Source organism: Paraburkholderia sp. BL27I4N3 (assembly GCF_003386115.1).
In the GTDB taxonomy this organism is placed as follows: Bacteria; Pseudomonadota; Gammaproteobacteria; order Burkholderiales; family Burkholderiaceae; genus Paraburkholderia.
In genome coordinates this window covers 516056-573726 of record NZ_QREJ01000002.1, presented here as the reverse complement: position 1 = coordinate 573726, position 57671 = coordinate 516056, and the positions used below count along the sequence as shown (strand labels likewise).

Sequence of the window (57671 nt, the reverse complement as noted above, 5' to 3'; positions counted from 1 at the left end):
GTGAAGTAGAACATGGCGACACGCTTGCGCCACGGTCTTCATCGGAAAATCCACCGGTCCGGCATAATACGACGGCAATGTCTCATTCATCGCTTGCATAAGGCTGTCGGCCTGATGCTCCATCCGAAATCCTCCAGCCCACGGGCGCGGCGCCAGGCCTGCCGTGAATGAACAGCCAGAGCCCGGCGGCCATTCGCTACCGTCGTCATAGCCACGCATCACATAGGCGAGCTCGTCAATACTTCGCACACCGTGAAAGGACTCCGATGCGAGCATGAAGCGGGCGGCCACATGGGCGCCGCCCGCGAGTGCCATGCCGAGTGGCTCATCGAAGAACTGCAACGAAGCAATCGAAAATACACAAACGGACTCGCTGCTTCTCAAGAAGACTATGCAGCTCGACGAGCCACAGCCACTCGCGCTGACTCATACCCTGCGCTTCGTCAATGACGAGAACGAGAAAGCGGCCCCCGCCTTGCGCCGCAAGTTCGATCCAGCGTTCCATGAGCATGATCTGCCGTTCGAGCGGATTGCGTCGTGCCTGGGCGAGCCGGTGCCCGCTCGCCTCCAGCAGATGCGCGTAGAAGCGGCCAACGGCCTGACTGCTGCCTGAATCGGTGTGGCTCCAGATAACCAGTGGCACGTAACCACCGTGGCGTTCGGATAGCAGACGCTGAAGCCAGTGGTCAACAGCACTTGATTTACCGAACCTCGACGGTCCGAAGATGGTTGCGCCATCGATCTGGTCGTCGAGCCAACCAGCGATGCGCTCGACCATGTCATGAATGGCAATCGTAAATAGCGAATAGTCGCACGTGACCACCGGGTGGTCACGGGGAACGTGAGCAGCTACGAGTGGCTCCGTAGCGCGTCTGGGCGACATGAGGTGGCGGCACTTCGTTCGCGTAATGGGTGCAAAGCCTTGGCCCGAGAAATAGTGCTCAGCCGTAGTAGTCAGCAACACCACCGATCGAATCGCCCGCGTTCGGCACTCTGCCAGCAAATGGGCAACGACGGTCTTGCCGAGACCGACACCACGGGCATCCCTTGCAACAACAATCGAGCGCATGAGAGCGAAGTCGGCGTAATATTCGACGCCGCCACACGCGATGGTCCCTAATGGCTTCACTCCTACAATGAAATTGGTCAAGTGCTCAGCCACGCCGACCGTAGGCAAAGCATTGGCTTCGAGTAGTGCCTCTATCGCGGCGAGGTCGGGTGCGGCGGCTGATCGGAGATGCCTGATGCAGGTCCTGGTGTGCCACTAAGTCTCAAAAGCCGGAAGGATTCCACATGGGCGTGAAGCATTCGGCAGCATGCGAATGGGCGGAGCGATGCCGAACGCGATCGGCGACCGGAACCGATCGCATCAAATACCCGATTGATTGACGCGCTTCATCAGTTCCTCGGCGCTCTCCTTGCGTTCGCTGTATCGGTCTACGAGGTATGGACCGATGTCGCGTCAGCAGCGTGAATTTGACCAGCTCCTCCATCACATCAACGACGCGGTCGAAGTACGCTGAAGGTTTCATGCGGCCGGCTTCGTCGAACTCCATGAATGCCTTGGCCACCGACGACTGGTTGGGGATGGTCAGCATGCGCATCCATCGTCCAAGCACGCGCATCTGGTTGACGGCGTTAAACGACTGCGAGCCGCCGCTGACCTGCATCACGGCGAGCGTCTTGCCTTGCGTCGGCCGCACCGCCCCGACCGAAAGCGGAATCCAGTCGATTTGCGCCTTCATGATGCCGATCATCGCGCCGTGCCGCTCCGGCGAGCACCAGACCATGCCTTCCGACCACAGCACCAGCTCACGCAGTTCGGCCACCTTGGGGTGGCTGTCCGGCGCGTCGTCCGGCAGGGGCAGGCCGCTCGGATTGAATGTGCGCACTTCGGCGCCCATGGCCGTGAGCAGGCGTGCGGCTTCTTCGCTCAGCAGGCGGCTGAACGAGCGCTCGCGCAGCGAACCATAGAGCAGCAGGATGCGCGGCGGATGGGGCGACGCTTTGGCAGACTGCAGGCGATTGACATCGGGCACGCGAAACAGCGCCGGGTCCACCTGCGGAAGGTAAGTAGTGAGATCGGACACTTTGCCCTCTGTGATCGTTTCCGTATTCCTCAGGCGCACTCGTACCAGTCTTTCGAGCGGTTGACGATGCGCACCACGAGCAGCATGACGGGCACCTCGATCAGCACGCCCACGACCGTCGCGAGCGCGGCGCCTGAGTTAAAGCCGAAAACGCCGATTGCGGTGGCGACCGCCAGTTCGAAGAAGTTCGAAGCACCAATCAGCGCCGATGGACACGCAATGTTGTGCTTCTCGCCGACCGCGCGATTGAGCCCGTAGGCAAGCGCCGAATTGAAAAACACCTGGATCAGAATCGGCACAGCGAGCAACACGATGACGAGCGGCTGCTTCAGGATGGCCTCGCCTTGGAACGCGAAGAGCAGCACCAGCGTCGCCAGCAGCGCGGTGATGGACCATGGGCCGATCCTTGCCATCGCGGCATCGAATGCCGCCTGCCCTCTGACGAGCAGCGCCTTGCGCAGGATCTGCGCGAGGATCACGGGAATCACAATGTAGAGAACGACGGACGTGAGCAGCGTCGCCCACGGCACCGTAATCGCAGAGATGCCAAGCAGCAGGCCGACGAGCGGCGCAAAGGCGACCACCATGATGCTGTCGTTCAGCGCAACCTGGGAGAGCGTGAACAGCGGATCGCCGCCAGTGAGCCGGCTCCAGACAAAGACCATCGCTGTGCAGGGCGCGGCGGCAAGCAGGATCAGGCCCGCGACGTAACTGTCGAGCTGCCCGGAAGGCAGCATAGGCGCGAACGCATGCTTGATGAAGATCCATGCGAGCAGCGCCATCGAGAACGGTTTGACCAGCCAGTTCACGACGAGCGTGACGCCGATGCCCTTGACGTGTTGGCGCACCTCATGCAGCGAGCCGAAATCGACCTTTACCAGCATCGGAATGATCATCACCCAGATCAGCAGGCCGACCGGCAGATTGACGTGCGCATATTCCATCCGGCCGATCGCCTGGAAGACTCCAGGCAGGACCTGCCCAAGCAGAATGCCGGCGACGATGCACAGCGCGACCCAGACGGTCAGGTATCGCTCAAAGAAACTGATGGCCGGTTTCGCGGCCGGCTTCTCCGAAGCGGCAACATTGGGAGTGTTCATGGGGTGACTCGGTGGAAAGGGTTCAGCTCTGAAGGATGTCGTTCAGAGCGTGCTGCAGCTCAGCGTTGTCCAGACGTTCCAGTGGCAGCGCGAGCAGTTGCAGCATGCGGTAGCCGATCGCTTCGCGCGTGAGTTCGAACGCGTGCCGCTTGCCTTCATCACCGCCTGGCGCGTTCGACGGATCGGCGTAGCCCCAGTGAACCTTGACAGGGCTTCCCGGCCAGAACGGGCACTGCTCTGCCGCTGCGCTGTCGCAGACCGTGATGACGATGCGCGTCTCCGGTGCGCCGTCCTGCGCGAATTCATCCCAGCTCTTGCTGCGATAGCCTTCCGTGGCGATACCTGCGTTCGTCAGCGCTTCAAGCGCGAACGGATTGATGCGGCCGCTCGGGGCGCTGCCCGCGCTATACGCGCGCACGTCCTTGCCGAGCTTCTTCGCCCAATGATTCAGCATGCCTTCGGAAAGCACACTGCGTGCGGAATTGTGCGTGCAGAGAATGAGTACGTTCGTGGTCATGGTGTTGTGTTTGGGCAGAGTGTTCAGCAACATGCCGAACCGGCAGGTTTAACAGGGACGCCAACGGGTTTGCCGCTCGGCGCACAGCAGGACGTTGCCCCTGACGACGGGGATGCCTGCCTGCTCTCGCCATATACCGGAGCGCCGTCGAGCGTATGGAAGTGTTCCCAGGCGATACCCTGCGGATCGAGAACCCAGTGCTTGTCGCTGCGTGCATAGCAGCAGGTGGTTTCGCCCTGATCGAGCAGGGCCATATCTGCGGCTTCAGCCCTCATTGCGAGTTCGGCAAGCTCGGCCGCGTCGTCCACCTGGAAGCCGAGGTGGTCCACACCGGCTTTCGTGCCGCGCGTTGAAATCGCAAAGTTCACGCGGGGATCGTCCAGCATCCATTTCGCGTAGTCCGCCTCGACACGCGCTGGTACGGCGGCGAACAGCTTCGAATAGAACGCGACGCTGGCTGTGAGGTCGTCAACGTGCAGGTGGATGTGAAAGCGCTTCATGGTGATTCTCCCTCAGCATTTGCATGAGTCCGGGCCAGGTTCAAGGCAAGCCTGTCCCTGGCAGCAGTTTTCGGTCAGAAAGCCAAGCACCGCGCTCATCTGGTCATAGGCGGCCCGATAGATCAGGCTGCGCCCGTCGCGCTCCTGCGTGACGAGCCCCGCGTGCATCAGTTCCTTCAGGTGAAAGGAGAGCGTCGCGTTGGGAACATCAAGCTGTTCCGCCATGGTGCCCGGCGTCAAGCCGGTTGGACCAGCGACGACCAGCATGCGAAACACACGCAGGCGCAGTTCGTGGGCCAGCGCCGCAAGGGCGCGGATAACGTCTTTATTTTCCATATTTCCAATATATTTGAAATATGGCGTGAGAGCAAGCCGCCGCTACAACGCTGACGCTGTCGACATGAGGCCAATGACGGCTATGGTTTTGAGAGCGGACCTGGTCCAGACGGTGGGTCGAAGGGCGGTTCAGGGTCGCTATGTAAACCTTTGCATAGGGCAGAGGTTTTTTTGAATGGCAATCGCGGCCACGGGCGCGTGAACAGGCCGCTCGGAGCCAGCCCGCGATTGGTAATCAAAAAAACGTTTGTGCTAAACCGCTCCGCAGGCGTTCGCGAGCAATCGTCAAGAGTGGTGTATGCCGGTTGGTCGACATGATCAGGCGGCCAGCGCTTGAGGAGCCGGTGTGCTTTCAATCACCGGGGTTCCGTCCTCGAAGGGAATACCCTTCAGAAGTGCCTCGATCTTGTCTACGCCGCGAATCTTTCTCCATGACTGCTCGGCCGCTTCGATCAGCTTGAACGCCATGCTGAGGAACGTCGCACGAGACAGACAGTTACGCGTGCGGCTCGTACGATGGCGCACTGTCGCGAACGTCGATTCAATCGGATTCGTGGTCCGCACGTGCTGCCAGTGTTCGGCAGGAAAGCTGTAGAACGCGAGCAGTTCGTCGCGATCTTTCACAAGCTTCTCGACGGCCTTTGGATACCTGGCCGCATACGTGTCGACGAACCGGTTGAATGCGATGATGATCGATGAAACGGACCGGATCGTGGCGGAAAAGCGTCTGCCCAACGATCTCATGAAGGTTCTCGCGTTTCTTGCTCCATGGCAGCAGACGCTCGCGGGCGTGGTCGTCGAGTCGACGTTTTATGGACGCCCCGGGATTATGCATGCTTTGCCGTTGAGGGGAGCGGAGCGGGCGGCGTGGGTTCCGATATAAATCGAATTATGGACCGTACCGCGCGCGTATTTGAGTTCTTGAGCAATGCAGGGTTCACTGATCGCATCGTTCTTGGCCGTGAATAATCACAAGCCCTCGAGAAACTGCAGTACGCGGTCAGTGGGCTTGTATCGGTGTTGCCTGCTGTGAGGTAATTGAAGCGTACTGAGGGCTCTCTCCTTCATTGCCAGGTCCGCCTCGATGTACATGTGCGTGGTCGCTGGGTTCTCGTGACCGAGCCACAGCGCAATGACCGTAAGGTCAACGCCAGCCTGAAGCAGGTGCATGGCAGTCGCGTGCCGAACCAGGTGCGGTGAGATGCGTCGGCCCTTGAGTCCCACGCAATGAGTTGCCGCAGCCTCGTAGGCGAGGTTGAGACGATCGGTTATTCCGGTTCGCGTCATCGGTCCGCCTGAGCGATTTGGAAAGAGCCACTGTCCGGGTGAAGCGCCGATCTGCCGAAGCCAGAGCCGGATCTGGCTTGCGGTGCTGCGCCAGAGCGGGACCGCACGTTCTTTGCGGCCCTTGCCGTGAAGACGTACAGAAGGGCTTCGATCCAGTTCGACGTCGCCGACGCGTATGCCGATGAGTTCGGATACCCGAGCGCCGGTGTTATAGAGGGTCGCCAACATCACGCGATCGCGCTGGCCGCACCACGTGTTGGGGTTGGGTGCATCGAGTAAGGCGCATATTTCTTCTCGGGAGAGGAAGCGAACCAGCGGGCGCTCATAACGCTTCATCGGGATCGCGAGCACCTGCTGAATCGTGCCCAGCGATTCTGGTACTCGGGACGCAGCATAGTGCAGAAACGAGCGAATGGCGGCAAGCCGAAGGTTGCGACTACGGATGCTATTGTGGCGGGCCACTTCGAGGTGGTCGAGGAACTGGAGAACCAGTGGTGCGTCAATGTCGCTAAGTTCCAGTCGATCAGGTCTCCGATGCAATCGCTGTTCTGTAAATTGGAGAAGCAGCCTCATGGTGTCTCGGTAAGCCGCTACCGTTCGCGGGCTCGCGTTACGCTGCCGTATCAGACGTACCATAAAGAACTGCTGCAGCAGTTGTGCAAACGTCGGTGATGAGTTCAGGTCAGACATGACTGCCTCCTTGAACGAAGCGCTCGAAGCGATCGCCTGCGATGGCCATCAATTCAGGTATTGCCGTCACGTACCAGAACGTGTCGGTGACCTGGCTATGTCCGACGTAGGTGGAAAGCATCAGCATCGCATTACCTACGTCGATCCCCTCCTGATACCAGCCAATAAGACGGCGGCAGATAAAGCTGTGCCTCAGGTCGTGGATGCGTGGGTGCGGATGACCTCCCCGGGCTTGCCATCGGAGCTGTACTCGAAGACGGGCGAAGGCATATTCGATCTGACGGTAGTTCATTGGCCTTCCGCTGTCGGACAAGAAGAATGCGTCGGTCGTCCGCGTGGGCAGCTTTTCGTCCCGACTACAGGCATAGGCTCGGAGTGCCTCGGCGGTGGTTGGATGGATCGGAACCAGACGGGCTTTACGGAACTTGCTCTGACGAATCGTGAGCAGGCTGCGTTCGAGGTTGACGTCTTCGCGCCGAAGTGCCAACGCTTCCGAGACACGCAAACCCGTGGCCGCGAGCAGACCGAAGACGGTTTCACAGGTAACTGGCCGCAGGCCACCCGTGGGCGGAAGTTGTCGCGCAGTAACCAATAACGTCTCGATTTCCTCTTCCGAATAGATATGCGGTGTCAACCGTCGGTGTCCTGGTCCACAGAGTCCGGAAGATGCAATTTCGGTGGCAGGATCGAACTGCAGGCGGTACTTGGCAAATGGGCTCAAGATCTTCAACCGACCTGCCCTGGTGGCGGCTGTGGAGCGGCTGGACGAACAGGCCCAACGCAAAGCCAGTTCCACCGTGATCGGACCGCTGTGGCCAATTTGATCGGCGAAGCGTGCAAAGCACATCAGACGCTGTTCCTCACTTTGAAGAGCAAAGCCAAGTCGCCGCCGGCGTTCAAGATAGTCCTCGACCAGAGACACCATCGTCGGGGCGGCCTTCATGTTCGTCTCCCAGGCCAGGGCAATGCAACGGCGTTGAGCCGGGGCAGATCGACTTTGAGATAAATGGTCGTCGTGTTGACGCTGCGGTGGCGTAGTAGATCGGCGATGTCCTTGAGACTCGCCCCTTCCCTGAGTAACCTCGAAGCGACAGAATGGCGGAGCACGTGGGTTCCAGTCCACCGCTCAGCGTGGCCGCACCGGGCGTAGGCGCAGCGTACGGCGTTGCGCACGAGGCTCGGCCCTACCGGTTCATCGCGCGGAGCGCGGTGGCGTACAAACAGTGCGCGGCTAGCCGTGCTGGGGCGCCCGAAGCGGAGGTAGTCTGAGATCGCTCGCCCCGTCTCCACAGGCAACGGCAGAAGAGTTGTGCGCTTTGCTTTCGCTTTCGCAATCCGGAGCGTGCCTTCTCGCCAGTCCAGGTCATCGAGCTGAATAGACGCTACTTCGCTTGCTCGCAGACCTAGGTCCACGAGACAGCGGACGATCGCGTAATCGCGCCGGCCGGTCGGACGCGTACGATCGAACGATTTCACCAACACCGCAAGTTCTGAATCGGTAAGAGAATCCGGCAACGCCGCGAGGCGCCAGTAAGCAACTCTTGGGACTGCAGAAATCAGGGGTTCGGTAGGATCTCCCTGTATTCGACGGAACCGCAAATAACTTCGCAAACAGTCGCCAATGATTCCGGCAGTCCGGGGTTGACAGCCTTCGGCGCGATCAGTCACGAATCGGTAGATGTCATCCGGCTTAATGCGTTCAAGCGCAATCGGCTCCCAACCAAACCGGGCAAGGAGGAATTCACGCACGTAGCGCAGACGGTAAAGGCGCGTTGCCGGTGCCAGACCCTGAACATCCTTAAGATACGCGTCAAAGAGCTGAAGCTCATCGTGTACGAACCTGGAAACCGGCACTGATCTCGGCGGAATGATGCCCTCCGCACGCAACATGCGAAGCAGATTACGGAGCGCGCGGCGAAGGTTAGCGAGGGTGCGTGGACTTGGCTTGCAGCAGTGGCAGACCGGAAGGTGCACCGTAAGAAAGCGATGTAGTGCCGCCTCGTCGATGTGATCGAGCGCGATGCGCTGCGAAGTCAGCCACCGCCCGAAGTGCGACGCGCATTGCAGGTAGTTCTCTACAGTAATGCCCGCATATCCGCGTCGGACCAAGTATTCCTCGAAAGCCCCAACGACGGGCTCGAGTGCGCCGTACCGTGCACGATTGCACGCGACGACTTCAGACACGACTTGCCTGATCATGATCGCTCTCCTGAGTGACGGCGGTGAAGCCGTCTGAGAAGAGCAGTATCTGTTATGGAAAGTTGATCGATGGTGAGGCGCTACCAGGCAACCTGAGGAATTAGGCGTCGCACCTCGGAATGCCCGCCAAACCGCGCATAATCCCGGGGCGTCCATAAAACGTTCTATAGAAACATTTCTATAGCACGTACAACTGGTACTGGCTGGTTGACGGGCTGCAGGCAGCGGGCTTCACGGTACATCTGGCCCACACCACGGCCATCAGACAGTATGACGGACTCAAACACAGTGGCGACGAGACGGATGCCCGTTATCTGGCCAGGCTGCTAAGACTGGGGATCCTCCCCACCGGTACGATCCTGCCGCCCGAAGCGCGCAGCGTGCGTGATCTCGCCCGCAAGCGCATGCAACTGGTCCGCAGCCGCACCAGCCACATGCTCGCGATCGAGAACCTCACGGCTCGCCATCACGGCATGCGCATATCCAGTACCCAGGTCCTGCGGCTGACGGCCGAGGCCATCGACCAGATGGGACTGCCGGCCGATGTCGCGCTCGCCATGCAGGCCAACCTGGCCGTCGTCACGACGCTTTGCGCGCAGATCGAACTGCTGGAAAAACGGCTGGCCGACAAAGTCCGGCCGCGCTCCGAGTATGCTCTGCTCACCAGCGTGCCCGGTATCGGCCAGATCCTGGCAACGGTCATCCTGCTGGAAATCGGCTCCATCGAGCGTTTTGCCAGCGTCGGCAACTTCGCCTCCTATGCCCGCTGCGTGGACAGCTGCCACACCAGCAACGGCAAGAAGAAAGGTGAAGGCAACATTCGTAACGGCAACCGGTACCTGTGCTGGGCGTTCGTAGAAGCAGCCAATTTCGCCCAGCGCTATTGCGCTGAGGCCAAGTGTTTTTATGAACGCAAGAAAGCCCGTACCAACCCGATCGTCGCACGCAAGGCGCTTGCGCACAAACTGGCGCGTGCATGCTTCCATATTCTCAAGGAGAACAAACCGTTTGATGTGACGCGCTGCTTCACGTGATGCTTTCGACGGCGACCGGCAAGCCCCGTGGGAGGATTGGGCGCCAGCCCAGAAATTTGAATGGGATGCCGTGCCGCCGTCCCCCCGAAATGCAGTCAAGGCGAATCGCCTGCAACGCGAACCATCGGTGGATTGGCGCCAGATTGAGGCAGCCCTTGCATTTGTACGAATTTCCATGGACGCGTTGCGGTACCAATGTTCTTCCGGGGCGGCATGGCCGTCAGGGCGAAAGGCACCGGTTGTACCGCCGATCGCTTGATCCAGATGGGTGTCTGGCGCGATTCGTCGCAGCTACGATTGAAGTCACGGGCGCGTTCGGCCACCTGCGTTCGGGAATTGGACCTGGAAAACGGCTGCACAGGCAGCCGGGGATGTGGATTGCTCACTTGACGCGGGCCCGCTAATGGGTATCCTCCCAAGCGAACACTCGCTCGATTGTGCGAAAGCGTTCCTCGAAGATGGCCGCATCAAAATGTCGCTTGCGGCCACGTTTTGGTGTCGTGCGCCCGCGAACGTTCTCGGGGATATTCGGAATCATGCCACGGTTGAAGATTGCCTTGCGGTTGGCCCGACAGTCGTAGACACCGTCCAAGCTGACGGTTGCACCCTGCAGGTCCATGCCGATTGCACGCGCCATGTGAGTCACCCTCGGCAGCGCATCACGCAGCAAGGGCGACTCATTACGATTGCCCGGCGCAGAAATGAATGGCGCAATGACATTGCAGGCGCGATCGCAGAACGCCAGTACCTTGTCGCCCTTCAGATGCTTGTGTCCGCTGTAACCGAGGTTGTCGCCGCCTTTTTTCGCCGCCGTCGTTGTGCCATCGCCGTGAATGACCTCGAGTTCAAGCAGTTTATCCTCGTGAAGCCTGCGCACCGAGCCGGCAAAGATCGCATCGATGCAGCCATCGGCCTGCCAGCGCCGCAACGCGCGATAGATGCGTGTGTGATGAATTTCGGGACGTCCATTGGCGTCCCGCTCGATGGGCAGCATCTTCCACTGGCAGCCCATGTACAGCAGTTGCAGCGCGTAGCCAAACAGCTTGTACAGGCTCAGCTTCGGCGCTGGCCCTCGTTTGCCAAGCGTCAGGTACGGCAAGACGAATTCCTCAAGCTGCTGCTCGCTCAATTTCACGGGTATCGCCTGCCAGCATTGGCTTCCAACCATTGGGACCATTCCGAAATCCGGAATTTACCCGATGCCGCGTCCATTACCGGAGATCCGGTCCCGGTGCGGCTCGCAGACAAATTCTGCGCCCCTCGGAAACCCGCAATCAGTTGGCCATATCGATGAGTAGGAGGTCCGGCCGGGCATCCATGTTTGAGGCGCAGAGGCACGGGATCGCCCGGAATATCAGGTGTTCTAGGGGCGTTTTTCAGTCTGCGCGAGCATGTAAGGCTGCCACAATCATCTGTCGATCCTAACGGGCCTTGTATGCAATTTTTGATGCAAATAGGCCCTAGCCAGTCGCGTTATGTGCTGGTGTGAATTTCCTATACGTCATACGCCTAGCGGCTCATGCGGTCATAGGGTATATCCTGACCTACGCGCGCCCTGATTATGTAGCCCACGATTTGTGAATGCAGTAGAGTGTCCAACTTGCGCCTTTGACCAAGATCAATTTTTAGGCGCGTGCTCCTGGAGACTACAAGTTGCCCACGCCACGCAAGCGGCTGCCCCCGCTGAACACAATTTCTGCTTTTGAGGCGTCGGCGCGACTGACGAGCTTCACCAAGGCGGCCGAAGAGCTTCACCTTTCACAGGGGGCAGTAAGCAGGCAGATCCAGGTCCTTGAGGAACGCATGGGTGTGCCGCTTTTCACTCGACGGCACAAAGAGATCCAGCTTACGCGCGCTGGGCTCATCTTCCAGCAGGCGATCGCACAGAGCCTGAATTCGATTCGCCGAGCTGTGACGATGATCGAAGCGCTTGATACCAGCACCGTAACCATCGCGGCAAGCAATGCGATGGCGAACTTCTGGCTGATGCCTGCAATCTTCGAATTCCGCAGCCAGCATCCAAACATTGATATCCGGGTGCTGGCGAGCAACTCGCCCATCGACCCATGGCACGAGCCAATCGACCTTGCCATCAGATATGGTGATGGGCATTGGCCAAACCTTACGAAGGTCAAGCTCTTCGAGGAAGTGATTTTTCCGGTTTGCGCCCCATCCTATCAGCGGAACCACGGTATCAAAACCGTGCAAGACCTGATGGAATGCGAACTTATTGAATACGACTCCGACAGTGCGGAGTCGAATTCGTGGGATACGTGGTTTGAGAGCGCGGGCTTTCAGCCTGGCGCTGTGAGAAAGAACCTGACGCTGTCCAACTATGATCTTGTCTATCGCGCTGCCTGCAGCGGAAAAGGAGTGGCGCTCGCCTGGGCGTACGGTGTTCCGCAAGAAGACAGGGACGCGCTCCTTGTTCGGCCGCTTGACGTCTCTGTCAAGACAGGCCTGTGCGAATACATCATCTACGCAGACAATGAGGAACTCAGTGCGCCCGCCAGAGTTTTCCTGGATTGGCTGATCGATTTTGCGAACCAGAGTGTCTGGGCATAGGTGCCTTTGTCGCCTAGTACTCGATGGTTACGTCCGATAGCGGTATGGAGCAGCACGGAAGGACGTACCCTTCGTCCACCTCCTCGTCTGTAATGCCGCCGTTGTGATTCATCTCGACTTGTCCCTCCAACTTGCGAAGTTTGCACGTTCCGCACACGCCGGAGCGACACGCGTTGGGGATCTTGGGTCCATTCGGGAGGGCATGGAGCGCATCCAGAATCGTGGTGCCGGGCGGGCAATCGAGTTCTAGCAGCGATTGTGACAATCGGATTCTGGATATCCCCACGGAGCCTGCCACCTGCTTGGGTGTCTGCTCAGGCAGTTGAAACCTCTCCTGATGAAAGCGGGGTGCAGTGCCTCCGTTCTCGAGGAACAGGGTGCGCATAATGGACATAAACACGTCAGGCCCGCAACAAAGCACTTGCCTGGAGGTCCAGTCCGGAACTTCCTGGTCAAGCAGTTCTTTGGAAAGAAGACCGGGGGAGAATTCTGCGTTGACTTCATCCGAAATGTAGAAGTGCGGAGTAATGCCGCGGGACGAGCGACCGATCTCCAGCAATTCCTCATGAAAGAGGATATCGGCGGGCGTCCGCGCAAATTGCAAGAACTGAATGTTCGAGTTTTCGCCTTGGGCATGAATCGCCCGCGCCATCGAAATAAGCGGTGTGATACCCACGCCGCCGGCCACAAAGAGCAGTGGCTCTGCATGGTTATCCGGCAAGACAAAATCGCCAGCGGGCCGCGAGACATGCAAGCTTTCACCGACGGTCAAACTATCATGAAGCCATGTAGAGACGGCACCGGTCGGTGAACGCTTGACGGTAATCTCGAATGTGGCGTTGCCAAGCGTGTCCGGTACGGACGAAATCGTGTAGCACCGGTAAAGCCTCTCGTTTCCGGTATCCACGCCCAGCGTGACATACTGCCCGGCTTCAAACTGAAGTGGTTCATGAGGTTGTGCGAGAGAGAACTGGAACGTCTTTACATTCCAGTTCTCTCGCCTGATGCCAACGCACAATGCATCGGTGAAAGCGGTCGTCGTCATTCTGCAATGCACTCCACAACAATTGTCTTCGGCGTACTCTTCAACTCATTCTTCAACGTGCTCAGATACCACTCGATGAACTCGGTGACGCCGCGCTCGACGAGCGGGGAATATGGGCCAGGTTGATAACCCATGGAGTTGATGCCTTGCTGATTGGCCTCGACAAGCCGCTGGTCCTGGGCGTTCGTGGCCTTCCAGACCGCGGTGAGATTATCGAGGTCATAGTCCTCGCCTTCCACGGCGTCCGCGCTTACCAGCCACCACGTCGTCACCTGCGTTTCCGTGGCGCTGAGCGGAAGCAGCCTGAACGCAATGGCGTGATCCGAAAGAACGTGGTTCCACGTATTCGGAAAGCGGAGCAACCGTAGCGAGCCGACGTCCTCATCCAGGTTGGTGCCCAACAGCTTCGTGCAGGCGAGGTCACCGTTCATGGTGAAGGAGACTCCGCGCTCCATTGCGGCGCGGACCATGCGATAGCCTTCGTCGGTTTCGATGGGCTTGTAGGGCAGCCCGTTGGCTGTCCAGCGCGCTTCGTCTTTCTCGCATTTCTGAGCGTATTCGCCGCCGAATCGGGGGTCCGTTGGCCCGTCAAACTCCGAAATCGTGCGCAGTAGCTCGGGGTGGCTTCCGGTGCAGTGATAGCACTCGCGATTGTTCTCGAGGACCAGCTTCCAGTTGCCCTTTTCGACAATGGTCGACTCGAATGCGACCTTTGCGTTGTCGAGGCCATGAGGCTGGATATATGGCGACACCTGCCTGCGGAATTCCTCGAACAGTGGTGGCGTCACTGCAAGCGAGATAAAGATGTAGCCTTCGACCGATTCGCAATGCACAGGCTTGAGCGAGTATTGTGATGCATCGAATTCTTCACCCATCTCCTTGCTGAACAGCAGTTTGCCATCCAGACCATAGGTCCATTGGTGATACGGGCATACGAGCGTCCCCGACGAACCCTTGTCGCCGGCGCAGATCCTCGAGCCGCGATGGCGGCAAGTATTGTAGAAGGCCCGAATTGCCTTGCTGCGGTCACGGATCACGACGATGGAACTGGACCCGACCTCAAGCGTGAACCAGTTGCCTGGTTTCGGAATCTGCGCTGCAACGCCGGCGAGGAGCCATTGACGCTCCCAGATCAGTTCCAGGTCGCGCTCAAATACCGCTTCATCGGTGTAGAACGGCTGAGGCAGCGAGCGCCCGTTCACGCGTGACTCGATAAGGGAGAGAAGTTGACTGTTCGACAGCATGGCGGTGTTCAGTTAGGTTGAAATGCATCAAGGAACGTTTACACATGCCGATTTGACCTGCAGGAAGGAAGCCTTGCAAGCCATGAAAACTGATGGTATGCATGAATTTTTGTTGGACATAGGCATGGCCTTCCAGCCACCTTGACTATCAGCCACATTTCAACTGGCTTGGGCGGAAAAGCAAGCCAATCCCAGTCTGTAAAGGCTTTTCGTCAGATTCTTCGCACTTCGCACATCGGCAGGACGTAGGTTTTGCGCGCGTTTTGCGGTTCCGATGGGCAAGCGATGGCATTCACAATTTCATACATCGGAAGGCGCCACGATGTGACTCCCGCCCGGCAGGCCAGCCAGTGCCGGGCCGCAGGCCTCTGTATGCAAATCCGCATGCGGTGGCTCAGAAAAACTGCTTTGACGGCTAAATTTCGAACTCTGATGATTGCCGGGCATTGCTCGAATCGAGCAGCTTTCACAACGACTGTGAGGCAGGGCGGTCGTGACAGGGACTGCTCTCGAATCCCGGCGAAAACAATCTCGGAGGCGTCATGTCAGGAAATCGTGGAGTTGTCTATGTGGAACCCGGAAAGGTCGAGGTGCGCAGCATTGCGTTCCCTGAGCTCTCCGATCCGTCCGGTCGCAAAGCCAGTCACGGGGCCATCCTTCGGGTTGTTGCCACGAACATCTGTGGTTCCGACCAGCATATGGTGCGTGGTAGGACGACTGCGCCGGCAGGGCTCGTACTGGGACACGAAATAACGGGCGAAGTGATCGAAACCGGTTCAGATGTTCTCACGCTGAAAAAGGGCGATCTCGTTTCGGTGCCCTTCAACGTCGCGTGTGGACGCTGTCCGATGTGCAAGGCACAGAATACCGGCGTGTGTCTGACCGTGAATCCCACGCGCGCTGGAGGCGCGTACGGCTATGTCGATATGGGCGGTTGGATAGGTGGGCAGGCCGAATTCGTGATGGTGCCCTACGCTGACTTTAACCTGCTCAAGTTCCCTGACCGGGATCGGGCCATGGGAAAAATTCGCGATCTCACCTGCTTGTCCGACATCCTGCCTACTGGGTACCACGGAGCGATGACGGCGGGTGTAGCGCCGGGTGCCACGGTGTACGTCGCGGGCGCGGGTCCCGTTGGCCTTGCTGCAGCGGCATCTTCGAGGCTCCTTGGTGCCGCAGTGACCATCATTGGCGATGTGAATCCCAAACGACTGGAGCATGCCAGACGCGTTGGCTTCGAGACGGTCGATCTTTCTGAAGATGCTCCGCTGGCAGACCAGATCGCCAATTTGCTGGGCGAGCGCGAAGTCGATTGCGCCATCGACTGCGTTGGTTTCGAAGCACGCGGACACGGGCACGCGGGATCCCAGGTCGAGGCTCCGGCGACGGTGCTGAACTCGTTGATGGAGGTGACGCGAGTTGCCGGAAAGATTGGCATTCCAGGCCTGTATGTGACTGACGATCCTGGTGCGAGCGATACAGCGGCACAGAAAGGCAGTCTCTCCGTTCGGCTTGGGCTTGGTTGGGCGAAGTCGCATTCCTTCTTCACCGGGCAAACCCCTGTCATGAAGTACAACCGAAGCCTGATGCAGGCAATCCTCTGGGACCGTCTGAATATCGCAGATGTAGTCAATGTCACTGTCATTGACCTGGACCGTGCGCCGGACGGATATGCCGAATTCGATTCGGGCGTGCCGAAGAAATTTGTTATAGATCCGCACGGCAACCTTAAGGCAGCCGCGTGATCTGTCTGAATCTGACGGGATGAAGCCAACGTCTGCGTAGGGTCATCAACATGGCGACAAGGCAAGCCTTGTGACGTTACTTAAATTGACGCCGGTCATAGGCCGGCGCTTTTTCGAAAAAGAAATCGTGGTGGGTTCGGGGTTCAGTAATTCCTCCAGGTAAAGCGCACTCCGCAAGAAGACCACCGATGCAGGAGTGATGGCTTTTTCGGGCCGGACGGGGCATCACAAGCGGGGCAGGCAACGAAACGCCAGCACTCTAGCTGCGAGCCATCGCAACGCCTTATCGGGCACTCGTCGACTCGGATACGTTTCTAGGCACGAGGGGCACTGGTCCCTGCAAACGGAAGGCGGTCGTCCCGGTGCCGCCTACTCACAGCTTTCAGCCTTCACGCGTTAGGTCCACAAACAGACCATATGCTTCAACGATAGGTATCCGTCAGGAGGGATCTTGCCTGTTCGTGCACATTCTATTTCCGTCAAGCTCACGCTGATATTTGGCGCTGCTCTGACCACAACGATCATTGCGATCACCTTGTTTGCGACGCTCAATGTTCGCCGTCTGGCAGAACAGAACTTCAACGAATCGAGCATAGGCCACATCCGTCAGATTGACATGAGTTTGAAGGACATGTTTAGACTGATGCGCGATAACGTGATGTTCGTGTCGAACACTCCTGTGGTGCAGTCCGCAGACGAGACGGTGACGAATTACCTGACGCACGGCGGCGCGATGACGCCCGACAAGAATGGGGGTGTCGAATCACAGATATATTCTTTGTTCAAGAGCTTCGGCGAGAGCCACGGGGATTTGCGCTACGTCTACCTCGGAACGAAGTGGGGCGGTTATATCCAATGGCCGCAGAGCAATCTGAACTCCAGGTATGATCCACGTGATCGTCCCTTTTATGACAAAGGCATCCAGTCACAGGGAGAGGTGCGTCGCACTCCTGCATACAGGTCATTTGGAGATGACAACGGGGCCGTCATCAGCTTTGTGCGTCCTGTCCGGAATGCACAGGGCCAGCTAACTGGTGTCTTTGGCATGGACATCTCGCTCAACAGTCTGGCAAAAATGGTTGCGCAGGTCCGATTTGGCGGCACTGGATATCTAATGATTGTCGAAGACGGTGGGAACGTGCTCGTCGACCCGCACAACCCCGCAAACGCCTTCAAATCGATGAAGGAACTCGGTGGAGGCTATCGCGACCTCGCACAGACTGCCAACGGCGCGCGCTCGGTGGAACTGGATGGCATCCGCTACGACAGTGTTGTTTATACGTCGCCCGACCTGGGGTGGAAATATATCGGCTTGATTCCGCGCTCGGAAATGATGGCCGCGGCGAACCGGCTGACCCTCGCCCTGTCGTTCGGTGGCGTCCTTTTGGTCATCGGATCTCTTGTTTTGACAATCGTGTTGGGTCGCAGGCTGACCGAACCGCTCCGGCAACTGGCGCACGGAATGCAGGAGATAGCGTCGGGCGACGGAGACTTGACCCGCCGCCTTCCCGTAACGAGCGGCGACGAAGTCGGAATATTGGCCATGCAATTCAACGCATTCGTCGAGAAACTCAACCGCGTGCTGCTCGACATCCGTGCCAGCAGTGAGACCGTACGAATCTCCGCGAGTGAAATCGCAGCAGGCAACGCCGATCTCTCTCAGCGAACTGAGCAACAGGCCTGCGCACTTGAGGAAACGGCTGCCAGTATGGAGCAGCTAACGTCGACAGTAAGGAACAATGCCGACAATGCGAGGCAGGCAAGTACGCTCGCTGTTGAAGCGACCGATGTGGCGCACCGCGGCAATGACGTCGTCGAACGGGTTGCGCACACAATGAGTGCGATTAACAAGAGTTCCGGTCATATCGCGGAAATTACGACGTTGATCGAGGGTATCGCATTTCAGACCAACATCCTCGCACTTAACGCCTCGGTAGAAGCGGCCCGGGCGGGGGAGCAGGGGCGAGGCTTTGCGGTAGTCGCGGGTGAGGTACGCAGCCTTGCGCAACGCTCGTCAGTTGCAGCGAAGGAGATTAAGGAACTGCTCGATTCGTCGGTGGCCGGGATTCAGCAGGGTTTTGCTCTCGCTGGCGAGGCGGGACAGACGATGTCGGAGATGACACGTTCGGTGAGCCGGGTGGCGAGCATCACGGGTGAGATCGCCACGGCTTCGGATGAGCAGAGTCGGGGTATCGAGCAGGTGAATTTTGCAATCGCTCAGATGGACGATGTCACGCAGAAGAACGCGGCACTTGTTGAGGAGGCAGCAGCCGCATCGCGGTCGCTGGAACAAGAGGGGCGTCTACTGAACGAGGTGATAGCTGGGTTCCAGTTGCGGCATCACGACTAGCAGATCGTTGGATCGACGCGCGGCGGGGTTCGCCTTGCTAGTGAGAACGTAGACAGATCTGTACGCCACGCCTAGGCGCGGCGAACGGTTGCACGGCACGTGTGCTTCATCGTCTGAAGTTGACTGTTTAGATCGCAAGTACATTGATTTCAGCTCCGATCTTTACCAAGGACGACTACACGTCGAATCCCTCTCATTTGCACTCTGCCATGGCATTTCTATCCGTACGTGGTTGCTTAGTCTTTCGCCTATTAAATTAGGATAACGAATTGATTGAAGGAGCTGGAAAACGACACCGCCTGCGGAACAAATGTTTTCTGAAATTGCGAGGGAATATGTGGATCTATCTGATCCAGCTGCATGCGTTGAAGTCATGCTGTGGTGAACAATATTTCGGTTTCTCTTGTCGTGCACGCTTCCTATAATCGCCACACATAAACCGATGTTCCGCACATGGAACGTAATTGAGAGCCGATCTGAAGGAAGGGTGTGAGATGTCTGAACAATGGGTATGCGCCGGGCACGTCGGTGCGCTGTCGGAAGACACGCCAATGGAGTTCAAGCGGACCGATGGCGTGGAGATCGGAATCTATCGTGTCGGTGACGAGGTGTACGCGCTCGAAAACGTGTGTCCACATGCCTACGCACTGTTGACACAGGGGTTCGTCGACGAAGGCACGGTCGAATGCCCGCTGCACGAGGCGGTATTCGACATCAGAACAGGCGAATGCCTGAAAGGACCGGGTGGCCGTGCGCTGAAGCAGTACGCCGTGCGCCTCGCCGGCGAGGAAATCCAGATCAAGGTGGAATGAATGAAAGAAGCAGTCCTTAACTTCAATCCCTTCCTGAAACCGTGGCTAGCGCCGCAACCGAATAACGTCGCGGGCAAGGGCAAGATTGAAATCCCGGGTGAAGTCGAGAACCACATCTGGCAGACGCGGAAGGCCGAACCCACGCAGTACGAGAACGAACTTGGTGACGCGCTCGAACGCGTATTCGAGACCGGCGCGATCGAATTGGACGACGTCGTCGCGGGCCTGAACCGCATCGGCTTGCGCACGCCGGACGGCGCGCCGTGGACCGTCGAGCGCTTTCGCGCAGAAATCACCGCGCTCGCGCAATGACCGCGCCGATCCGCTGGCCTGCCGACCGGTCGACAACCGCATCCGGAGCACACTGATGACGTCCCAAGCACAACACGCATCCCAACATGACCCGGTCCGTGACTACCTCGACCGTGGCATCAAGAACTACTGGTATCCCGTCGCCCCGAGCTGGCAGGTGTTGAACGAGCCCGTCGGCCTCACGCGCTTGTCCGAGCAGATCGTGCTGTGGCGCGACGACAAGGGCAAGGTCCACGCGCTGGAGGATCGCTGCCCGCACCGCGGCGCGCGCCTGTCACTGGGCTGGAATCTGGGCGGAAACCTTGCATGCTGGTATCACGGCATCGAAGTCGATGGCGGCGGCACGGTCAACAAGGTCCCGGCTGTAGCCAATTGCCCGCTCGAGGGCACGAAGTGCGTGAAGTCGTACCCGGTGCGGGAAAAGGCCGGCGCGATCTTCCTGTGGTTCGGCGACGAAGCGCATGGCGAGCCGGCGCCTCTGAACCTGCCAGAGGAACTGGTCGCGGACGAGTACGCGCACTTCCTGTGCGTGTCGAACTGGAAGTGCAACTACCAGTACGCCATCGACAACGTGATGGACCCGATGCACGGCGCGTACCTGCACGCAAGCTCGCACTCGATGGCCGAAGGCGACAAACAGGCCGACATGCGTGTGCGCAAGACCGAAACGGGTCTGATGTTCGAGAAGACCGGGCAGCGCGATGTGAACTTCGACTGGGTCGAGCTCGGCGAAACCGGCTGTCTGTGGATGCGTCTTGCGATTCCCTACAAGCAGAAGTACGGCCCTGGTGGCAGCTTCGGGATCGTTGGATTTGCGACGCCTGTGGATGGGGGCCATTGTCAGGTCTATTTCTGGCGCACTCGCAAGGTCAGCGGCTGGAAGCGCGATGTGTGGCGCTTCCTGTATCCAAACCGCCTGGAGGGTTTGCATTGGGCCGTTCTCGAGCAGGACCGCCATGTCCTCGAAAGTCTCGCGCCGAACGCGCGCGAGCACGAGTACCTGTACCAGCACGACGTTGGCATCACGCGTGTGCGTCGGATGCTGCGCCGGCGCGCGCAGGAACATCTGTCCGCGCCCGATGCACACTGCGCGGCGCGAGGCGCTTCGGAGACCGCGAATGGTTGAGCCCGCACCGGTCGTGTCGCTCACGGGGCGCCGCGTGCTCGTGACGGGTGGCGCACGGGGTCTCGGTGCGGCGTTCGTGAAGGCGCTCGTCGAAGCGGGTGCACAGGTCGCATTCGGCGACGTGCTGGTCGACGAAGGCCTTGTGCTCGCCTCGCAGCTTTCGGAAGCAGGCCATGCCGCGCATTTCTTCGCGCTCGACCTGGCCGATCCGGTGAGCGTCGACACATTCGTCGCGCAGGGCGCAGCGGCGCTGGGCGGCATCGACGCGCTGATCAATAACGCGGCGATCACGAACTCGGGTGGCAGGCTGTCGACGGAACTCGATGTGTCGACCTGGGACGCCGTAATGAACGTGAACGTACGCGGCGTATGGCTCGTCAGCAATGCCGCGCTGCCGCACCTCACGCAGTCGGGCCGCGGAGCGATTGTGAACCTCGCATCGGACACGGCGTTGTGGGGTGCGCCGAAGCTGCTCGCGTACGTCGCCAGCAAGGGCGCGGTGATTGCGATGACGCATGCGCTGGCGCGCGAGTTCGGCACTCGTGACGTAACGGTCAATGCGATCGCACCGGGGCTGACGGAAGTCGAGGCGACGGCCTATGTTCCGGCCGAGCGGCACGCGTTCTATATGCAGGGCCGCGCGTTGACGCGCGCGCAGATGCCCGAGGACGTGACGGGCCCCGTCCTTTTCCTGCTGTCGGACGCCGCGCGCTTCGTGACCGGCCAACTGCTGCCGGTGAACGGCGGCTTCGTGATGAATTGATCTTTTCACTCTGAAGGAGATGACGATGGCGGACGCCGATCTCGAACGCAAGTCGTGGGACCAGCCGGAAGGCACAAGCTTTGGCGACTGGATGGAAGGGCGCGTCGCGCGCTATGCGACGCGGCGCTACGACTGGGACGCACTGAAGTTCCAGGCCGACTACGACCCGAAGTACCGCCGCGCTCAGATGCGCTACGTGGGCACAGGCGGCACGGGTGTGGCGAAGGACGTGAATACGGTGCCCGCGGGCGGCTTCACGTTCTCCACGATGGTGATTCCGGCCGGCAACATCGGCCCGAGCCACATCCATATCGACGTCGAAGAAATTTTCTTCGTGCTACGCGGCAAAATGAAGGTGATCTGCGAGCGGCGCGAAGGCGAGATCTGGGAAGCGATCCTCGGCGAGCGCGACCTGATTTCAGTGCCGCCGGGCGTGTATCGCACGGAAATCAACATCGGCGAGGAAGACGCGCTGATGTGCGTGATGCTCGGCTCGCCGAAGCCTGTTACGCCGACATATCCGCCGGATTCGCCGCTCGCGAAGATCAAGCGCTAAGACGGGGCGGGCGAGGCTATGAGTGTCATCGATAAACGGGAACGCGACTGTGCCGCGGAGTCCACAGGGTTGCTCGAGCAGTTTCCCGAGCAACGCTGCGCAACTGGCGCGGCTGGCACGATCGGCTACCGTGAGGCCGGCGCTGAGCATGCTAATCACGCGCTCCCGGTCGTGCTGTTGCATGGGATCGGCTCGGGTGCCGCATCCTGGGTGCGCCAGCTCGATGCGCTTGGCGCTTCGCGGCGCGTGCTCGCGTGGGACGCGCCCGGTTACGGTGTGTCGACGCCCGTGCATGGCGCGTCACCCGCCGCCGCCGATTACGCGGGGTCGCTGAACGCGTGGCTAGAGGCACTTAACATCGAACGCTGTGTGCTGGTCGGGCATTCACTCGGTGCGATCGTCGCGGGCGCTTTCGCCCGCGCGGCGCCTGGGCGGATCGCCGGCCTGCTGCTGATCTCGCCCGCGGGTGGCTATGGCAGTTCGCCAGCCGCAACGCGCGAATCCCGCCGCGATGCGCGGCTAGGGATGCTCGCAGAGCTTGGCCCGGCCGGGCTTGCAGAGCAGCGCAGCGGCAACATGCTGTCGCCCTTCGCGAATGAGGACGCACGCGCATGGGTGCGCTGGAACATGGCACGCATTGTGCCCGCCGGCTACGCGCAGGCGACGCACTTGCTTGCGAATGCTGATCTCGCATCCGAACTCGAGGGCTTCTGCGGCCATATAAAGGTGGCGGTTGGCGCGAACGATGCAGTCACCCCGCCCACCGAATGTCAGCGAATCGCTGTCGCAGCACATGTCGAGCTCCAGGTGATTGCGCAGGCCGGGCACGCAGGCTATGTCGAAGCGCCTGGTTCGTATTCCACGCTGATCGAGTCGTTTTGCCGCCAGTGCGACACACAGCGGAGCGCGTCATGAGCGAACCGTTGAGGGAAGAGGTCGCGAGTGGGAGAAGCGAGGCGAACTATGTAGTGCCGGGTCTTGAGCGTGGTCTGCGGATTCTCACTGAATTTTCACCACGCGAACCCGTGCTTGGCGCGCCGGAGTTGTCGAAGCGGCTCGATATTCCACGCACAACGGTATTTCGTCTGCTGCAGACACTCGAATTGCTGGGCTTTATCGAGCGCGTCGACAAGGAGCGCAACTACAAGCTGGGGATAGCAGTGTTGCGGCTCGGGTTCGAGTACCTGAGTTCGCTCGAATTGACCGATCTCGGTCTGCCCGTGATCGAGAGCCTGCGCGACTCGACTGGCTTTACAACGCATATCGTCGTGCGTGACGGCCGGGAGGTGGTGTTCGTAGCGAAGGCGCAAAGCCACACTCCGGGTTTTGGCTCGATCTGGGTAAACGTTGGCACGCGGCTGCCAGCGCATGCGTCAACGCATGGTCATGTGCTCATGGGCGACCTGTCACTGAAGGAATTGCGAGCCTTGTATCCGGCGGGACAACTCGAACGCCTGACGAAGGCCGCGCCGGAGACCGTAGATACCTTGTTTGATGTAGTCCGCGGACACGCGCTGCGCGGTTATGCACTCGGGAATTCGGCATTTGAACAAGGTATTTCAGTCGTCACAGCGCCGGTGCGCGACCACACGCAGCGGGTCGTTGCATGCATCACGGTAACGGTACCGCGCCCAGAGATCGACTCGACATTGATCGAGAGCGGTCTGATCGACAAGGTACAAAGCGCAGCGGCGGAACTGTCGCGGCGGCTCAACTACCGCTTGGATAGCGGGCACACGTTTCTTAAGGCTTTGGGACTGAGATGATAGAGATCGATTTGAGCGGCCGGGTCGCGGTTGTCACGGGCGGCTCGTCCGGCATCGGGCTCGCGACGGCTGAACTGTTTCTGCAGGCGGGCGCGTCGGTCGCCATTTGCGGCAGGGACGGCGAGCGTCTTGCGCGGGCGGACGCCCTGCTACGCGACAACTTTCCGGACGCACAGTTGCTTGCCGCACGCTGCAACGTGCTCGATGACTGCGACGTCGCTGACTTCGCACAGGCCGTGTCTGCGCGCTTCGGCCACGCCGACATGCTGATTAACAACGCCGGTCAGGGCCGCGTGTCAACGTTCGCCGACACGAACGACGACGCATGGCGGGAAGAACTGAACCTGAAATATTTCAGCATCATCCGGCCGACGCGCGCATTCCTGCCGATGCTGCGAAACACGGCCGAACCCACGATTACCTGCGTCAACTCGCTCCTGGCATTGCAGCCGGAGCCACATATGGTCGCAACCTCCTCAGCGCGTGCTGGGGTGCTAAGCCTCGTGAAATCGCTCGCAACCGAACTTGCGCCGCAGCGCATTCGCGTCAATTCGATTCTGATTGGCATCGTCGAGTCGGGGCAGTGGCGCCGCCGCTACGAAGCACAGGCGCAACCCGGAGAAAGCTGGGACGACTGGATGATCGCGCTCGCACGCAAGAAAAGCATTCCGCTCGGCCGCTTCGGCCGTCCTGAAGAAGCCGCACAAGCGCTCTTTTATCTCGCTACACCCTTGTCGTCGTATACGACGGGAAGCCACATCGATGTTTCCGGAGGCGTTGCACGTCATGTCTAACAAAACCACCGTCGGCGAACTGATCGCCGCCTTTCTCGAGCAGTGCGGCGTCAAGACCGCTTTCGGCGTGATCTCGATTCACAACATGCCGATCCTCGACGCGATCAACACACGCGGCAAGATCCGCTACGTCGGCGCACGCGGTGAAGCGGGCGCGCTGAATATGGCCGACGGTCTCGCACGCGTGTCGGGCGGACTGGGCATCGCTTTCACGAGCACGGGTACGGCAGCCGGCAACGCTGCAGGTGCGATGGTGGAGGCGCTGACGGCCGGCACCGCGTTGCTGCACATTACCGGCCAGATCGAGACGCCGTATCTGGATCAGGACCTCGCGTATATCCACGAAGCGCCCGACCAATTGACGATGTTGAACGCAATTTCGAAGGCTGCATTTCGTGTGCGCTCTGTCGAAACGGCGCTTGCGACTGTGCGTGAAGCTGCGCGTGTTGCACAGACGGCGCCCAGCGGTCCCGTCAGCGTCGAAATTCCGATCGACATTCAGGCTGCAGAAGTGGAGTGGCCGGCCGACATGACCGCGCCGCACATCACCGCGCTCACGCACGACGCAAAGCGCGTTGAGCAGCTCGCCGACGAACTCGCGAAGGCGAAGCGTCCGCTGCTGTGGCTCGGCGGCGGCAGCCGTCATGCGCGCGCGCAGGTCGAGCGTCTCGTCAAGCTCGGCTTTCGCATCGTGACGAGCGTGCAGGGCCGCGGCGTGTTGCCCGAAGATCATCCCGCGACGCTAGGCGCGTTCAACGTGCAGCCGGCCGTCGAAAAATTCTACAAGACCTGCGACGCGCTGCTCGTGGTTGGCTCACGTCTGCGCGGCAACGAAACGCTCAAGTACAAGCTCGCGCTGCCGCAACCGCTGTTCCGTGTCGATGCCGATGCGCTCGCCGACAACCGCGGCTATCGCAATGAGCTCTTCATTCACGGCGATGCGGCCGCTGTGCTCGATCAACTTGCGACACTCCTCGAAGGCCGCATGAAGATCGATCCCGCATTCGCCAGCGACCTGGCTGCGACGCGCGAGATCGCCGTCGCCGAAACGGGCAAGGGCCTTGGACCCTACAAGCGTCTCGTCGATATGCTGCAACACGCGGTGGGCCGGGACTACAACTGGGTGCGCGACGTGACGATCTCGAATAGCACGTGGGGCAATCGCATGCTGAAGATCTTCGAGCCGCGCGCGGGCGTGCATGCGCTGGGCGGCGGCATCGGCCAGGGCATGCAGATGGCGATTGGTGCGGCGCTCGCGGATGTGGCTGCGAAGACGGTGTGCCTCGTCGGAGACGGCGGCCTGATGGTCAACGTTGGCGAGCTGGTGACGGCCGTCCAGGAAAACGCGAACGTGATGATCGTCCTGATGAATGATCAGTGCTATGGCGTTATCCGCAATATCCAGGACGCGCAGTACGGCGGTCGCCGCTGCTACGTGCAGCTGCATCAACCGGATTTCGCGCAGTTCTGTGCGAGCTTTGGCCTCACGCACTATCGCATCGCGTCGCTCGACCACGCCGACGAGATCATTCGCGAAGGCATGTCGAAGACGGGCCCAGTGATGGTCGAAGTGGACATGCTTTCGGTCGGCTCCTTTGCATCCGCGTTCGCCGGTCCTCCCGTGAAGAAAGAAACGTCCATGGAGCAAAAGCATGCATAACGCACATGCTCATGCGCCGGTCGATATTGCGATGATTGGTTTTGGGGCAATTGGCGCGACCGTCTACCGGGCGGTCGAACAAGATGCAGCGCTTCGGATTGCACACATTATCGTGCCTGAACATCAATGCTCTGCCGTGCGAGACGCGGTCAACGATGGTATCGAAGTCGTGTCGTCGGTCGCTGCGCTCGCGCGTCGGCCGGAGTTTGTGCTCGAATGCGCGGGCCATGGCGCGCTCCTCGATCATGTGGTGCCGTTGCTCAGGTCGGGCATCGACTGCGCTGTCGCCTCCATCGGCGCACTGTCGGATCTTGCGCTTCTCGAGGCACTGTCGAAGGCGGCCGACGAGGGCGACGCAAGGGTGACGCTGCTGTCCGGTGCGATCGGCGGGATCGACGCGCTCGCTGCTGCGAAGCAGGGTGGGCTTGACGAAGTCCTATATGCAGGCCGCAAGCCGCCGCTCGGCTGGCTTGGCACGCCGGCGGAAGACCTGTGCGACCTGCGAGCGATGACCGAAGAGAAGGTGATCTTTGAAGGCACCGCGCGCGACGCTGCACGACTGTATCCGAAGAACGCGAACGTCGCGGCAACGGTCGCGCTCGCGGGGCTCGGACTCGACGCGACGCGCGTGCGCCTGATCGCCGATCCCGCCGTCGAACGCAACGTGCACAGGATTACCGCGCGCGGCGCGTTCGGGGAGATGTCACTCGAAATGAGCGGCATGCCGCTGCCCGATAACCCCAAGACTTCCGCATTGACGGCGTTCAGCGCGATCCGTGCGCTGCGCAACCGCGCGGCCCGCTGCGTGATCTGAGCGGGAAATTCAGGCAATTCACGCAATTGAACGCCCACCTGCGCGATGGCGAGGGTGGGCGCGCAGAGACAGACTTGTAGGACCTCTGAAATGAGTCAATTCGATACGAGCCTTGTACCCAACGGCGACATCCTGATCGGCGGCGAGTGGCGGCGTGGTCGTGGCGCGCCTTACGCAAGCATCTATCCGGCGGACCAGTCGCTGAACATGGAAGTCTCGACGGCGAACGCGCAAGACGCGGCCGATGCCGTCGAGGCCGCCGATGCGGCGTGGCGCCGCGCAGACTGGGCCGCGCTCAAGCCACACCAGCGCGCGCTGGTGCTCTACCGCATCGCGGATCTCATCATGCAGCGCCACGAAGCGCTGGCGAACCTGCAGCGCCGCGACAACGGCAAGCCTATCGCCGAAACGCGCGTGCTGGTGGCCAGCGCGGCGAACACGTTTCGCTATTACGCGGCGTGCCTCGAAACGCTCGACGAAGAACTGACGCCGTCGCGCGGCGACTACCTGACGATGAGCGTCTACGAGCCGATCGGCGTGATCGCGGCAATCACACCGTGGAACTCGCCAATTGCCTCCGACGCGCAGAAGCTCGCGCCGGCGCTCGCGGGTGGCAACGCGGTGGTGCTCAAGCCGGCGGAAGTCACGCCACTCGCGTCGCTTGCGCTCGCGCGCATCTGCGAGGAGGCCGGCGTGCCGAAGGGCGTGCTGAGCGTGCTGCCGGGAAAGGGCTCGGTGATCGGCGACGTGCTCGTGCGTCACCCGCTCGTGAAGAAGGTGTCGTTTACCGGCGGCACCGACGTGGGCCGCGGCATCGCGCGCATCGCTGCTGAGAAGCTGATGCCGGTGTCGCTCGAACTCGGCGGCAAGTCGCCGACTATCGTGTTCGACGACGCCGATATCGATCACGCGGTCAACGGCGTGCTGTACGGAATCTTCAGCTCGTCGGGCGAGGCGTGCATCGCGGGTTCACGGCTGTTCGTGCAACGCTCGATCTACGACGCGTTCATGCGGCGTCTGGCGGAAGGCGCGCGCAAGCTGCGCGTGGGCGACCCGACGCGGCCCGACACGCAGATGGGGCCGCTGATTACGGCCAGGCATCGCCAATCGGTGGAGCGCTACGTGGCGCTTGGCCTCGAGGAAGGCGGTCGACTGCTGTGCGGCGGCGAACGCCCATCGGGCGACGGGCGCGAGAACGGCTTCTTCTACCAGCCGACGATTCTTGAAGGCTTGCCGAACAGCGCGCGCATCTGCCAGGAAGAAATCTTCGGACCGGTGCTGGTCGCGATGCCGTTCGACGACGAAGCGTCGCTGATCGCGCAAGCGAACGACAGCGTGTTCGGTCTAGCCGCCGGCATCTGGACGCGCGACTACAAGCGAGCGTGGCGCACCGCGCGTGCGCTCGAGACCGGCACCGTGTGGATCAACACGTACAAGCTGTTTTCGATCTCCACTCCGTTCTCGGGCTGGAAGGAGAGCGGGATGGGCCGTGAGAAGGGGCGTCTGGGCATCCGCGAATACATGCAGCAGAAGAGCCTCTACTGGGGCTTGAACGACGCGCCGCTGCCGTGGGCGAACTGAGCGAAGGGGAATGACGCAATGAGTATCTTGGGTATCGAGCAGATCACGTACGGCGTCGACGACCTCGCGACGTGCCGGCGCTTTTTCGCCGACTGGGGGTTGAGGGAAGTCGCGCACGACGATATGTGCGCACGCTTCGAGACGATGAATGGCTGCACCGTGCTGGTCGTCAAGGCCGACGATCCGTCGCTGCCACCCGCTTTCGAAGCGGGCCCGACGCTGCGCGAAGTCACGTGGGGTGTTGCGACGCAGCAGGAAGTCGGCGCGCTGCGCACGAAGCTGGCCGGCCAGCCCGGCTATTACGCACAGGAAAACGCGGTCGGCTGCATCGATCCGAACGGGATGGCGATCCGCATCGAAGTGACGCGCAAGCGCGCGCTCGACATCACCGGCTCGCCGTCGAACGTGTGGGGCCAGACGGTGCGCGTCGATCAGCCGAGCCCGATCTATACGCGCGCCGAGCCGGTCGAGGTCGGCCACGTCGTGTTCTTCACGAACTGCCTCGCAGCACAGGAAAAGTTCTATCACGAGTTGCTTGGCTTCGAGACGTCGGACCGCTACCCGGGCCGCGGCGCGTTCATGCGCTGCGCGCCGCATGGCGGCCACCACGACCTGTTTCTGCTTGCGTTGCCGAATGGCAAGCGCGGCTTGAACCACGTCGCGTTCACCGTACGTGACATCCATGAGGTGTTCGGCGGCGGCATGCACATCGACCGCTGCGGCTGGCAAACGCAGCTCGGACCGGGACGTCATCCGTTGTCGTCCGCGTACTTCTGGTACTTCCAGAATCCCGCCGGCGCGCTGATCGAGTACTACGCGGACGAAGACGTGCTGACGCCCGATTGGCTGCCGCGCGAATTCGAGCCGGGCCCGACCGTGTTCGCCGAATGGGCGGTCGACGGCGGTCTCGACGGAAACACGCGTCGGCAGAAGAATGCGAAGGCGCCGGAAGGCAAGTTCATGACGGAGCGCAAATCATGAGCGAATCGAACATGCGACAGGCCGCGCCCAGCACGGTTGTCGTGATCGGTGGCGGTCAGGCCGCCGGCTGGGTGCTGAAGACGCTGCGCGCGGAAGGTTTCGCGGGCCGCCTCGTGATGATCGCCGACGAGCCGCACCTGCCGTACGAGCGTCCGCCACTGTCGAAGGCCGTGCTTGCCGGAGACGCGAATATCGACACCGTATGCGTCGTGCGCCCCGACGAGTTCGACGCGCTGAAGGTCGAGGCGTGGCAGCCGGAACGTGCGGCATCGATCGACCGCGCGCGCCGCGTGGTGAAAACTGAAAGCGGCCGCGAGATCGAATACGACCGGCTGGTAATTGCGACCGGCGGGACGTCGCGCCGCCTCCCCGACGCGATCGTGAAGACGCCGAACCTGCATTACCTGCGCACGCTTGACGAAGCGGCCGCGCTTGGCGAGAAACTGCGCGCGAGCCGGCGCGTGCTCGTCATTGGCGGCGGCTGGATCGGCCTCGAAGTCGCTGCGACCGCGCGCAAGCTCGGCGTCGAGGCTATCGTCGTGGAGGGCGCGCCGCGGCTGTGCGGGCGTTCGGTGCCGAAGATCGTGTCGGATTTTCTGCTCAACCTTCACCGCGAAAACGGAGTCGACGTGCATCTGGGCGCTTCGCTCGCGTCACTTGAGGCGCAACCGGGCGACACCTCGCAGGTGCGTGCAACGCTCGCCGACGGCACGACGATTGACGCTGATTTTGCGGTGGCCGGCGTCGGTCTCGCGCTGAATGCGTCGCTCGCAAGCGACGCGGGGCTTGCGGTCGCCGACGGCATCGTTGTCGACGAATGTGGCGCAACGAGCGACCCGGCAATCTTCGCGTGCGGCGACGTCGCAAACCATCACAACGGCTGGCTGAAGCGGCGCGTGCGGCTCGAATCGTGGGCGAACGCGCAGAACCAGGCAATCGCGGCCGCGAAGGCCGTGCTTGGCGTACACGCACCGTATGCGGAAATTCCGTGGTTCTGGTCCGATCAGTATGACGTGAACCTGCAGATCCTGGGCGATCTTCCGGCCGATGCGGACATTGTCGTGCGCGGCGACCTCGCTGCGAAGCGCGCGACGCTATTTTTTCCCGGAAACGAGGAGCAGTTAAGAGGGGTCATCGCCATCAACAATGCGCGGGAACTGAAGCTCGCGCGAAAGTGGATGAGTCAGGGACGCGCCGTGGACCGAGCCGCCCTTATGGACGCGGCGAAGGCGCTGTCATGACAGCGGGCATGGAGAATGTGTAATGGCAACGCGTACGGCAAAAATCATTGATATCAGCCCGGCGATCCAGACTGGCATTCCTGTTTGGCCCGGGGACACCGAATTCCAGGAGTCTGTGGTTTGGAGCATGGAAGGCGGAAGCCCTGTGAATGTCGGCAGATTTACGATGTCGCCACATACTGGCGCACACACCGATGCGCCGAGGCACTATCACGCCGAAGGTGCATGCATCGGAGAGGTAGAGCTTTTTCCTTATATTGGCCCTTGTCGTGTCATCCGGGCGCCGTCAGGAAAAGCGTCAATCACACCGGATGATCTTGTGAGTACTGGCAACGAGTTTCCTGAGCGAGTGCTCATTCGAACATATGAAAAGGTGCCCGCTCAGTCGTGGGATTCGAATTTCACGTCCATCGCTCCCGAGACGATAGAGCATCTGGCATTGCGTGGGGTCAAGCTTATTGGCGTCGACACACCTTCTCTCGACCCCGAAGCGTCCAAAGAAATGCTGGCGCATAACCAGGTATTGCGCTTCGACATGCGAATTCTCGAGGGACTTGTTCTCGATGATGTTCCAGACGGGATCTATGAGCTTATTGCTCTCCCGCTAAAATTTTCCAATCTCGATGCGAGTCCCGTGCGAGCCATTCTACGAACATTGAATTGATGAACCCAGCTTTCTGGATTTCAATATCTGACGGAGCATACAAATGAGTTGCCCATTCTCAGCAAATCAGTCCGGCAAAGAATCTGCTGGCGAAAAATCCTGGCACAACGCAGAACTGGATTTTTCAAAGTCCATGAGCTATGGCGATTACCTTCACATCGATGAAGTTCTCAGCGCTCAGCATCCGCTCTCTCCCGATCACAACGAGATGCTGTTTATCGTTCAGCATCAGACGTCCGAATTGTGGATGAAACTCATGTTGCATGAGTTGCGTGCTTCAAGAATCGGCGTTCGCAGCGATGAACTTCAGCCGGTGTTCAAAATGCTCGCGCGTGTCTCCCGCATCATGGATCAGCTGGTCCAGGCCTGGAGCGTTCTCGCGACCATGACGCCTCCGGAATACACGGCGATGAGGCCTTATCTCGGCTTGTCGTCGGGCTTCCAGTCCTCTCAGTATAGGGAGATCGAGTTCATTCTGGGCAACAAGAACGCAACGATGCTGCGCCCCCATGAGCATCGTCCCGAAAGTCTCGGGCTCCTCCAGGAGGCGTTGGAAACACCGTCCTTGTATGACGAGAGCATCAGGCTGCTGGCGCGCTCGGGCCTTTCTGTTGACCACGATCGGCTCAACGCGGACTGGACCCAACCTACACGTTACAACGCATCCGTTGCTGGAGCCTGGCTGCAGGTGTACCGCAATCCGCAGGAGTTCTGGAGCCTGTATCAGTTGGCGGAAAAACTTGTGGATATCGAAGACTCGTTCCGGCAATGGCGTTTCCGCCATCTGACGACAGTCGAACGTGTCATTGGATTCAAGCGTGGCACGGGTGGTACTGAAGGCGTCGGGTATCTGCGCAAGATGCTGGATATCGTTCTGTTCCCCGAACTCTGGCAACTTCGGACCGAACTCTGATTCTCGCTTTCGCCCTCCCAGGCGCACGCCAAAACTCAAACTGGATTACTGGAATGTTCAAGCACGTTGAAGCTTACCCGGGCGACCCGATTCTCTCGCTCATGGAAGCATATTTAGCCGACAAGCGACCTGAGAAAACCAACCTCGGTATCGGCCTTTACTATGATGAGGCGGGGAGAATTCCCGTTCTGGATTCCGTCAAGCAGGCCGCTTCGATGCTCCAGGCTGCCTCCAGGCCCCACACCTACCTCCCAATGGAAGGTGACGCGGCATACCGGGCAGCTGTCCAGGAAATCGTCTTCGGAAGAGATTCCGAAGCCGTGAAGTCGGGACGTGTTGCCACGATTCATTCCGTTGGCGGCTCGGGTGCGATTCACATCGCGGCACGCTTTCTCAAAGCCTGGCTGCCTGAAAGCGCCATATGGATCAGCAACCCCACATGGGATAACCACCGCGTACTGCTTGAGTCTGCAAATCTGGCGGTTAACACCTATCCGTACTTCGATGTCGAGAAGAACTGCATCGATTTCGACGCGATGATCTCGACGCTCGATAGCCTGCCAGAGGGCAGCATCGTGCTGTTGCAGCCGTCATGTCACAACCCGACCGGAGCGGATCTGTCAGCGGAACAGTTCACGGACGTCATATACCTTTTGAAACGCCGTAAACTCTTGCCGTTCGTCGATATGGCATACCAGGGCTTCGGCGACGGGCTTGACGAAGATGCCGCCCCGATCCGTCGAATGGTCGAAGCTGGACTTCAGGTCATCGTGACCAATTCGTTTTCGAAGAACTTCTCGCTCTATGGTGAACGTGTGGGTGCGCTCTCGATCGTATGTTCCGATCCGCAGAACGCATCGCGGGTGCTTGGCCAGCTCAAAGCGACGGTCAGACAGGTCTATTCCAGTCCTCCCGCATTTGGCGCTCAACTGGTCAGCACCATCCTGACCAATCCAGAGTTGTCGAGTCACTGGCAGCTGGAACTCGGGACAATGCGACGACGCATGAAAGAGATGCGACAAAAGCTGCGTTCGGCGCTTGAAGCGCTGGCGCCGGATGTAGACGCGTGCTATCTGACGGATCAGCGCGGCATGTTCAGCTACACCGGGCTGACTGCGCAGGAAGTTGAGGTTTTGCGCGTGCATAAATCGATCTACCTCGTTCAATCTGGCCGGATTTGTGTCGCGGGGTTGAACGATAACAACGTTGGTTACGTCGGCGAAGCCATTGCTGATGTTATCAAGCAGCGGACTGCCGTATTGAACTGATAGCAGGGGGCCAGCCGGGTCTGGTTCCTCCTTCAACACCTCCATTTTCCTTCCATGTTTCGCGAAACTATCGACACAGGCCTTCCTCCGTTAAATCAACCATTTTCCTGGGCCACCAAAGCCGGCGGACTCCTTTTCACTGCGCACGGACCGGTGACGATGGACGGGAATATTTTCGGTGCCAATATTGAGGAGCAGGCCAGATTAACTTTCTCAAATTTGCGGCGAGCTGTGGAAGCAGCTCAAGGAGTCATGCCAGATGTTGCACAGGTATTGATTTATATGAAAGACGCCAGCCACATGCCGACTATCGACCGTGTTTATAGGGAGTTTTTTCAAACGCCTTATCCAAATCGATCGAGCGTCGTTGTGAAGGATTTTGTTCATCCCGACATGCTAATCGAGATCGTTGCGTACGTGGGGCTTAGTTCCCACGCCTGAGCGCATGTGCGCTGTGGTCTGCAATCAGTGGCGGTAGCAACGGCGATCCGGGCATCGCGCGTCTGGTCTGTCTCCCACTCGCAGACTCTCCGGCAGCAGGGCAAGACGGCCGGACGAGGCACACTCCGCGTTTTCAATTTCGTAGGACGCAGAAAAAAGGGGCAGATATCGAGCGAACCGGTGCCATTCCGGTAGCCTGAGCGGGGGCCATCATCCGGCGCGTTCGCGCGCCGTTGTGCAATTCGGTCAGTAGGGAGACGAGATAGCGGCTGTGGGATCTGGACGTTGGTTTGAACTACTTCTCCGGTTGGCAGGTAGTCTCCTGCGCGCTCGTCCCTTGGCCCGGGTGGGGGCACGTCAGCATTCCCTTCCACACATTTGTGCATGCTTTGCATGTGATATTTCCGCTTTCGTGGCTCTACGGGGCCTTCCTAGAATGATGATTCCAATGGCTATATCCGTGATTTCCGTATGAATGATTCTGGAACTACTGCACTTACTCGTGCGGGTGATGCTGTGTGGGAAGTACGTGGCGGTGCGGAAGACACTGGCGGCGGCATCGCGTGGGCAGTGCGCTCCGCCGGAAGCTCACTGGCGTCGGGATTTGGCCGGTTGAAGGCCGGCCAGACACCCCCGAAAACGCTCGACTACGATGAAGTGATTCACGTGCTCAAGGGTACGTTCGGTGTCAGTTGCGACGGCGCACAGATCATCGCTCAGGCGGGCGACGTTGTGTCGCTTAGCCAGGGCTCGATCGTCACCTATTCAGGCAATGACGCAGAGTTCTTCTTCGTCGTAACGACCGGCTGACGCAGGTACAGGAACCCATAAACGGATTGCAGCATGAATGCTTCAGTATCATCGGAAAAACTGCTTCCTGCAGACGACAGGACGAATGGCTGGTCAGCGATCCTGCCCAGGCGCGTACCTCGAGAGCCGGCACGAAAGGCGGCCAGCTTTGACTGGCTTGTGGTTGGGGCAGGATATGCTGGCCTGTCGGCAGCCAGACGGCTGGCGACCCTGAACCCGTCCCATTCCATCGCACTCGTCGATGCCCAGAAGGTCGGGGAAGGTGCGCAAGGTCGGAACGCCGGCTTTGCCATTGACCTTCCCCACAACAACGATCACGATCCCAACAACACAGCAAAAGGTCATCGATACATGCGACTGAGTCGCTATGGGATCGATTCCCTTGAAGAGTTGGTCCGGGTGAATGCGATAGACTGCCAGTGGAGCAAGAGAGGGCGCTATGACTGCGCGGTCTCGCCTGAAATCGCTCGTACACTTCTGGGCGCGACGGCGGCGGAACTCGATGCACTGGACGAACCGTATGAAGTTTTGCGCGGCGACGCTCTCCACGAGCGCCTGGGCACTCGATACTACGATTCAGCGATCTACACGCCCGGTACGAGGCTCCTGAATCCGGCGGCCCTTTCGCGTGGTCTGGCCGACTCACTTCCTCCGAACGTGCAGCTATTCGAGAACTCCCCGGTACTCGATCTCGAGTCCGGGTCGTCGGTAGTGGCGACAATGCCAGGTGGCGTTCGGTTCTCCGCGCGAAATGCGGTGCTTACCAACAATGCGTTCATCAATCGATTTAAGTATTTCGAAAGGAAACTGCTTCCGTTCGTCCTCTTTGCGAGCCTCTCGCGGCCTCTGACGCACGAGGAGCGAACCCAGCTGGGGGGCACCCTTGACTGGGGCATTACACCGGCCCACGGTATCGCGGGGGCGACCATACGGTACACGAAGGACTTCCGCATCCTGTTCCGGTATGGGTTCCAGTTTGCACCGACGCTACGCTGCCCGGCATCGCTGCGTGAGCGCATGAAGCGTACTCACCAGGTGCTGTTCAAGGCCCGTTTTCCGATGCTGCAGCAGGTGTCACTCGACCACTTTTGGGCGGGTTACCTTTCTCTGAGCCAGAATGGCGCGCCTGGCTGGGGCCAACTCTCAAAAAATATCTATGCTGCAGTGAATTGTAATGGCGTAGGGATCGCAAAACAGACCACAGCCGGAGCGCTTGTGGCTGAACTGGCCTGCGATACAGGACATCCCTTAATTGGTGACATGATGGACCTGGGTTCGCCCGACATGCTGCCCCGACGTCCATTCCTGGATGTCGGGGTGAGAACCTATCTGGCCGCCCAGAAGTGGAAGGGCCGCTCCGAGAAGTAGCAGATACGAGAGTGAGAAATTACATAGACATGAAGAGCGAGACACAGTATCAAACAGCAGTGACGGGAAGCGAAAGTGGCGCCACGAAATGGTGGGTGCTATTTCTTCTTACACTGGTATACACCGTCAACATCGCGGACCGCTATGTGGTATCGACGCTAATCGAGCCCATCAAGCACGAGTTCAAACTCTCCGATAGCGAAGTAGGCTTCATGACCGGAACGGCGATCGCATTGTTCTACGTCACGCTAAGCCTGCCGTTAGGTCTGCTTGCGGACCGCGTCAATCGCAAGCGTATGATCAGCGTCGCATTAGCTGTCTGGTCTGGCTTCACGGTCATGTGTGGCGCGAGCAGTAGCGCACTGACGTTCTTCCTGTCGCGGCTCGGCGTTGGTATCGGTGAGGCAGGTTGTATGCCGTGCGCCGTTTCACTATTGGCAGACAAATTTGCTCCGTCGAAGCGTGGCACAGCAATGAGCCTCTTTTCGGTTGGTGCAGCTGTAGGTGCGCTGATGGGATCGGCAGGAGGAGGATGGATCGCTGACCATCATGGATGGCGTGCAGTCCTGCTTGTGTTCGGATGCCTGGGCGTTCCGCTGGCAATCATATTGATGCTTGGTTTTAGAGAGCCGCGGCGCGGGGTGTTCGATAAGCCCGAAAGCGAAGTGAACCGCGCGGGTCTCAAGGAAACCTTGCGCCACATTCGTGACTGCAAAGCGCTATTTCACGTAATAACCGGAACAACGGTTCTTACGTTTTGGGGATGGGGGCTAGTCTGGTGGACTCCGTCGTTTCTTGCCCGAAGTTTTCATCTGAGTGTCGGCGACGCCGGAGAAATCCTCGGCGTGATTCACGGTGCCGGAGGGGGACTTGCAATGCTGTGTACCGCTTTGGTGCTGAGTCGGCCCCGTGCAGGGTCGGGTTGTTCCCAGGCAAAGCTTGTAGCCTTGGTCACTGCGTTGGCTACGGTACCTTCGTTCGTTGCCTACGCGTCGCCCTCACTTTCCTTAACCCACATTATGCTCTGGGTTTTCATACCCACGATTTACGTGTATATCGGTCCTTCCGCTTCCCTGGCCCAGAATCTCACGCCTGCGGCCATGCGGGGCCAGGTGGTTGGTATTATCGTGTTTGTCACAAATGTTGCGAATCTCGTCATCGCGCCTCAGGCTGTTGGCTTTCTTTCGGACACCCTTGCAACACATGTGGCTAATCCCGCCGAGTCGCTCCGTTATGTACTTGTTCTGGTATCCCTGACGGGTTTATGGGCAGCGTGGCATTTTTATCTGGCTGCGCGGTACATGCGTGCCGAGGAATCGGAAAGGACGTCGGCGCAAATGCCCGGTGTGTCGGTACACGGCTCTTGAAGTGCTGGCGTCCCGATACATGGCAATCGTGGGTCGGGCGCCTCATTTGTATTCTCACGGACATATCCGGTGCGCGTCATATGCTGTTGGTGAACTGACCAGCGTGTGCAGTGCGCGCATGTTCAGACGTTTCGCCGCTGGGCACCAAAATTTCTTCAGTAACACGGCTACTTCTGGCCCCGAAACCGGGCGATTGGCGGAGGGGCTTCCCGCCCCCCAGCATTGCTGGCCCGCGAACACATCCCGCCGATGACGATCTGCCTGGCCTCATCGAGGTCGCGGTCACAGCATGCTTCCCGTCTGTCATTCTGAGGTTCGCGCCGCCCTTTCACCATGCGGCCGGCGTGGCACAAGCAGATTTGAATGGAGCGCGCTTCGTTGGCTTCCTTGAACCGTACACATGCGTCAAGTACCGACTTGCCCAGTTGTGTTTGCGCGAGGCGAGATGCAATCACCATGCCGATAACGATGACCCCGCACTCCTTCACGAATGTGGTGCTAGGCTTGTGCAGCCAGTCTTGCGGCACTTCAGTTTTACACGAAGCGTCGCGAAATGCTCCATTTTTGCTGGCGCACTGAGCGGGGGCGATCACCGGCGAAAGGGTCGCCAGGCGACGGGACTGACTGCTCACAAGGGGGGGCAAATCACTCTTCCAGCTGATTCGGATTGCCAATAAATATTCTAATTCAATGGGATCCTCGTCAAGGAGGTTCCCGACGCATGAACCGATACACCAGTTATTCTGCTCGCAGACGCATCAAATGCCACGACGGCACTGGCCCGTAGAGTCCTGGCGATGGTCCACAGGCATGGCCCTAACTCGCGATCTGGAGCATTGGGAAGGGGGATCGGGCGGCATACCTCGTGCCTGTCAGCCTCTCAATGAAATAACCTGACCGAAAATTACCAGCTTTCCATTTAGGGAATAACCCTCAGATTATCTGCTTGCCAGCAAGTCTCCATTTGCTTCAGTTAGCCATTTCCCTTGACGCAGCGGGGTAGTCATCAACTGAGGATTCCTGCATGCGATTTATCATGCAACGAACCAGAAATAGTGGTTTGTCTTCGTCTTTATGTCGTCATGAAATGCGCTCAGCGGCACGCCTGTGCCGCCGCGCCACCAGAAGAGGCGACGCGCAACGAAAGATGCTCGGGACGCTCAATGTTCGACTCCATGAAACTCAACTCACTGCTAGCCTCCTGTGTGCCCGGCCGCCCGTTACCCCAGGCGTTCTACAAGGACGAGGATCTATTCGCCGCCGATATGGCGTTGATCTGGGAGCGCCACTGGCTATTCGCCGGGTTGTCGTGCGAGATCAAGCGGGCAGGGGACTGGTTCACTTTGAATGTCGGCGAGAGTTCAATCGTTGTGGTTCGCGATCGCGACGGCACGATCCGGGCATTCTTCAACACGTGCCGGCATCGAGGTTCGCGAATCTGTGCAGGCGAGCGCGGATCTTCGCGCGTGCTGTCTTGCCCGTATCACCAGTGGACCTACGGACTCGACGGCAAGCTGGTCTTTGCCGGAAACATGGGCGAATCGTTCGACGTGTCGCAGCATGGGTTGAAGCCCGTCGCGTGTGAGTCTGTGGCCGGATACATCTTCATCAATCTCGCCCGTGAACCTCAAGACTTCACGTCATTCAGCCAGCGCGTTACGCCCTATCTTGCGCCGCATGGCATCGATAACGCAAAGGTCGCGTTCGAGTCGACTATTGTCGAGAAGGGCAACTGGAAGCTCGTGATCGAAAACAACCGGGAGTGCTATCACTGCACGGCAAACCACCCAGAACTGTTGCGCACGATTTCCGAGTACGACGGCCCGACCGACCCCCGTTACGGTAGCGAAGGTGCGGTGTTCGCCGCGAAAACTGCACGTGATGAGGCGCGTTGGGCGGCCGGGGGCTTGCCGTATGCCCCGGTCGAAGAAGCTCCGGAATACCGGTTGATTCGGGCCGCAATGGAGCGCGGCCTGTCGTTCACGATGACGGGCGAACCGGCCTGCAGGCGGGTGATGGGAACATTGCCAGAGCAGGACGTGGGGTCCCTGCGTCTGCTCCGGTTCCCGAATACGTGGAATCACGCGCTCGGAGATCACGCGATCGCATTCCGTCTGTTACCGCTTGGTCCGCGCGAGACCCAGGTTACGACGAAGTGGCTCGTCCACGAGGATGCTGTCGAAGGCGTTGACTACGATCTCGAAACACTTACCGCGGTCTGGAACGCCACAAACGCCCAGGATCAACGACTTGTTGAGACGAATCAGCTCGGCATCAATTCGGTCGGTTACGAGCCAGGCGAATATTCTTCGCTCGTCGAAAGCGGCGTGATCGCGTTTATCGACTGGTATCTCGGTTCGATGCGCGATGGCCTCGTGCGATCGAGTCCGACGCTTCCTGTCCGGGCTGCGTGATACGAGGATTGGCGTCCCTTGTTTCGTCGATGGGAGTCAGATTGCGCGGGCTCCCGTCCAGAAACGACGATCAAGATTTCGGACGCCAACGGTCTGCCGTTTGGTGCCTCGTCGTGTAGTCGAGTCGACGGCGGAATGGCAAAACGGGTCGTCGCTCTCGATAGCGGCACTTGTGGTTTGAATAGTCCCGGTTCGTACGGGCTTCGCAGAATTGACGAAGGTATGCAACTACGTGCTTGCCTGCTGTTTGTTGTTCATGTCGAACTGCGGACGTTGACGGGGCGTTGCTCCGAAACTGCATGCGATTTTGCATGAGTGCCATTGCAGAATTTCGTTTGAGGCCGTTTTTTGTGCTCCATACGATGCCGGTTGTAGGGGACGAAGTATCACCGGCCACCGTGGCCGCGCTTTAGCAGGGAAGGTGTCAGCGCGCTTTCCAACAGGCGTTTGACAATCATTAATGAACGTTCACCCGGCCGCGCCACTAGCAGTGGTAGGCGAAGCCGGGAATCCAGGTCAATCATCGGGCGGAGTGGAATATGTTCAAGCGAATTCTCCCATTCAAAGTGGCGCGTGCGATTGCCGCGTGTGCCATCGGAGTGGTTGGGATGTTGGGTTCACAGGCGCATGCAGCCGATTTTTCTCATTCCTCATGGTGCGAGGCCGCCAAGCCGGTCAAGTTCGCGGAAATGGGCTGGGACAGCGCAAAATTTATGACCGAAGTGGTTCGATACGTTCTCGAGAAGGGCTACGGCTGCAAGACGGACCTGATGACTGCGACGAACGCCATCGCGTTGCAGGCGATTGCGACCGGTGACCTGAACGTAATGGTCGAGTATTGGGCTGGCCGTACCCCGGCTTATGAGAAGGCGGCTCAGGACGGCCGGGTGAAAATCGTAGGCTCACTCGTCAACGGCGGGAGTGTGGAGGGCTACTACGTCCCGGATTATGTGATCAAAGGCGATGCTTCCCGCGGAATCAAGGCGCTCGCGCCGGATCTGAAGAGCGTTGCCGATTTGCCGCGCTACAAGTCGCTGTTTGCCGATCCGGAAGATCCATCCCACGGCCGTCTGTACAACTGTCCGATCGGCTGGCAGTGCGAGTCCGACACTGAACAGAAAATGAAGGCATACAAGATCGGCGCCGCCTACACAGATTTCCATCCGGGGTCTGGGCCGGCACTTGACGCGGCGATCGAATCGGCCTACACGCGAGGTAAGCCGATCCTGTTCTACTACTGGGAGCCGTCGACCATCCTCGGTCGCTTCCACGCAGTCAAGCTCGAAGAGCCGGCGTACAACGCTGCCTGCTGGAAGACCATCAACGGAAGCAAGGATCCGGACCCGTGTGGTTCCGCTTCGCCTCCGACGTCTTTGCGCGTCGTCGTTTCGAATTCGCTGGCAGACAACGATCCGGCGCTGATGTCGCTCTTCGAAAAGGCGCAGTTTTCGATGGGCACGCTGAACACCATCATTGCGCGAATGGCGACGGAGAAGGTCGAGCCCCGCCAGGCTGCGGTGGACTTCCTGAAGGCCAATCCTTCGATCGTCGCCAATTGGGTCCCGGCCGCAGCCGCGCAGAAGGTCGAGGCAAGTCTGAAGTGACGTGCAGTCCCGCAGCCAGGTCGTGCTGCGGGTTTATTCGATCCGGCTCACGGACGGTCGTTGTGAACTGCGCACACCGGCCCGCCAGATATCCGTTCGTGGGCGGAGCCTGACAGAGAGGGGAAATGCAGTGAACGGCATCTTTTATACGCTCGATCTGGGCGACGCGATCAATCGATTCTTTACCGGCGTCGTCGCGCGGTATGGTGACGTCTTTCATCATGTGAGCGCGGTACTGCTGACGTACGCACTCAATCCGGTCGAGGCGATACTCAGGGCATCCCCCCCCTTTGTTGTCATCGCTGTCATTGGTTTAATGGCGTGGCTGGGTGCCCGCCGGATCGGCCTCGCGGTTCTGCTGATGGCACTTACCTACGTGATTGGTTGCCTCGGTCTATGGGACAAGTTGATGGCGACATGCTCGATCATGTTGACGGCACTGATCCTGACGACAATCATCGGTGTTCCGTTCGGGATCGCAATTTCTCGCAGCGCACTGCTCGCGCGCGTATTCAATCCGGTACTAGACATGATGCAGACGTTGCCGTCGTTCGTGTACCTGATCCCGGTCGTGATGTTATTCGGTCTGGGCCGCGTGCCAGCGATCTTCGCAACGATGATTTACGCCCTTCCTCCACTCGTGCGACTTACCGATCTGGGCTTGCGTCAGGTACCGGAAGACGTTGTTGAGGCCTCTCGTTCATTCGGGGCGACGTCATGGCAGCAGCTCATCGCGGTCGAACTTCCGCTTGCAATGCCATCGATCATGACGGGTGTAAATCAGGCCGTGATGATGTCGCTCGCAATGGTCGTCATCGCCTCGATGATCGGTGCCCGTGGCCTGGGCGAGGACGTGCTGTCGGGCATCAACAACCTTGACATGGGGCAAGGCATCCTGGCCGGCGCCGCAATCGTCATTCTTGCCATTGTGTTCGATCGCATCACCCAGTCTTTCGGCGTGGGCAAGCGTGCGCGCCGTCAAGTTCGGAAATGATCAGATGACACCTTATACCCTTTGCAATATGAGTTCGTCGCTCGAAGCGGATTCGCGCAGCGCCTCCGACGGGCAGACCGACGTTCGCGTCGAGACCGATGGGTCCCGTAGTGCTGCTGATAACGGAGCGGGTGTGCCTATTCTCGAGTTACGCCACCTGTACAAGGTCTTCAGTCCTCACCGTGGTCGCATCGAGGAAGCGATCGCGCTGGCGCGTGCTGGTATGCCCAAAGATGAGATTCTGCATCAGACCGGATCCAATGTTGCCGTGCGTGACGTTTCGCTGTCGATTCGCGAAGGTGAAATTTTCGTAATCATGGGGCTGTCGGGTTCCGGGAAGTCTACGCTCGTGCGTCATTTCAATCGGCTCATCGAACCCGATTCGGGGGAACTGCTGTTCCGTGGCACTGATGTTTTGCGTCTTGGTTCGCGCGCTTTGCGAGAGATGCGCAGATATCACATTGGCATGGTATTTCAGAGCTTCGCGCTGCTTCCGCATAAGACGGTGCTCGAAAATGTGGTGTTCGGACGCTGGATCCGCGGCGACGCAAAAGTGGAGTCCGACAGTGTGGCGCGGGAATGGATCAACGGTCGGCTCGGGCTCAAAGGATATGAGCGCAGATATCCAGACGAACTGTCGGGTGGTATGCGGCAGCGCGTCGGACTCGCCAGGGCGCTCGTATCCGAACCAGACGTGCTGCTGATGGACGAGGCATTCAGTGCGCTCGACCCATTGATTCGTGGCGAAATGCAGGACATTTTGCTCGAGATGCAGGCCGACCTGCGACGGACCATTGTGTTCATCACGCATGATCTGGACGAAGCGATGAAGATCGGTTCCAGGATCGCGATCATGAAAGACGGCGTCGTTATCCAGACAGGAACCCCGGAGGAAATCTGTAATGCGCCGGCAAACGACTACGTACGACGTTTTGTCGAAGCACGCTGACAATCCTGCCGTGCCGTCGGACGACGGTCGACTCAATGAGTGATGGCCGATATAGGCGAATGGTGCAATTGGTGACAAATTGGAGCACCTGCCGTGGTTCGAATCGATCTGTGCGTGGTAGGCGTCTTAGCCGCGTCGGGGCAACTCAATCTGAGATTGGCTTGCACAACGAGACCGCACCTAACTCATTGGAGACTTGCCCTTTGCTGGGGAGATATGGGTGAGTGACGGTTCTTGCTGTAAATCATCTGTTTTTGCTATTTTTATAAAGTAGGAGTACATAATGAAAAAGATAGTGTTTGCAGTATTGTCCACGTTGAGCTGCGGGGCTGCATGGGCGCAATCGTCTGTCACACTGTACGGTTTGATTGATGCAGGCGTAACCTATACCAATCGAGTCGATTCCTCGTCGGGCAAGGGGGCGGCCGTTCAGTTCCAGTCTGGAGTCGCTCAATCAAGCCGTTGGGGGATGCGTGGTGTCGAAGATCTCGGCGGCGGGATGAAGGCGATTTTCACTCTGGAAAGTGAGTTTGACGTTGGCACCGGTGCGCTGCTGGCAGGTGGTGCAGAATTTGGCCTGCAATCGTTTGTTGGTTTGACGACAAACTGGGGTACCGTCACGCTCGGACGGCAGTACGATTTCATCGGCTACTATTTCCCTGCGTACGCGATTGCCGCCAATACCCCGGCCGGTCTGCTGGGCTGGAGCCTGCCGACCTATGCATCGGGAGGATATGCACTCGATAACCGCGTGTGGGGTGATCTTGTCAACAACGCGGTCAAATATGAGTCTCCAGTTATCGGAGGCTTTACGTTTGGCGCGATGTATGGATTCGGCAATGTTGCAGGTTCGATGGGGCAGAATAGCTCAAGCAATTTCTACGTAGGCTATGCCAACGGACCGTTCAGCGCAGCGCTGTCCTATATGTCGATTCATAACGTGACACCTTCGGATAACTCTGCCGAATACGCGGCAGGTGCGGCCTATAACATTGGCAAGGCGCGCTTGTTCGGCTATGTCACGGATGTTCAGCTATCGAGCGGTAACAGGCCTCGCGCGACAACATTCGAAGGCGGAGCCAGTTACCAGCTGACGCCTGCGTTGTCGCTCGGCGGCGGGCTGCAATATCAAACGCGGAACAATGACGTCGGTAGTGCAAACCAGGTGATACTGAGCGCTGACTACTTCCTCTCGAAGCGAACGGACGTTTATCTGGTCGGCACATTGGCGCATGACCATGGCTTTAGTGCGCAGGCGGAGGCCGCATTGGGCTCACCATCCGGCACCGACGTACAGACGGCTGTACGCATCGGGCTCCGGCACAAGTTCTAAGTGCGCCGGGAGACCGGCAAGGAGTAGGTGGTGCAAGTCCACTGCGATGAAGGAATAGCGAACCACATCGGCCCCGAGCCGTGCGCAGGTCACCGCGAGGTGGTCGGCGAAGCGTCGGCAGGGGAGCGTGCGGGCCAGCCATTGAGCCGCGATAGTTGTGTATATGCCGGATGCCGACTCGGTTTAGAACGCGGAAGGCAACACGAAGGGGCGCGTGAGCGCGAGCACCCCTGCGATCCGGCGTGGTCAAAGACCCTGCCACGTATGGACGCTCTTTGCACGGGAACCGGGAGATCTCTCGTCCGGCCAGTCGCAGCATGGTCTGGTCCGCATCGGGAAGGCGAGGAGCCGTAGCCGATGATGAACGGTCGAGAGAAGTCAGACTCCGCCATAGTAGGTTCTGTCGCGCCAATGCGCTGGGGTAAAATTCAGCGAACGGAAATTGCAGACGCTCAAGATGACCAGGACGACAAAGACACCGCATGAGACATTGCCGCCTGGGATCGCCAAGGTGCTGAAGCGACTGCACTACCCACTGGAGGTGATTTTGCTGTGCGTGCGGTGGTACGTGGCGTACTCGCTGAGTCTGCGCAATCTGGAAGAGATGATGGCGGAACGAGGTTTCGAGGTGGATCATTCGACGGTACACCGCTGGGTGATCAAACTCGTGCCCTTGTTCGAAAAAGCGTTTCGCCAACGTAAGCGGCCGGTCGGCAAGAGCTGGAGGATGGACGAAAGTGTGTCACGAACACAAGCGAAAGCTTGTGGTGCTGTACTGAAGATGGGAGTAGGCCTCCCGGAGCCGGCTTGCAGGAGCAGGCTTCAAACCGCCCGGTGCTGCTGCGTTCAAAAGGCGTGGTGGTGAGCGACCGTGGAAAAGTCGTCCGAGAAGGATGGCAGGTATGTGTTGAGAAGATGAGCGAAAGCGAACCGTTCGATGACGCGTCGTTAATCCTTCAAAGCGCTGTCAAAACTGGAGTCATTTCGTCGCTCCAGGATCAGTCAGGATGGGACCTGCTTACGGACCTGACGGCAGCCGGCGTAGAGGCGGCATGAGCTCAACACAGGCTTCGGTATGGAACGTGAGAACCTTGCTCCGGATGTAAAGGGAAATGACAAATGGCAGACACCATGAGGAAGAATACCGATGCCGGAGTGAGGGGCGGAGCTGCCCGTAGTAGTGTTGAAGCCTTTGTAATGAAGGTGGAGCGAAGGGGCGGCGTTATCCTGTTGACGAAGATTACCAACCCGCATGTCGGGGATGAGTGATATGACCTCAACAAAACCGTACTGCATTGCGAAGCGCACGGTGTGGGAGGCGTATCAGCTGGTGAGGGCCAACCGGGGTGCTGCAGGCGTGGACGATGAAACGATCGCCATGTTCGAGCAGAACCTGTCAGGCAATCTGTACAAGCTGTGGAATCGGATGTCGTCGGGGTCATACTTCCCGCCGCCAGTGAAACAGGTTGAAATACCGAAGGCCATGGGTGGTACCAGAAAGCTGGGCGTGCCCACCGTGTCGGATCGAATCGCGCAGACAGTTGTCAAGCTCATGACTGAGCCGCTACTCGACCCGATATTCCATGAGGATTCTTATGGGTATCGTCCGGGTAAATCGGCAAAGCAGGCGATTGCGGTAACGCGCGAGCGTTGCTGGAAATACGACTGGGTTGTTGAGTTTGACATCAAGGCGGCGTTCGATCAGATTGATCACGGCCTCCTGCTCAAGGCGGTACGCAAGCACATCAAGGCGGACTGGATCCTGCTGTATATCGAGCGGTGGCTGACTTCGCCGTTCGAGACTGCGGACGGGGCGAGACTGCCACGGGTGCGAGGTACACCTCAGGGCGGGGTGGTCAGCCCAATCTTGATGAATCTGTTCATGCACTATGCATTTGACGCATGGATGCAGCGGCACTTTCCGCAATGTCTCTTTGCGCGCTATGCCGATGATGCGGTGGTCCATTGCCGCAGCGAGGCGCAGGCGCAGGAGGTCATGCATGCCATTGCCTCGCGGCTGGCGGAATGCGGGTTGCAGATGCATCCGGAAAAGTCAAAGATCGTGTATTGCAAGGACCGAAGTCGCAACCAAGCCTACCCGAATGTGAATTTTACATTTCTGGGCTTTCAGTTTCGTCCGCGAAGGGTGCTGACGAGGTCCGGGCGGCTTTCCACGAGCTTTCTGCCCGGCGTGAGTCCTGCTGCCCTGAAACGGATGAGACAGGCGGTGCGGCGGTGGCGGCTGTCTCGTCAAACGTCAGGGTCACTGGTCGATCTGGCCGAGCAATGCAATCCCACGATACGTGGCTGGTGGAACTACTACGGGGCTTTCTATCGGACGGCCATGCACGGACTCGGTCGGTATCTCGACCGCAAGCTCGTGCGCTGGGCCCAGCGCAAGTACAAGACACTGCGACGGCACAAACGGCGCAGTGAGGAGTGGTTGCACAAGATGAAGAAGGCCTACCCGCGACAGTTCGTACACTGGCAGTTTCAAAGGGCACAGGTTGGATAACGGGAGCCGTATGACGCGCGAGTGTCACGTACGGTTCTGCGAGAGACTTCGGGCGCAATTCCCGGGGTCTACTCACCCGTACATCAAGGTGCGCGGCCAGTGGAAGTACTTGTATCGTGCGGTGGATAAGGCCGGAAAGACCGTCGATTTCCTGCTGCGAGCCCATCGTGACAAGGCTGCCGCGCGTCGCTACTTCGAGAAATCCATCGATCAGAACGGCGAACCGGAGACCATCACCGTAGACAAAAGCGGTGCGAACCTGGCCGCGCTGCAAGCCATCAACGCCGAACGGAAAACGCCCATCAAGGTGCGCCAAGTCAAATATCTGAACAACGTTGTGGAACAGGACCATCGCGCGATCAAACGTATCGTCAAACCCATGATGGGTTTCAAGGATTTTCGTTGCGCCCGCATCATCCTGTCGGGCATTGAACTGATGCATATGATCAGGAAGGGCCAGATGAAAGATGCTGGCGCAGAGCGGACTGCTGCCGAGCAATTCCATTCGCTCGTCATGTAAGCAGTCGTGACCATATCGGACTTGCTTATCCTGCCGCCCTTATCGCGACACAACCGCGTCTGTGTCGGATGCTCAAGGGGCACTATGCCTACTTCGGCATCAGCGGGAACTACGAGCGCCTGGCGACCCTGCCGTACCAGGTCGCGCGCATATGGCGCAAGTGGTTATCGCGAAGGTCGAACAAACGCTCTCTGTCATGGGTTGCCTTTGCGGGAATACTCAAACTGTTTCCGTTGCCCCAGCCTCGGATTGTCCATAGCTACGCCAAATCGTGAGCGAATCTGCACGATGAAGAACCGGATGCCTTAATTGGGCTCGTCCGGGACTGTGAGGGGTGAGGGGGGCGACCTCCTCACCTACTCGGAGGCCGCCCTCTCAACCAAAAAATTGTCCAATTCCACATGATGGCAGCTATCCACCCCTTCATTGGCGGACACGGGCCCCGGATTCGGCAAAGGGCATGGCCGGACGGCACCGCGAGTGACGCCGCGGCGCGGAACCGTCGATCTGGGCGCGAGGCCGGATGCGAACGGAGATGCGGAGATGCGGGCGCGTCACTCAAGCGCGGAGCTATGCGACCCGGGACGCCGGGATGTCTGCACAGTCTGCGGCGCAGAACCATAAGCGTTGACCTGTCGTTGAGGTGCCGAACTGTGCACGTGCAACGATTCGAGCAATGGAGGAGCTTGCTCGCTGGGTTCGCGAAGAATCGAAGCGAAACAGATGGCGCTGTCACATTGCCGAGGTGCTCGCGCAAGATGGCCCCGATGATGAAATCGAAATCCCTCTACCACGTTCACCGTTTTCCGGCTGCAGTCATCATTTGCGCGGTGCGTTGGCATTTCCGCTTTCAACTGAGCCTGCGCGACATTTAGGAGTTGTTGTTCGAACGCGACGTGGTGGTGAGCCATGAAACCGCGCGACGCTGGTGCGATAGGTTTGGCGCTCGCTTCGCGCATCGCGTCAAGGCCGCGCGTCGTAAGCCCGGCAGCACCTGGCATCCCGATGAGATGTTCGTGACGCTGCGCGGTGAGCCTCATCTACTGTGGCGAGCGGTTGACGAGCATGGTGCCGAACTCGACATTTTGTTGCAGAAGCGGCGGGACAAAGCCGCTGCGAAAAGCTTCTTCAAGCACGTGCTTCGGTCATGCCCGTGCCGCGCAAGTTCGTCACAGATCAATTACGAAGCTATCCGGCCGCGAAGGCCGAGATCCCCGAGTTGGCCGGCGTCAAGCACGTGTTCGTCAAGGCTGCTGCATGGGTGAATAACCGGGCTGAGAATAGTCATCAACCTACCCGTGAACGCGAACGACGCATGCGCGGGTTCCGTGACCCGAAGCGAACGCAAGCTTTTCTGTCGAGCTTCGGTCTAATTCGGCAGCACTTCGCTCTCAAACGACATTTGCTCCGCACCTCTCTTTATCGCAAACAACTCGCCGCCCGATTCGCTGCGTGGCATGCATTCACCGAGCTCTGTCAAAATCCGTCGACCGCCTTCTGAGCAAACTACCTCTTCGGCACTGCGCCGTCTCACCACCGCCAAGTTGACAGCGCCCTCATGCCGCGCGCGTACATTGCAATGATGCGTTCATCGAAGCCCGTGAAACGGCGCTCGTGTTTGGGAATCAGAATGGGCTCGAAACCTCGCAGGGCGATTCGTTGCGCCGGGTTGAGCCGTTGAACGGATAGTGACATTAGTGCCGGCGACGCCAAATCTTCTGCAGCCACTGTTTCCCTGTACGTACATGGATAAGCGAACATTCCACGCATTGCTGATTCCGCATGTCTGCGCGATAGGTGTCGTCTGGCGATGTGTGAGTTTTACGAACAGGCTAGTGCAAAAAAATCGGTTGTGACGCAGTCATCGCATCGGTAGATTTGAACACATTCATCCACTGCACAGTGCCAATCATGAATGTTCAGCACAAGTCGCCTTCCTTTCAATGGGACGACCCCCTCCTGCTCTCACAACAACTGACTGAGGAAGAGCGTCTCGTGCAGGACTCTGCACACGCGTACTGCCAAGAGCGCCTTGGACCTCGGGTTCTGGAAGCATTCCGAAAAGAATCGACAGACCCGGCCATCTTTCGCGAAATGGGCGAGCTCGGCCTGCTAGGCTCTACCATTCCCGAAGAGTATGGTGGCGCTGGTCTCAACTACGTGAGCTATGGACTCGTGGCCCGCGAAGTCGAGCGCGTTGACTCCGGGTATCGTTCGATGATGAGTGTTCAGTCGTCGCTCGTGATGGTGCCCATCAACGAATTTGGTTCGGATGGGATGCGCCAGAAGTATCTCCCCAAGCTTGCCAGCGGTGAATGGGTTGGCTGCTTCGGTTTGACGGAGCCCAACCATGGCTCGGACCCGGGCAGCATGGCGACGCGTGCGAAGAAAGTCGACGGCGGGTACTCGCTGAGTGGCAGCAAGATGTGGATTACGAACAGCCCCATCGCGCAGGTGTTCGTCGTCTGGGCGAAGGACGATGAAGGTGCGATCCGCGGGTTCGTCCTCGAAAAGGGCTGGAAGGGACTCTCGGCACCGGTAATCCACGGGAAGGTGGGCCTGCGTGCCTCTATTACGGGCGAAATCGTGATGGATGAAGTTTTCTGCCCGGAAGAGAACGCTTTCGAAAATGTGCGCGGGCTTAAGGGTCCGTTCACGTGCCTCAACAGTGCTCGTTACGGCATCGCATGGGGCGCACTCGGTGCGGCCGAGGATTGCTGGCATCGTGCACGTCAGTACGTCGTCGACCGCAAACAATTCGGGCGCCCTCTGGCCGCGAACCAGCTCGTGCAAAAGAAGCTTGCCGACATGCAGACCGAAATCACTCTCGGGCTCGGCGGTTGTCTCCGACTGGGCCGCATGAAGGACGAGGGCACCGCTGCAGCGGAAATCACCTCGCTCATGAAGCGCAATTCGTGTGGCAAGGCACTCGATATCGCGCGTGTCGCACGCGACATGCTGGGCGGCAATGGCATCAGTGACGAGTTCGGTGTTGCGCGTCACTTGGTGAATCTCGAAGTCGTCAACACGTACGAGGGCACGCACGACATTCACGCGCTGATTCTAGGCCGTGCCATCACGGGCATCGCGGCGTTCTGACCGGCCATGGACAAGACACTATCAGTGGGCGCACTCGAAGGCGTTCGCGTCCTGGACCTCTCGCGCGTACTGGCAGGTCCGTGGGCAAGTCAGTTGCTGGCCGACCTGGGGGCGGACGTGGTCAAGGTTGAGCGGCCACGCACGGGTGATGATACCCGGGCATGGGGGCCGCCATGGCTAGCCGACGGCGAAGGCGACGCGACGGGCGAGTCCGCCTATTACCTGTGTGCGAACCGCAACAAGCGGTCGGTGACCATCGATATCAGCCATCCCGACGGGCAGGCACTGATAAAGCGCATGGCCGCTGAGGCAGACGTGTTTATCGAGAACTTTAAAGTTGGCGGTCTTAAGCAGTACGGTCTCGATTACGCTTCGCTGAAGGCAGTCAACTCTCGCCTGATCTATTGCTCCATCACGGGCTTTGGTCAGGATGGCCCCTACGCAAGCCGCGCCGGTTACGACTTCCTCATTCAAGGGATGGGCGGACTGATGAGTCTGACCGGACGTGCGGATGGCACCGAAGGTGCGGGCCCGGTGAAGGTCGGTGTTGCGCTCACGGACGTCATGACGGGGCTGTATGCAACGGTCGGCATCCTCGCCGCGTTGGCGCGACGTGACCGTAGTGGCGAGGGCCAGCACGTCGACCTTTCCCTGCTCGACGTCCAGATTGCGAGTCTGGCGAACCAGGCGTCCAACTATCTGATTGGGGGGATGGTGCCAAGCCGTCTCGGTAATGCTCACCCGAACATCGTTCCCTACCAGGAATTTTCGACCGCGGACGGGTACATGATCATCGCGGTCGGCAATGATGGGCAGTTCCGCCACTGTTGCGAGGCCTTGGGTCTGGCCGGACTTGCAATCGACGAACGCTTTCTGACGAACCCGCTGCGCGTAAAGCATCGAGCAGAGCTCGTGGCGCTGCTCGAGGCTGCAACGAAGACGCGGAACACCCGTGAGTGGGTGAAGGCGATGGAAGCGGTCGGAGTGCCTTGTGGGCCCATCAACAATGTCGCTGAGGTGTTCGAGGACCAGCACGTGCTTGCGCGCGGTGTTCGTGTCGAGATGCCGCACGTTTCTGGGGGAAACGTCGCCATGGTCGCGAACCCCATCCGTATGTCCGAATCCCCGGTTCAATATCGCAGTGCGCCGCCCAGGCTCGGGCAGCACACAGACGAAGTGTTGTTGGGCTGGTTGCGTCTGTCTGGCGAAGAAGTTGACACGCTAAGAGAGTCAAAAGTCCTCTGAGGGACAACGCTCGACGTGTCGATGAAGTTGGCGCGCAGGTGCTTCCTGGTTCGCAGGCAGTCGGTGAGGCACCCGGTTTCGACCGAGCTCCGCGGGCGTAGCGAAAAAGAGATGAAAGACATGAGCGCAAACGTACAAGGTGTGTCGCGGGATTCAATGGAGTACGGCGTTGTAATTGTCGGCGGCGGCCCCGCGGGGTTATCGGCGGCGATTCGACTAAAGCAGTGGGCACGGGACAAAGATGTCGATGTCAGCGTCTGCGTACTCGAGAAGGGTTCCGAAATTGGGGCGCATATCCTTTCGGGCGCGGTCATGGACCCCCGCGCGCTGGGAGAGCTCATCCCCGATTGGAAGGAGCTCGGTGCACCGCTGAACGTCTCCGTCACCGAAGACAGATTTCTTTTTCTGTCTGAGACGGGGGCGAGAGCAGTACCAATGTGGGCACTGCCCGCCAATTTCAAGAATCGCGGCAACTATATCGTCAGTCTCGGCAATGTTACCCGCCGGCTCGGCGAACAGGCCGAGGCACTAGGCGTCGAAATCTTTGCCGGCTTTCCTGCGGCCGAACTCCTTTGGAACGAAGACGGTTCAGTTAGGGGCGTCGCCACGGGCGATATGGGTCTTGGCAAGGATGGTGAGCCTCCTGGCAACTTTCAGGGCGGCATGTCGTTGCATGCAAAATACACGCTCTTTTGCGAAGGCGCGCGCGGGCATCTCGGACAAGAGCTGAGAGAGCGCTTCAATTTAAGCCAGAATTCAGACCCCCAGGTCTACGGGCTGGGTATCAAGGAAATGTGGGAGATTGACCCGGCAAAACATCAACCTGGGCTTGTCATTCACACGGCTGGCTGGCCGCTCGACTGCGACACTTACGGTGGTTCATTTCTCTATCACTTCGGGAACAACCAGGTCATGGTCGGATTCGTTGTCGGTCTCGGTGTCACTGACCGGCGTTATGGAGCCATTCCGGGATCGGCGTATTGGCGCCACCCGATGATCGGCGCATAGGCGCCAGCGCAGGATCGGCGTTATGGCGCCAGTCCGTGACCGGCGTAAAGGAGCCAGTCGATGATCGGCATATAGACGCCACCGGCGCCGGGTGTTGAACGCGATTCGAACTTTCCAGATGGGTACGCTCCGTTCTTTCTGAACGGAGTGTCCATGACCAACCGGAGGTTTGAATTGTTTGAGTACCGTCAAGTCCTTGTCCGCATGCGGCAAGGCGATTCTGATCGCGACATCGGGCGTAGCGGCCTGATGGGTCGCAAGAAGTTGACCGCTGTTCGTCGTATGGCTGACGAGCGCGGCTGGCTGAATCCCGGGCAGCCGTTGCCTGACGATACCGTGATTGCCGGCGTGTTTGGCCGCACTCCACATTTGCCGAGCACATGCGTGTCCACGCTCGAGCCGTTTCGCGAGCAGATCCGTGACTGGCATGACGCCGGCGTTCAGGGCACAACGATTCACCACGCGCTGAAACGCAACCATGGCTACACCGGCAGCTACTCGGCGGTGCGCCGTATCCTGCTGGGCCTGAGGGCCGAACGCGGCGTGCCGGCCACAACGATCCTTGAGTTTGCTCCAGCGGAGGCCGCACAGGTTGACTTCGGCGCCGGGCCGGTACTGGCACATGAATCGGGCGCGCAGATCAAGACGTGGTTCTTCGTCATGACCCTCTGCTGGTCGCGGCACCAGTATGTCGAGCTCGTGCTCGACCAGACCGTCGAGACATGGCTGGCCTGCCACCGTCGCGCCTTTGAGTGGTTTGGTGGCTGCCCGGGCCGCATCATCATCGACAACGCGAAGTGTGCGATCACCAGAGCCTGCATGTACAGCCCGGAGGTCCAGCGTTCGTACGCCGCGCTCGCTGAGGGATACGGCTTCCGGATCGACGCATGTCCACCGCACGACCCGCAGAAGAAGGGAATCGTTGAGTCGGGCGTCAAGTATGTCAAGAAATCCTTTGTGCCGCTGCGCACGTTCCGCGACCTGACCGATGCCAACCGGCAGTTGCGCGAATGGATCATGCAGCAGGCCAGCACGCGCGAACATGGCACGACACGCGAGCAGCCGCTGGCACGCTTTGCCATCGAGAAGCCGCTGCTCACGACGCTGCCTGACGTTGCGCCGGTGCTGGCTGTATGGAGCGAAGTCAAGGTGCATACGGACGGACACGTCGTCTACAAGAAGGCGCTGTACTCCGTGCCGTTCAAGCTGGTTGGCAAGAGCCTCTGGCTCAAATCGACCGATACGGTCGTACAGCTGTTCCATCAGCACGAACTCATTGCAACCCATCCACGACTGCGCAAGGCAGGTGATCGCCACACGGTGCGTGACCACCAGCCGCCGGCGGCGCAGGCGTGGCTCGAACACGATCCGCAGTGGTGCCTGGCTCGTGCCAAGGAGATCGGGCCATCCTGTCACGCGCTGGTTCTCGCGATGTTCAACGACACGGTGCTGGTGAACCTGCGTGGCGCGCAGGGCATCGTCCGTATGCGCGAGAAGTTCGGCGATCAGCGACTGGACGCCGCGTGCGAGCGTGCGCTTGCATTTGCGAGCCCGAAGTACCGCACCGTCAAGACCATCCTCGACAAGGGACTGGACAGCCAGCCCGCCGCCGCAGCGACGCAAACGTCAACGGCGCCTGCCGACACCTATCTGAACGGCGGCCGCTTCGGTCGTGACCTCCACTCCCTTCTCTTGCATTGAACATCATGAACCCCAGTCCTGAACTGAATACGATCCTCAAGCAACTGCGCCTGTCCGGCGTACTCGACTCGCTCGAGCAGCGCAACCGGCAGGCAATCGATGGACAGCTCGCCTACACCGAATTCCTCGCGATGCTCCTGCATGATGAAGTCGCGCGGCGAGACCAGAAGAAACTCGGCGCGCGTCTCGTGCGCGCCGGCTTCGGGCTAGGCAAGACACTGGAAACCTTCAACTTCGACCGGCTGCCGAAGCTCAACCGCGCGCACATCCACGATCTCGCCACCGGTCGTTACATCGACGAGAACGTGGCAATCCTGATGGTCGGTCAAACAGGCGTCGGCAAGTCCCACATCGCCCAGGCGCTGGGCCACTGCGCTGCGCGTCAGGGGCGGGACGTCCTGTTCGTCACGCAAACCGATCTGATCAAGAAGCTGCATGCGGCCCGCGCCACGGGCCTTTACGAACGCAAGTTCCAGCAGTTCGTGCGTGTGCCACTGCTGATCGTTGACGACTTCGCGCTCAAACCCCTGCGCGCGCCACACGACGAAGACTTCCACGACCTGGTGGCGGCCAGGTATGAGCGGGCGGCTACCATCCTGACATCCAATCTCGATCTCAGCGAATGGGGTGACGCCTTCCCCGACAACCGGGTTCTCGGCGCCGCGACACTCGACCGGCTACGTCACGGTGCCTACCGCATCGTCATCGAGGGCGAGAGCTTCCGCAAGCCTAAGCCGATGCCTGAAAACGGCGAAACCGCCGTTGCAAAATCCAGTAAAAAACCGCATTCTTGAGGCCGTTTGAATCCGCGTTTGACACCACTTCCAACTGGCGCCATTACGGCGATCATCCCCGGCGCCTTTACGCCGATCCGTGACACTCGGCTACAAGAATCCGTATCTCTCACCGTTCGAGGAGTTCCAGCGCTACAAGACGCACCCGAAAATCCGCACGTTCCTTGAGGGCGGCAGGCGCATTTCATATGGCGCTCGCGCAATCACTGCAGGGGGGCTGACGTCGCTGCCCAAGCTTGTTTTTCCTGGCGGCGCGCTCGTCGGCGATGATGCCGGTTTTCTCAACGTTTCGCGAATCAAGGGCAGCCATGCCGCAATCAAAACGGGCATGCTAGCTGCACAGGCGACGTTCGAGGCTTTGCAGGCCGGCCGCCAAAGCGACGAGCTCGTTGCGTACCCGACGGCCTTCGAGAAGTCGTGGTTGTATGACGAGCTCTACAAGGCCCGCAACTTCAAGCAGTGGATGAGTAAGGGGTTGTACCTCGGGACGCTGATGGTTGGGCTTGAGCAGAAGGTGCTGAAGGGCAACGTGCCTTGGACGCTGCACAATCGCTATTTTGACCACGAAACGCTGCGACCGGCGTCGCAGTGCAAACGTATCGAGTACCCAAAGGCAGACGGAAAACTCACATTCGACCGCCTCTCGTCTGTGTTCGTTTCGAATACAAACCACGAATAAAATCAACCTGCGCACCTGAGGCTTAAGGACGCGCAAGTGCCGGTCTCGCTGAATCTGCATACTTACGACGGCCCGGAGGCGCGTTTCTGTCCGGCGGGTGTGTATGAATTTGTGAAGAGCGATGACGGCGGAAACCGGCTGCAAATCAACGCCCAGAACTGCATACATTGCAAGACCTGCGACGTCAAGGACCCTTCGCAGAACATCGTGTGGGTTCCGCCAGAGGGCGGTGGCGGGCCCAACTACTCGAATATGTGACCATGAAAAATATCGGAGTTGTAGGTGCAGGCCAGATGGGCAGCGGCATTGCGCAGGTCTGTGCGACGGTCGGACTTGATGTCATCCTGAGCGACATCACCGAACAAGCATGTGAACGTGCCCGAAGCACCATCAGCGGCAGCCTCGAGCGCAAGGTTCAAAGCGGAAAGATGAATGCGTCGGAAGCTGCTGCAGCGATGCGGCGACTTTCGTTCAGCACGACGGTCAGCGCCTTCGCGGAGTCAGATTTCATCATTGAGGCGGTGACTGAGGACGTCCTCACTAAACAGCAGATTCTCATGTCGTTGGACGCAGTGATTCGTCCGGACGCAGTGCTTGCGACGAATACCTCTTCGGTCTCGATAACGAAGCTTGGAGGCACGCTGGCGAGTGGCAATCGCCTCATCGGAATGCACTTCTTTAATCCGGTTCCCGCGATGAGACTTGTGGAGGTCATTCGGGGTGTGCGCACCGACGACGCGACTTTCGCGACAGCTGTCCAGTTGGCTGAGTTGCTGGGAAAACATTCAATCGGGATGAGGAATTCTCCCGGCTTCGTGGTCAACCGGATTCTGATTCCAATGATTAACGAGGCGATTCTTGTGCTGCAGGAGGGTGT

49 protein-coding genes and 7 pseudogenes (2 of these 56 running past the window's edge) are annotated in these 57671 nt (G+C 59.4%); 42 read left to right on the top strand and 14 right to left on the bottom strand.

All coding sequences use genetic code 11. The annotated features are described in order from the left end of the window. From B0G71_RS39980 to B0G71_RS39935, 8 genes and pseudogenes are all read right to left on the bottom strand, one after another. Positions 1-315 carry the 5' portion of a hypothetical protein gene (locus B0G71_RS39980; RefSeq protein WP_116149956.1) on the bottom strand. It extends 150 nt beyond the left edge of the window, so only the first 315 of its 465 coding nucleotides appear in the window; the start codon lies at positions 313-315; its stop codon lies beyond the left edge, outside the window. A gap of 10 nt (positions 316-325) precedes the next feature. After that, positions 326-1150 (bottom strand): GNAT family N-acetyltransferase, encoded by an 825-nt coding sequence (locus B0G71_RS42415; protein ID WP_258875853.1) that lies wholly within the window; start codon positions 1148-1150, stop codon positions 326-328. Between the two features lie 219 nt (positions 1151-1369). Then, a pseudogene (arsH, locus tag B0G71_RS39965) lies at positions 1370-2090 on the bottom strand (arsenical resistance protein ArsH). A 29-nt stretch (positions 2091-2119) separates the two neighbouring features. Continuing rightward, complete coding sequence (gene arsB / locus B0G71_RS39960) at positions 2120-3190, bottom strand: ACR3 family arsenite efflux transporter (RefSeq protein ID WP_116149952.1); 1071 nt, start codon at positions 3188-3190, stop codon at positions 2120-2122. 22 nt (positions 3191-3212) lie between these two features. Continuing rightward, entirely contained in the window at positions 3213-3707 is a 495-nt protein-coding gene (locus B0G71_RS39955; protein WP_116150021.1) for an arsenate reductase ArsC, read from the bottom strand. Positions 3708-3730: 23 nt separating this feature from the next. Further along, complete coding sequence (locus tag B0G71_RS39950) at positions 3731-4207, bottom strand: ArsI/CadI family heavy metal resistance metalloenzyme (RefSeq protein WP_116149951.1); 477 nt, start codon at positions 4205-4207, stop codon at positions 3731-3733. A 12-nt stretch (positions 4208-4219) separates the two neighbouring features. Continuing rightward, positions 4220-4543 carry a helix-turn-helix transcriptional regulator gene (locus B0G71_RS39945; RefSeq protein WP_116149949.1) on the bottom strand — a complete coding sequence of 108 codons (324 nt, stop codon included), beginning with the start codon at positions 4541-4543 and terminating at the stop codon, positions 4220-4222. Positions 4544-4861: 318 nt separating this feature from the next. Beyond that, positions 4862-5227: pseudogene (locus B0G71_RS39935) on the bottom strand (transposase); the annotation flags it as partial. A gap of 1 nt (position 5228) precedes the next feature. Between B0G71_RS39935 and B0G71_RS42410 the strand changes: the two are divergent. Continuing rightward, positions 5229-5426 carry a hypothetical protein gene (locus B0G71_RS42410; protein ID WP_258875852.1) on the top strand — a complete coding sequence of 66 codons (198 nt, stop codon included), beginning with the start codon at positions 5229-5231 and terminating at the stop codon, positions 5424-5426. An 86-nt stretch (positions 5427-5512) separates the two neighbouring features. Here B0G71_RS42410 and B0G71_RS39925 read toward each other — a convergent pair whose 3' ends face one another. Genes B0G71_RS39925 through B0G71_RS39915 form a run of 3 tightly spaced genes read right to left on the bottom strand, consistent with a single transcriptional unit; the run spans position 5513 to position 8719 of the window. Then, positions 5513-6520 carry a site-specific integrase gene (locus tag B0G71_RS39925; RefSeq protein WP_116149948.1) on the bottom strand — a complete coding sequence of 336 codons (1008 nt, stop codon included), beginning with the start codon at positions 6518-6520 and terminating at the stop codon, positions 5513-5515. Then, positions 6513-7463, bottom strand: a complete 951-nt coding sequence (locus B0G71_RS39920) for a tyrosine-type recombinase/integrase (protein WP_116149946.1) — start codon at positions 7461-7463, stop codon at positions 6513-6515. The genes B0G71_RS39925 and B0G71_RS39920 overlap by 8 nt, the downstream gene beginning before the upstream one ends. Next, positions 7460-8719: a site-specific integrase gene (locus tag B0G71_RS39915; RefSeq protein WP_181916984.1), complete on the bottom strand. Its 1260-nt coding sequence runs from the start codon at positions 8717-8719 to the stop codon at positions 7460-7462. The genes B0G71_RS39920 and B0G71_RS39915 overlap by 4 nt, the downstream gene beginning before the upstream one ends. 203 nt (positions 8720-8922) lie before the next feature. Here B0G71_RS39915 and B0G71_RS39910 point away from each other — a divergent pair, with 203 nt between their 5' ends. Beyond that, a complete protein-coding gene (locus B0G71_RS39910; RefSeq protein ID WP_116149943.1) occupies positions 8923-9753 on the top strand; it encodes an IS110 family transposase in 831 nt (276 codons plus the stop codon). Positions 9754-10153: 400 nt separating this feature from the next. On the opposite strand, the gene B0G71_RS39905 is transcribed toward B0G71_RS39910, so the two are convergent. Further along, positions 10154-10888, bottom strand: coding sequence for a transposase (locus tag B0G71_RS39905; RefSeq protein ID WP_258875851.1), 735 nt, complete (start codon positions 10886-10888; stop codon positions 10154-10156). A gap of 518 nt (positions 10889-11406) precedes the next feature. Between B0G71_RS39905 and B0G71_RS39900 the strand changes: the two genes are divergently transcribed. Next, positions 11407-12318, top strand: coding sequence for a LysR substrate-binding domain-containing protein (locus tag B0G71_RS39900; RefSeq protein ID WP_116149940.1), 912 nt, complete (start codon positions 11407-11409; stop codon positions 12316-12318). Positions 12319-12331: 13 nt separating this feature from the next. Here the strand turns inward: B0G71_RS39900 and B0G71_RS39895 are convergent, their stop codons facing one another. Together B0G71_RS39895 and B0G71_RS39890 are read right to left on the bottom strand one after the other, a co-directional pair. Beyond that, on the bottom strand, positions 12332-13363 hold the full coding sequence (locus B0G71_RS39895) for a flavin reductase family protein (protein WP_116149939.1): 1032 nt from the start codon (positions 13361-13363) through the stop codon (positions 12332-12334). Continuing rightward, entirely contained in the window at positions 13360-14607 is a 1248-nt protein-coding gene (locus B0G71_RS39890) for an aromatic ring-hydroxylating dioxygenase subunit alpha (RefSeq protein ID WP_116149937.1), read from the bottom strand. The genes B0G71_RS39895 and B0G71_RS39890 overlap by 4 nt, the downstream gene beginning before the upstream one ends. 542 nt (positions 14608-15149) lie before the next feature. Between B0G71_RS39890 and fdhA the strand changes: the two genes are divergently transcribed. From fdhA to B0G71_RS39675, 39 genes and pseudogenes are all read left to right on the top strand, one after another. After that, positions 15150-16352, top strand: a complete 1203-nt coding sequence (gene fdhA, locus B0G71_RS39885) for a formaldehyde dehydrogenase, glutathione-independent (RefSeq protein WP_116149936.1) — start codon at positions 15150-15152, stop codon at positions 16350-16352. 451 nt (positions 16353-16803) lie between these two features. Then, on the top strand, positions 16804-18702 hold the full coding sequence (locus tag B0G71_RS39880; RefSeq protein ID WP_116149934.1) for a methyl-accepting chemotaxis protein: 1899 nt from the start codon (positions 16804-16806) through the stop codon (positions 18700-18702). A 494-nt stretch (positions 18703-19196) separates the two neighbouring features. After that, complete coding sequence (locus B0G71_RS39875) at positions 19197-19514, top strand: non-heme iron oxygenase ferredoxin subunit (protein ID WP_116149933.1); 318 nt, start codon at positions 19197-19199, stop codon at positions 19512-19514. Then, positions 19515-19826 (top strand): recombinase-like helix-turn-helix domain-containing protein, encoded by a 312-nt coding sequence (locus tag B0G71_RS39870; RefSeq protein WP_116149931.1) that lies wholly within the window; start codon positions 19515-19517, stop codon positions 19824-19826. Between the two features lie 55 nt (positions 19827-19881). Further along, positions 19882-20952, top strand: a complete 1071-nt coding sequence (locus B0G71_RS39865; protein WP_116149930.1) for an aromatic ring-hydroxylating dioxygenase subunit alpha — start codon at positions 19882-19884, stop codon at positions 20950-20952. Continuing rightward, complete coding sequence (locus B0G71_RS39860; protein WP_116149928.1) at positions 20945-21715, top strand: SDR family oxidoreductase; 771 nt, start codon at positions 20945-20947, stop codon at positions 21713-21715. The genes B0G71_RS39865 and B0G71_RS39860 overlap by 8 nt, the downstream gene beginning before the upstream one ends. 25 nt (positions 21716-21740) lie before the next feature. After that, the gene (locus B0G71_RS39855; RefSeq protein WP_116149927.1) at positions 21741-22271 is read left to right on the top strand and encodes a cupin domain-containing protein; all 531 of its coding nucleotides are present in this window, start codon (positions 21741-21743) and stop codon (positions 22269-22271) included. An 18-nt stretch (positions 22272-22289) separates the two neighbouring features. Continuing rightward, positions 22290-23186, top strand: a complete 897-nt coding sequence (locus tag B0G71_RS39850) for an alpha/beta fold hydrolase (protein ID WP_116149925.1) — start codon at positions 22290-22292, stop codon at positions 23184-23186. Continuing rightward, positions 23183-24037, top strand: a complete 855-nt coding sequence (locus B0G71_RS39845) for an IclR family transcriptional regulator (protein WP_116149924.1) — start codon at positions 23183-23185, stop codon at positions 24035-24037. The genes B0G71_RS39850 and B0G71_RS39845 overlap by 4 nt, the downstream gene beginning before the upstream one ends. Continuing rightward, positions 24034-24831 carry an SDR family oxidoreductase gene (locus B0G71_RS39840; protein ID WP_116149922.1) on the top strand — a complete coding sequence of 266 codons (798 nt, stop codon included), beginning with the start codon at positions 24034-24036 and terminating at the stop codon, positions 24829-24831. Before B0G71_RS39845 ends, B0G71_RS39840 begins: the two co-directional genes overlap by 4 nt. After that, positions 24824-26491, top strand: coding sequence for a thiamine pyrophosphate-binding protein (locus B0G71_RS39835; RefSeq protein ID WP_116150020.1), 1668 nt, complete (start codon positions 24824-24826; stop codon positions 26489-26491). The genes B0G71_RS39840 and B0G71_RS39835 overlap by 8 nt, the downstream gene beginning before the upstream one ends. Continuing rightward, a complete protein-coding gene (locus B0G71_RS39830; RefSeq protein ID WP_116149921.1) occupies positions 26484-27305 on the top strand; it encodes an aspartate dehydrogenase in 822 nt (273 codons plus the stop codon). Before B0G71_RS39835 ends, B0G71_RS39830 begins: the two co-directional genes overlap by 8 nt. 90 nt (positions 27306-27395) lie before the next feature. Then, complete coding sequence (locus B0G71_RS39825) at positions 27396-28886, top strand: aldehyde dehydrogenase (protein WP_116149919.1); 1491 nt, start codon at positions 27396-27398, stop codon at positions 28884-28886. An 18-nt stretch (positions 28887-28904) separates the two neighbouring features. After that, entirely contained in the window at positions 28905-29867 is a 963-nt protein-coding gene (locus tag B0G71_RS39820; protein ID WP_116149918.1) for a VOC family protein, read from the top strand. Further along, positions 29864-31108 (top strand): NAD(P)/FAD-dependent oxidoreductase, encoded by a 1245-nt coding sequence (locus B0G71_RS39815; protein WP_116149916.1) that lies wholly within the window; start codon positions 29864-29866, stop codon positions 31106-31108. Before B0G71_RS39820 ends, B0G71_RS39815 begins: the two co-directional genes overlap by 4 nt. 22 nt (positions 31109-31130) lie before the next feature. Beyond that, a complete protein-coding gene (gene kynB / locus B0G71_RS39810) occupies positions 31131-31772 on the top strand; it encodes an arylformamidase (protein WP_116149914.1) in 642 nt (213 codons plus the stop codon). Between the two features lie 43 nt (positions 31773-31815). After that, complete coding sequence (gene kynA / locus B0G71_RS39805; protein ID WP_116149913.1) at positions 31816-32685, top strand: tryptophan 2,3-dioxygenase; 870 nt, start codon at positions 31816-31818, stop codon at positions 32683-32685. A 53-nt stretch (positions 32686-32738) separates the two neighbouring features. Then, positions 32739-33953, top strand: coding sequence for an amino acid aminotransferase (locus tag B0G71_RS39800; RefSeq protein WP_116149911.1), 1215 nt, complete (start codon positions 32739-32741; stop codon positions 33951-33953). 54 nt (positions 33954-34007) lie between these two features. Beyond that, a complete protein-coding gene (locus B0G71_RS39795) occupies positions 34008-34394 on the top strand; it encodes a RidA family protein (protein WP_116149910.1) in 387 nt (128 codons plus the stop codon). A 516-nt stretch (positions 34395-34910) separates the two neighbouring features. After that, a complete protein-coding gene (locus B0G71_RS39790) occupies positions 34911-35204 on the top strand; it encodes a hypothetical protein (protein ID WP_181916983.1) in 294 nt (97 codons plus the stop codon). 33 nt (positions 35205-35237) lie between these two features. Then, positions 35238-36572 (top strand): FAD-binding oxidoreductase, encoded by a 1335-nt coding sequence (locus tag B0G71_RS39785; RefSeq protein ID WP_116149907.1) that lies wholly within the window; start codon positions 35238-35240, stop codon positions 36570-36572. 29 nt (positions 36573-36601) lie between these two features. After that, positions 36602-37939, top strand: a complete 1338-nt coding sequence (locus B0G71_RS39780; protein ID WP_116149905.1) for an MFS transporter — start codon at positions 36602-36604, stop codon at positions 37937-37939. Between the two features lie 986 nt (positions 37940-38925). Beyond that, complete coding sequence (locus B0G71_RS39770; RefSeq protein ID WP_220377365.1) at positions 38926-40353, top strand: SRPBCC family protein; 1428 nt, start codon at positions 38926-38928, stop codon at positions 40351-40353. 539 nt (positions 40354-40892) lie between these two features. Then, on the top strand, positions 40893-41957 hold the full coding sequence (locus B0G71_RS39765) for an ABC transporter substrate-binding protein (RefSeq protein WP_116149900.1): 1065 nt from the start codon (positions 40893-40895) through the stop codon (positions 41955-41957). 130 nt (positions 41958-42087) lie between these two features. Then, entirely contained in the window at positions 42088-42951 is an 864-nt protein-coding gene (locus B0G71_RS39760) for a proline/glycine betaine ABC transporter permease (protein WP_116149899.1), read from the top strand. Between the two features lie 4 nt (positions 42952-42955). After that, positions 42956-43900, top strand: coding sequence for a glycine betaine/L-proline ABC transporter ATP-binding protein (locus B0G71_RS39755; protein ID WP_258875850.1), 945 nt, complete (start codon positions 42956-42958; stop codon positions 43898-43900). Between the two features lie 283 nt (positions 43901-44183). Next, positions 44184-45233: a porin gene (locus tag B0G71_RS39750; protein WP_116149896.1), complete on the top strand. Its 1050-nt coding sequence runs from the start codon at positions 44184-44186 to the stop codon at positions 45231-45233. Positions 45234-45690: 457 nt separating this feature from the next. Then, a pseudogene (locus tag B0G71_RS39735) lies at positions 45691-45972 on the top strand (IS6 family transposase); the annotation flags it as partial. 68 nt (positions 45973-46040) lie between these two features. Then, positions 46041-46289, top strand: coding sequence for a hypothetical protein (locus B0G71_RS39730; RefSeq protein WP_181916993.1), 249 nt, complete (start codon positions 46041-46043; stop codon positions 46287-46289). A 205-nt stretch (positions 46290-46494) separates the two neighbouring features. Continuing rightward, positions 46495-47748, top strand: coding sequence for a group II intron reverse transcriptase/maturase (gene ltrA, locus B0G71_RS39725; RefSeq protein WP_258875849.1), 1254 nt, complete (start codon positions 46495-46497; stop codon positions 47746-47748). A 79-nt stretch (positions 47749-47827) separates the two neighbouring features. Beyond that, positions 47828-48268: pseudogene (locus tag B0G71_RS39720) on the top strand (IS6 family transposase); the annotation flags it as partial. A gap of 770 nt (positions 48269-49038) precedes the next feature. After that, positions 49039-49769: pseudogene (locus B0G71_RS39710) on the top strand (IS6 family transposase). A 410-nt stretch (positions 49770-50179) separates the two neighbouring features. After that, positions 50180-51367, top strand: coding sequence for an acyl-CoA dehydrogenase (locus tag B0G71_RS39705; RefSeq protein ID WP_116149888.1), 1188 nt, complete (start codon positions 50180-50182; stop codon positions 51365-51367). Positions 51368-51373: 6 nt separating this feature from the next. Beyond that, positions 51374-52612, top strand: coding sequence for a CaiB/BaiF CoA-transferase family protein (locus B0G71_RS39700; protein WP_116149887.1), 1239 nt, complete (start codon positions 51374-51376; stop codon positions 52610-52612). A 111-nt stretch (positions 52613-52723) separates the two neighbouring features. Next, a pseudogene (locus tag B0G71_RS39695) lies at positions 52724-53560 on the top strand (NAD(P)/FAD-dependent oxidoreductase); the annotation flags it as partial. A 234-nt stretch (positions 53561-53794) separates the two neighbouring features. Continuing rightward, positions 53795-55321 carry an IS21 family transposase gene (gene istA, locus B0G71_RS39690; RefSeq protein ID WP_220377370.1) on the top strand — a complete coding sequence of 509 codons (1527 nt, stop codon included), beginning with the start codon at positions 53795-53797 and terminating at the stop codon, positions 55319-55321. A 5-nt stretch (positions 55322-55326) separates the two neighbouring features. After that, positions 55327-56115: an IS21-like element helper ATPase IstB gene (gene istB, locus B0G71_RS39685; RefSeq protein WP_116149758.1), complete on the top strand. Its 789-nt coding sequence runs from the start codon at positions 55327-55329 to the stop codon at positions 56113-56115. 79 nt (positions 56116-56194) lie between these two features. Then, a pseudogene (locus B0G71_RS39680) lies at positions 56195-57052 on the top strand (electron transfer flavoprotein-ubiquinone oxidoreductase); the annotation flags it as partial. Beyond that, a protein-coding gene (locus B0G71_RS39675) for a 3-hydroxybutyryl-CoA dehydrogenase (protein ID WP_181916982.1) crosses the window boundary here: on the top strand, positions 57049-57671 show its 5' portion. The gene runs 226 nt beyond the window's last position; only the first 623 of its 849 coding nucleotides appear in the window; its start codon is at positions 57049-57051; its stop codon lies beyond the right edge, outside the window. The pseudogene B0G71_RS39680 and the gene B0G71_RS39675, both read left to right, overlap by 4 nt.

What these genes read in the sequence shown, in the direction of transcription:
- arsB (WP_116149952.1), bottom strand. Translation starts at nt 3,190, where the DNA reads ATGAACACTCCCAATGTTGCCGCTTCGGAGAAGCCGGCCGCGAAACCG.
- B0G71_RS39955 (WP_116150021.1), bottom strand. Translation starts at nt 3,707, where the DNA reads ATGACCACGAACGTACTCATTCTCTGCACGCACAATTCCGCACGCAGT.
- B0G71_RS39950 (WP_116149951.1), bottom strand. Translation starts at nt 4,207, where the DNA reads ATGAAGCGCTTTCACATCCACCTGCACGTTGACGACCTCACAGCCAGC.
- B0G71_RS39945 (WP_116149949.1), bottom strand. Translation starts at nt 4,543, where the DNA reads ATGGAAAATAAAGACGTTATCCGCGCCCTTGCGGCGCTGGCCCACGAA.
- B0G71_RS42410 (WP_258875852.1), top strand. Translation starts at nt 5,229, where the DNA reads ATGATGATCGATGAAACGGACCGGATCGTGGCGGAAAAGCGTCTGCCC.
- B0G71_RS39925 (WP_116149948.1), bottom strand. Translation starts at nt 6,520, where the DNA reads ATGTCTGACCTGAACTCATCACCGACGTTTGCACAACTGCTGCAGCAG.
- B0G71_RS39920 (WP_116149946.1), bottom strand. Translation starts at nt 7,463, where the DNA reads ATGAAGGCCGCCCCGACGATGGTGTCTCTGGTCGAGGACTATCTTGAA.
- B0G71_RS39915 (WP_181916984.1), bottom strand. Translation starts at nt 8,719, where the DNA reads ATGATCAGGCAAGTCGTGTCTGAAGTCGTCGCGTGCAATCGTGCACGG.
- B0G71_RS39895 (WP_116149939.1), bottom strand. Translation starts at nt 13,363, where the DNA reads ATGACGACGACCGCTTTCACCGATGCATTGTGCGTTGGCATCAGGCGA.
- B0G71_RS39890 (WP_116149937.1), bottom strand. Translation starts at nt 14,607, where the DNA reads ATGCTGTCGAACAGTCAACTTCTCTCCCTTATCGAGTCACGCGTGAAC.
- fdhA (WP_116149936.1), top strand. Translation starts at nt 15,150, where the DNA reads ATGTCAGGAAATCGTGGAGTTGTCTATGTGGAACCCGGAAAGGTCGAG.
- B0G71_RS39875 (WP_116149933.1), top strand. Translation starts at nt 19,197, where the DNA reads ATGTCTGAACAATGGGTATGCGCCGGGCACGTCGGTGCGCTGTCGGAA.
- B0G71_RS39870 (WP_116149931.1), top strand. Translation starts at nt 19,515, where the DNA reads ATGAAAGAAGCAGTCCTTAACTTCAATCCCTTCCTGAAACCGTGGCTA.
- B0G71_RS39865 (WP_116149930.1), top strand. Translation starts at nt 19,882, where the DNA reads ATGACGTCCCAAGCACAACACGCATCCCAACATGACCCGGTCCGTGAC.
- B0G71_RS39860 (WP_116149928.1), top strand. Translation starts at nt 20,945, where the DNA reads ATGGTTGAGCCCGCACCGGTCGTGTCGCTCACGGGGCGCCGCGTGCTC.
- B0G71_RS39855 (WP_116149927.1), top strand. Translation starts at nt 21,741, where the DNA reads ATGGCGGACGCCGATCTCGAACGCAAGTCGTGGGACCAGCCGGAAGGC.
- B0G71_RS39850 (WP_116149925.1), top strand. Translation starts at nt 22,290, where the DNA reads ATGAGTGTCATCGATAAACGGGAACGCGACTGTGCCGCGGAGTCCACA.
- B0G71_RS39845 (WP_116149924.1), top strand. Translation starts at nt 23,183, where the DNA reads ATGAGCGAACCGTTGAGGGAAGAGGTCGCGAGTGGGAGAAGCGAGGCG.
- B0G71_RS39840 (WP_116149922.1), top strand. Translation starts at nt 24,034, where the DNA reads ATGATAGAGATCGATTTGAGCGGCCGGGTCGCGGTTGTCACGGGCGGC.
- B0G71_RS39835 (WP_116150020.1), top strand. Translation starts at nt 24,824, where the DNA reads ATGTCTAACAAAACCACCGTCGGCGAACTGATCGCCGCCTTTCTCGAG.
- B0G71_RS39830 (WP_116149921.1), top strand. Translation starts at nt 26,484, where the DNA reads ATGCATAACGCACATGCTCATGCGCCGGTCGATATTGCGATGATTGGT.
- B0G71_RS39825 (WP_116149919.1), top strand. Translation starts at nt 27,396, where the DNA reads ATGAGTCAATTCGATACGAGCCTTGTACCCAACGGCGACATCCTGATC.
- B0G71_RS39820 (WP_116149918.1), top strand. Translation starts at nt 28,905, where the DNA reads ATGAGTATCTTGGGTATCGAGCAGATCACGTACGGCGTCGACGACCTC.
- B0G71_RS39815 (WP_116149916.1), top strand. Translation starts at nt 29,864, where the DNA reads ATGAGCGAATCGAACATGCGACAGGCCGCGCCCAGCACGGTTGTCGTG.
- kynB (WP_116149914.1), top strand. Translation starts at nt 31,131, where the DNA reads ATGGCAACGCGTACGGCAAAAATCATTGATATCAGCCCGGCGATCCAG.
- kynA (WP_116149913.1), top strand. Translation starts at nt 31,816, where the DNA reads ATGAGTTGCCCATTCTCAGCAAATCAGTCCGGCAAAGAATCTGCTGGC.
- B0G71_RS39800 (WP_116149911.1), top strand. Translation starts at nt 32,739, where the DNA reads ATGTTCAAGCACGTTGAAGCTTACCCGGGCGACCCGATTCTCTCGCTC.
- B0G71_RS39795 (WP_116149910.1), top strand. Translation starts at nt 34,008, where the DNA reads ATGTTTCGCGAAACTATCGACACAGGCCTTCCTCCGTTAAATCAACCA.
- B0G71_RS39785 (WP_116149907.1), top strand. Translation starts at nt 35,238, where the DNA reads ATGAATGCTTCAGTATCATCGGAAAAACTGCTTCCTGCAGACGACAGG.
- B0G71_RS39780 (WP_116149905.1), top strand. Translation starts at nt 36,602, where the DNA reads ATGAAGAGCGAGACACAGTATCAAACAGCAGTGACGGGAAGCGAAAGT.
- B0G71_RS39765 (WP_116149900.1), top strand. Translation starts at nt 40,893, where the DNA reads ATGTTCAAGCGAATTCTCCCATTCAAAGTGGCGCGTGCGATTGCCGCG.
- B0G71_RS39755 (WP_258875850.1), top strand. Translation starts at nt 42,956, where the DNA reads ATGACACCTTATACCCTTTGCAATATGAGTTCGTCGCTCGAAGCGGAT.
- B0G71_RS39750 (WP_116149896.1), top strand. Translation starts at nt 44,184, where the DNA reads ATGAAAAAGATAGTGTTTGCAGTATTGTCCACGTTGAGCTGCGGGGCT.
- ltrA (WP_258875849.1), top strand. Translation starts at nt 46,495, where the DNA reads ATGAGTGATATGACCTCAACAAAACCGTACTGCATTGCGAAGCGCACG.
- B0G71_RS39705 (WP_116149888.1), top strand. Translation starts at nt 50,180, where the DNA reads ATGAATGTTCAGCACAAGTCGCCTTCCTTTCAATGGGACGACCCCCTC.
- B0G71_RS39700 (WP_116149887.1), top strand. Translation starts at nt 51,374, where the DNA reads ATGGACAAGACACTATCAGTGGGCGCACTCGAAGGCGTTCGCGTCCTG.
- istB (WP_116149758.1), top strand. Translation starts at nt 55,327, where the DNA reads ATGAACCCCAGTCCTGAACTGAATACGATCCTCAAGCAACTGCGCCTG.